Consider the following 51,026-nt stretch of genomic DNA (forward strand, 5'->3'; position numbering starts at 1 on the left):
GGCTACGGTAGAGATATTCGGAGAGCTAGCCCCCTCATCCGACCCTTCGGGCCACCTTCTCCCCGGCGGGGAGAAGAAACCCAGCCGCACCCGTTCGTCCAAGCCGCCCCCTAAAAAACGCCAGCCTTGCCAAATCGAAGCCGCCCGGCCATGTTCGGCGGGCGCGGTGGCGTGAGCGCCGCTGCCTTTATGGGAGTGCGATCTGTCATGAATGAAATCTCCAAGCCGATGTCCAATCTTGCCGCCATCGATGCCGCCCATCACCTCCACCCCTTTTCCGACATGGGCAAGCTCAACGCCGCCGGCACCCGCATCATCGAGCGCGCTGAAGGGGTGTTCATCTATGACAGCACCGGCAAGAAATATCTCGACGCCTTTGCCGGCCTCTGGTGCGTGAATATCGGTTACGGACGCCGCGAGATCGCCGATGTCGTGCAGCGCCAGATGAACGAACTGCCCTATTACAACGCGTTTTTCGGCACCACCACGCCGCCCGCGACGCTTCTGGCGCAGAAGATCGCCTCGCGCGCCGGGCCAAAGATGAACCATGTGTTCTTCACCAATTCCGGTTCGGAAGCGACCGATACCTGGTTCCGCATGGCGCGGGTTTACTGGAAGGCGCTCGGCCATCCGACGAAGACGAAGGTTATTGCCCGCCGCAACGGCTATCACGGCTCGACGGTGGCGGGCGCTTCGCTCGGCGGCATGAAATGGATGCACGAGCAGGGCAACCTGCCGATCGAGGGCGTGGCCCATATCGGCCAGCCCTATTGGTATGCCGAGGGCGGCGATCTTTCACCGGCCGAATTCGGCCTGAAGGTGGCGCGCGAACTGGAAGCGAAGATCGATGAACTCGGCGAGGAAAATGTCGCCGCTTTCGTGGCCGAACCCATTCAGGGCGCCGGCGGTGTTATCGTGCCGCCGGAAACCTACTGGCCGGAAATCGCCCGCATCTGCAAGGCGCGCAACATCCTGCTCGTCTCCGATGAGGTGATCTGCGGTTTCGGCCGTCTCGGCTCCTGGTTCGGTTATCAGCATTTCGGCGTGGAGCCGGATTTTGCGCCCGTTGCCAAGGGGCTGTCTTCCGGTTACCTGCCGATTGGCGGCGTCATCGTCTCGGATCGTGTGGCGGAGGTGATGTTGTCCGAGGTCGGTGACTTCAACCACGGTTTCACCTATTCCGGCCATCCCGTCTGCGCCGCCGCCGCCCTGGAAAACCTCCGCATCATCGAGGAGGAGGGACTGGTGGAACGGGTATGCGACGATATCGGCCCTTATTTCTCCGAGGGCTGGAAAAGCCTGACGGATCACGAACTGGTCGGCGAGGTGGTGAACGTCGGCCTGATGGGCGGCCTGCAGATTACCGCCGACAAGGCGACGCGCCGGCGTTTCGCCAAGCCGGACGACATCGGAACCGCCGTGCGCAACCATTGCCTGGCAAACGGCCTCGTCATGCGCGCCACCGGCGACCGCATGCTGGCCTCACCGGCACTGACGATCAGCCGCTCGGAGGTGGATGAGATCATAGAAACGCTGCGCAAGGGGCTCGACCACCTGCGCGATACGCGGGAGCATTTCCAGTAAAAGGGCGTAGCGGTTTTACGTCCGGAAAATGCGACGAAAAAACTCTTAGGGAGGACTAACATGGCAGGACAGGAACATCATTACGCCGTTCAGGTGAAATGGACGGGCAATCGCGGCAAGGGAACGTCGGGCTATCGCGACTATGAACGCGACTACACGATTTCCACGGCGGGAAAGGCTGACATCGCCGGCTCCTCCGACCCCGCCTTCCGCGGCGATCCCTCCCGCTGGAACCCGGAAGACCTGCTGGTCGCCTCGCTCTCGGCCTGCCACAAGCTGTGGTACCTGCATTTCTGCTCGGTCAACGGCATCATCGTTGAAGACTATGTCGACAATGCCGAAGGCACGCTGGTGATGGAAAAGGATGGCGCGGGGCAATTCAGCGAAGTGGTGCTGAAGCCGGTCATCACCATTTCAAAGGGGGATGCCGCCCGGGCGGATGAGCTGCACCATGATGCGCATGACAAATGCTTCATTGCGCGCTCCGTGAATTTTCCGGTGCGGGTGGAAGGGACGGTGAAGGTGGTTTGAGGCTCACGCCAGTCGTAGACCGAGATGATCGGCCATCGGCTGAAAGTCTCGGTCATTTTGCAACAGCGTGTGCCCGTGCTCGATACAGTAGGTACCGATAATGAGGTCGTTGCTTTTTCTGATCGTATAGCCGCGCTCCCGCAGGAAGCGGTAATTGGCGGCGGCCTTGATGGCGAGCTGGGGCGACATCATCGCGACGCAGGGAAATTCGCCCAGCATCTGCTCAAGTCGGCGCGCATGATGACCGTCACGCGCGCCTCTAAGCACCTCAAGAAGAATGATATCGCCGATCAGAATTTCGCCCTGCGCCATTAAGGCGCGAAACTTGGCGGAGAGGGTAGGCGCGTCTTTTCGAATAAATGAAATCCAGGCAGAGCTATCTGCTACGATCATTTGGCGTTCTTCACATCCCAGTCCGTCTCAGCATCCCAATCCGTCCGCATCTCGTCCAGATCACCTTCCCAGCCCATGCCCTCCAACGCATCGAGGGCGCGCATCTGACGATGAATGCGCACCAGATCGCGCAACGCCTTTTCCACCGTTGCCTTTTTTGTCGAAAGGCCGGTGATTTCCATCGCCTCGGCGAGCAAGGCGTCATCGAGTTCAATGTTGGTGCGCATCGAAAACTCCTTGGTGTATCGATTTTCGAAATAATACACCAAGGACGCTTTCCGCGATATCTGTTTTTACTGGAACGCCGTCTCGTAAAAGCTTCGAAGCTTGCGCGAATGCAGCGTTTCGGTGGGCATGGCCGCGAGTTTCTGCACGGCGCGGATGCCGATCTGTAGATGCTGGGCGACCTGGGTGCGGTAGAACTCCGTCGCCATGCCGGGCAGTTTCAGTTCGCCATGCAGCGGCTTGTCGGAAACGCAGAGCAGGGTGCCGTAGGGCACGCGGAAGCGGAAGCCATTGGCGGCGATGGTGGCCGATTCCATGTCGAGCGCTATGGCGCGCGACTGCGACAGGCGCTTGACGGGGCCAGCCTGATCGCGAAGCTCCCAGTTGCGGTTGTCGATGGTGGCGACGGTGCCGGTGCGCATGATGCGCTTCAGCTCGAAGCCCTCGTAGCCGGTAACTTCCGCCACGGCGCCTTCCAGCGCCAGCTGCACTTCGGCAAGCGCCGGGATCGGCACCCAGACCGGCAGGTCGTCATCCAGAACGTGGTCCTCACGCACATAGGCATGCGCCAGAACATAATCGCCAAGCCGCTGGCTGTTGCGCAGGCCAGCGCAGTGGCCAACCATCAGCCAGGCATGCGGGCGCAGCACGGCGATGTGGTCGGTGATCGTCTTGGCGTTGGAGGGGCCGACGCCGATATTGACCAGCGTGATGCCGGCATGGCCCTTTTTCTTCAGGTGATAGGCGGGCATCTGCGGCAGGCGCGCGAGCACGGCATCCGTTTCCGGCTTGTCGCAACCGGCGGGGGTGACGATATTGCCCGGCTCCACGAAAGCCGTGTAACCCTCGCCGCCATTCTTCATCAACTGACGCGCCCATGCGGCGAATTCATCGATATAGAACTGGTAGTTGGTGAACAGCACGAAGTTCTGGAAATGGTTGGCGCTCGTCGCCGTATAGTGGCTGAGGCGGGCCAGAGAATAGTCGATGCGCTGCGCGGTAAAGGGCGCGAGCGGCGCGGGTTCGCCCGGCACCTGATCATATTCGCCATTGGCGATGAGATCGTCGGTATTGTTGAGGTCGGGCGTATCGAACAGATCGCGCAGCGGCACGTCGGACAGCGAGGAGGCCGCCGCCGCCTCGACATAGGCGCCTTCGCCGAAAGCGAAATGCAGCGGAATGGGCGTGGCCGATTCCGAAACCGTGACCGGAACGCCGTGGTTCTTCATTAGAAGCCCCAGCTGTTCCTTAAGGTAATGGCGGAAAAGCTCCGGCCGGGTGATGGTCGTCGTGTAAACGCCGGGGGCGGTGACATGGCCGTAGGAGAGACGCGAATCGACATGGCCGAAGGTGGCGGTCTCAAGGCTCACCTGCGGATAGCAGGCGCGGTAGCGCCCGGCAATCGGCGCGCCCTTGGCAAGCTCGGTGAAGGAATTGATCAGGAACGCCGTATTGCGTTCGTAAAGCGCGGTCAAAGCCGCCACAGCTTCTTTCGGGTCCGTGAAGGACTGCGGCGCGAAAGGCTCGGGGCTGATGAAGGTGAGGGGCGGAATCGTTCGTTTTGCTATTGTCATGGCCCATTATAAGAGGCCAATTTCGACAGGCAAGCGACAGAAATACGAAGAAACTGAAAAGAAACGCAAAAAGGGCAGTTCGAATAACGGCGGGTCGGCGGAAAATTTCAGCCGAGCGCGCCGCGCTGCAGGCTCATCAAAAGCACGAAGCCGGCGCCCTTGGAGGCGGGGCGGGGATCGGCCTTGTAAACCGCAAGTCCGGCGACCGGACCGAGAAAGATCGACGCCATCAGCACCAGCCGCAGCGCGGAAAACAGGCCGTTGGAAAAACTTGTCGTCATCGGCCTGTCCTCACAACACGACGGGGCAATTGGCGGCGGGCGAGGGGCTGTGCTGGCAGGCGATTGCCGCGCCTGCATTCACCCGCTGGAAACTGCGGTTCGGATTAACGACGAGCGAGGCGAAGGACATGGCGAAGATCGCCATGAGAAACGCGAAGATTGCCAGTCGGCTGATCAGCTTTGCCATGTCCATTCCCCTTATTGGAGTTGATGGACAGAGTTTTGCCACACTCGGACTGAACGGACCCTGAGACCCCGGTTCATATGGCATTCAGGGATGTTAACAGGCGGTGACATGGCAGATTGATGCCGCAATGGCGCCGGCCATCTCGCGGGCCACGCGATTTTCGATCAGGACAGAGCGGCTTCCGCACGTGCCGCAAGATCGGTCAGCAGGGTCTCGAATGCCTGAGGCTGCGTCACATCGACAACCGGCACGCGGTGCTCCTGCGCGGATGCCAGCATGTCCGTGTTTTCCCGCAACGAACGCTCGATAAAGGCGTCGATGATCCGCCGCTTCTCAGCCGCTGCATCTTCGTAGCGGGCGTGAGAGCGCATTCTCTCGAGAAGAAAATCATTGCCGGCGTGGAGAAAGACACCGGCGACCTCGCCGCCAAGCAGGGGCGAGATGAATTCCGGCCGCAGCGCCGCCCCCTCGAAGATCGTGGGAGTGCCGGTGCCGGACCTGCTATCGATCATCGTGCGGATCAGCGGCCAGATGTTCTGATGATGTATCTTCAGGAACCAGTGGATCGTTTCCGCCGAGAGCCGTGTGTAATATTCTTCCACCGGTGCCGGAATGCCCGGCCATGGCCTGCCCGGATGGCGGGCGAGACTGTCGGTCGATATTGCCTCGCAGCGCAGCCTTTCGCTCAGCAGGCCGGCAAGGGTGCTTTTGCCGACATGCGAGGTGCCCCCAATCAGCATTGTCGAAAGGGTGGGGCGCATGCGTCGCTCTCGTTGGTGTTGGGCGCAACGATACATCAACGGATATATGGCTTCCATGCCGCTTGCGCCCGCAGTCTCGAACGTAATCCTTGGGCAGCGCACCGTACCGTCAGGCGCGGGACCGCAGGCGGCAGGACAGAAGCCCGCCCGCCGCCCTGTCGATTACAGCCGCGTCCAGGTCTGCGATTTGCACAGAACCTTCAGCACGCAGCCCTTCATGCTCAGCGAGTTGCCGGAAACGGTGCCGGAGCCGCTATAGGTCTTGTCATTGGCGGGATCGGTGATTTCACCCGAATAGCTGTTTCCCTTGCCGGAAAGCTTGCCGATCTGTTTTCCGGCGTGTTTGCCGGTCTTCAGCGTCACGCAGAAGGCGCCGCCGCAGGGGCCGATCACGGCAGTTTCGCCACTGGCGGTCTTCCAGTTGCCTTCGATTGCCTCGGCGGCGAAGGCAAGGTTGCCGCTCAGCATGAGGGCGGCGGCAATCGTCATTATACGCTTCATAAAATTCCTCCCGAAATGCGCGCAGGCTTCCTCGAGCCGGCGGCCCAAAGACGCGATGCGCAGATCAAACCCTTTTGGCGGGCGAATGCGCCATCTCTGGCCCAAGCCGCCTGCGGCGCAACGATTGCTCCTTGCACCGCGCTATCCTGTGCCCGTTTCATCCTCATGACGGGCAGGGCGGATAGTATTTGACGTTCACGTAAAAGGAAACAGAAATTTGCGGCTCCGGCGCGGCATTTGCAGCGGCGGGACGAGCGAAAGAGGAAGAATTGGAAAATCGCTGTTTTGATCGTGGTGAAGGAAGGGTTTAAATCCAATTCTAAACTTTTCGTAAAATTCGCCGCAAAGTCCTTAATTTCCGCGGCTCGTGATATTTAACGAAAACCCAATTTTACCAATCGTTTGCAGTTTGTTTGCGGCCCATTAATCATGCCTTTTAAGCGACCGTTGAAGGCCCCGTGGCATAGTGAACTCATCAAAAGCGCAGGGAAAGCCTGCCGGACGAAAGGACAAAAAAGCCGCAAAAGACGGCAGGTCCGGACGATGGCCTCGACAAGAAGGCGAATGATGAAACAGGCAGAAGGACAGGGATTAAAACAATGGCACGCTTTGAAATTCGCGATATCGAAATGGCTGCCGGTGGCGAAACCCGCGCCGACACTCTTTGCAATCTCGGCCTGGTCTATGCGACCGGCCGGGGCTGCAAGGTGGACCTGATCGCCGCCCATAAATGGCTCAACATCGCCGCGATCCGCGGATCGGAAAGAGCCGCTTCGCTGCGCGCCGATCTCGCCCGCAACATGACCAAATCGGAACTGGCCGAAGCGCTGCGCGCCGCCCGCGACTGGATGACGATGCACTGATCGACCCAGCCATTATTGAGATTGCCGGCCCGGTTCCCTCCAGTCCCGATGACCGGCGCAAAGGAAAGTAAACCCGAAGGGGAACGCGGCGAGGGCTTTGAAAAGGGCTTTTGCGCTGACACATCAAACCGCGACCGGCAGGAACAAGGCCGGCGCGGTTTTCTTATGTTTGGCGATGTCGCTTCGTCGGAAAACGATTCGCGGGCAGGGGCTTGCGGGCGGATGTTGAATCGCATTCGCATCATCCTGTGATGAGGATGAAACCGCTACGGCAGGCATGACAGGTGCGGTTTTCGAATCGCTTCCTTCTTCCGTCATGCCGGACCTGATCCGGCATCCAGCCACGCCGCGTCTGCGGCGTGAAAGGGTCTTTCGCGATCAAGGACTTGATCGCGCTGGATTCCGGCTCAAGGCCGGAATGACGGCACTCGATATCAGCCGATCGACTTAAGAACCTTCGGCAGCGCCTGCTCGAACAGATCGAGCTTGTCACCCGGCCCCACGCTCACGCGAATGCAGCGGTTGAGCGGCGCGACGCCCGGCATGCGGATGAAGACGCCATGTTCCATCAGCCCATCGACGATGGCGCGGGCATAAGCCCCGTCGCGGTGGCAATCGATGGTGACGAAATTGGTAGCGGAGGGGAGCGGGGAAAGGCCGTTATTGCGCGCGATTACCGAAATGCGCTCACGGGCGTCAGAAATTTTACCAACGACTTCACGCAGATAGTCCTGATCCTTCAGGGCCGCCAAAGCGCCGGCGACCGAAATGCGCGCCATGCCGAAATGGTTGCGGATCTTGTCGAAGGCTTCGACATTGCCGAGCGTGCCGATGGCGTAACCCACGCGTGCACCCGCCAGCCCATAGGCTTTCGAGAAGGTGCGCATGCGCAGGATGTTCGGTTGGCCGATCAGCGCATCGATGGCCGGAACGGCGCTCGCAGGCGCGGTTTCGCAATAGGCCTCGTCCAGAATAAGCAGGCAGGTTTCGGGCAATGCACGGGCAAAGGCGACGACTTCGCTCGCTTCCCACCAGCTTCCCATCGGATTGTCGGGATTGGCGAAATAAACGAGCGGCGCATTTTCCCGGATGACGAGATCGAGAAGCCCGTCAAGGTCTTCGTGATCGTCGACATAGGGTGTGGTCACGAGTTTCCCGCCAAAACCGTTCACATGGTAATTGAAGGTGGGGTAGCCGCCAAAAGAGGTGACGACAGGCGTGCCCGGCTCGACGATCAGCCGCGCGATCTCACCCAGCAGCCCATCGACGCCGCTGCCGATGGCGATATTGCCGCGTGCAACGCCATGGTGGATGGCAAGCGCTTCCTTCAGCTCATAATTTTCCGGATCGCTGTACATCCAGGTCTCGGCCGTCGCATCGCGCATGGCCAGAAGCACGGAAGGGGCGGGGCCGAAGCCGCTCTCATTGGCGCCGATACGCGCTTCAACCTTCAGGCCGCGGTTGCGCTCGATGGCTTCGGGGCCGACGAAGGGAACGGTTGAGGGAAGCGAAGCGGCAAGCGGCGTGAGGCGGGAAAAGGCTGACATTGGCTGAGAGTTCCGGTACCTGTGTTTAAACCCGGCTCACAATAGGTGCAAAAAAACCGGACGCAAGGCGCAGCCGGTCCCGGCACGACTGTTTTGGAACAGAATTTTACGTCCCGGCGAGGAGACGGAACAGCCATCGGCCTGTCATGTCGGGGTCACGCGTTGGTCTCGAAGCTCAGGCGTCGCACATGGTGCAGGAACTCCGCATCGATCAGCATATTGAAGCCGATCGTCACTTTTTCCTCTTCGCGGCGGATCAGCGTGCAGCCGATCTCGTCGCGGATACCGAGAATTTCCAGATAGAAATTGGCCGGCATTTCCAGATCGGGACTGACATCCAGTTCCGCGCCGTAAAGGGAAATGGTCCGCACCAGGCAGCGCATGGTGTCCTTGGCGCTGAGATGATGCCCGATGAAGGTGATCTTGCCGGGCCGGTCGATCTGAAATTTCTCGTACATCTCGTCCTGGGGGACGTTCTGACGGGGATCCATATGCAAAGCCATGACAACCTCCCGGATTGCCTCTTTTGATGCCGATTTTAACGCCGCTTCCTTGCCAGGGCATGAAGGAAATCCGCGCAATTGTCTGTTCTGTGTCTCGATCTCGACCAATCTTCCCTTCGGAAGCCGATGTTTCCGCTATGGAAATGCATTCGGCCCCATCCGGTTGCAGCCTGTGCTGATACTGCGTCACGCTTGCACGGGGCTGGTGTTGACTGGGGCCGTACTTGGCGTTACGCCTGAACCTTGCAATATCGCATCGCGGGACCCGGCAGGACCGGCGCTTCGTGATTCTTCTGGGAGTGGACTGTGACGGGAAGGCTGGTAATCGTCGGGGCGGGGCAGGCCGCTTTCGCGCTGGCGTCGAAGCTTCGGGCGCTGAAGGATGAGCGCCCCATCACCATCGTCGGTTCCGAGGATGCCTATCCTTACCAGCGGCCGCCGCTCTCCAAAAAATACCTCCTCGGCGAGATGAGCTTCGACCGGCTGATGTTCCGGCCGGAGGAATGGTACGCGGAGAACAATGTCGATATCCGGCTTTCCACCTGGGTTGAGGAGATAGACCGAGCCGCCAAATCCCTGCGCATGCAGGACGGCAGCACGCTTTCCTATGACAGGCTGGTGCTGGCGACCGGGGCTGCTCCCCGCCTGCTGCCCGCCAGCATTGGCGGCGATCTGGAAGGCGTTCTGACCGTGCGCGACAAGCGCGATGCCGACCGGCTTATGGAGGAGATGAAGCCGGGCCGCAGGCTGCTGGTGATCGGCGGCGGTTATATCGGTCTCGAAGCAGCGGCCGTCGCGCGCAAGCTCGGCCTCGAAGTGACCTTGATCGAAATGGCCGACCGCATTCTCCAGCGTGTGGCGGCGAAGGAAACCGCCGATATCATGCGCGGCATCCACCAGGCTCACGGCGTTTCCATTCGCGAAAAGACCGGCCTTGTGCGCCTTGTCGGCATGGACGGCCGGGTGGCCGCCGCCGAACTCTCCGACGGCTCGACGCTGGATGTGGACTTTGTGATTGTCGGCATCGGCGTGACGCCGAATGATCGCCTCGCTCGCGAATCGGGCCTTGATGTCGGCAATGGCATCGTGGTGGACGACCACACCCGCACCTCCGACAGCGCCATTCATGCGGTGGGCGACTGCGCCCTGCTGCCCTGGCGCGGCCAGCATGTGCGTCTCGAATCGGTACAGAACGCAGTCGATCAGGCCGAGGCGGCCGCTGCCGTGCTGACCGGGGCTGAAGCCGCCTATGATCCGAAGCCATGGTTCTGGTCGGATCAATATGACGCCAAGCTGCAGATTGCCGGCTTCAACCTGGGTTACGACGAGACGATGCTGAGGCAGGGCGCGCGTGAGAGCAGCTGGTCCGTATGGTATTTCCGCGACGGTCGATTCGTGGCGGTGGATGCCGTCAACGATGCCAAGGCCTATGTCGCGGGCAAGAAATTGCTCGATACCGGCGCGGAGCCGGATCGCGCCATCCTGGCGGATGCTTCCGCCGATCTGAAATTACTGCTTTCCTGAGGACATCATGCCTGCTCCCGAAAACCGTTTTAAAACCGCCATCCATGCCGGCAAGCCGCAGATCGGCCTCTGGCTCGATATGGGCGAGGCGATCACGGCGGAAATCGCCGGTACGGCGGGGTTCGACTGGCTGGTGATCGACGGCGAGCATGGGCCGAACGATCTGCGCAGCATCATCGATCAGCTGCGCGCCCTTGCCACATCGCCTGCCGAACCGGTAGTGCGCGTGCCGGTTGGCGAAAGCTGGATGATCAAGCAGCTTCTGGATGCGGGTGCGCGCACGCTTCTGGTGCCGATGGTCGATTCGGCTGACCAGGCGAAGGATCTGGTCAGCGCCATGCATTATCCGCCGCGCGGCATTCGCGGCATGGGTGCTGCCGTTGCCCGCGCTTCCGCCTTCAACACGATAACCGACTATGCCGACAGCGCCTCGGACAGCGTCTGCCTGCTGGTGCAGGCCGAAACGCGCGCGGCGATCAACGACCTCGACAATATTCTTGCGGTGGAGGGCGTGGACGGTGTCTTCATTGGCCCCGCGGATCTGGCCGCCGATATGGGCTATCTCGGCAGGATAGATGAGCCGGAAGTGCAGGCAGTGATCGAGGCGGCCATCGTCAAGATCGTCAAGGCCGGCAAGGCCGCCGGTATTCTCACCTTCAACGAAACCTATAATCGCCGCTATCTCGAACTCGGCGCGTCCTTCGTGGCCGTCGGCGCGGATGTGACGGAATTTGCCAGCACCCTGCGTGCGCTGTCGGCTCGTTACAAGGGCGGAGCGGCGCCCGCACCATCACGGTCTGGCTATTAATTCAGTCGTCGTTGCTGGCGTTCAGCTTTTCCGGCGGAATGCCTTCTTCGCCGGAGGCGAGATAACCGCTATTGATAAGGGCGGCGCGAATGATGCGCTGGATGGCCTCATCCCTTTCGACGCCATGATCCCTCGCAAAATCCGACAGAGCCGCTTCAATATCGTCGGTGAATTGCATATCCGCCCCCATTCATCACATTTCAAACCAGTAAGAAAAGGCAAGGCAGGATAGACCCGCCTTGCCTCAATTTTAATTCGGTCAGGCGATCAGCGCCAGCGATAAAGGCTGCTGTTCGACGAGTTCTGCTGCGTGCTCGCGCCAACCGCATAACCGATGGCAAAACCGAGTGCGCCAACGATCGTCAGCAGGGAGGTCGCCGTGCCGGGATTTTCCTTGACGGCTTCCACGACATTCTGGCCCTGAGCGCGGACATTATGCGCGGCCTTGCGAACGCGTCCGCGCGCCTCATCCAGAAATTCGGACGCATCCTCGCTCACACCTTCCGCGCGGGCGGATACGGATTTGGAGAGGGACGAGATCTGCGAACGCAGCTCCGCAATCTGGTTTTCGATCGTGTCTTCGACAACATTCAGTTTGGTCTGAGCCATTAGAACACCTCTTTTGTTACCGAAGGCAGAACGTGCCGGCCTGCAAGAAGTTCCCGAAAGGCCCGCAAAGTTTCGCAGGAGGATGTTCAGCCAACAGGTTTTTGTGCTTCTTGGCGAAAAAGCCTTGCAATCATTTTTTTTACGCAATAATCAGGCCGCACCGGAGAGGTGGCCGAGTGGTCGAAGGCGCTCCCCTGCTAAGGGAGTATACGTCAAAAGCGTATCGTGGGTTCGAATCCCATCCTCTCCGCCACTTCGGCGCAAGACCGGAAAATCCCAGCCCCATCGATCCCAGTACCAAGCCACCGCCGCAGCGCTTTGGCGACGGTCTCCGCATGTCGCTTGTTCTTCCGTCTGTTTCGAATTGACACGCGCGACAATCGGCTGCTGCCGATATTGACGGGCAATCGTCAAACGCGACGTCATGTCATCAAATCAGTTCTCGCGGCAAACCAGAGGGATAGCGGCGTGTCGGTATCGTAACCGACATGCGGCGAGTCTTTCGAATCGTTCTGCGGGGAATCGGGCGGCAAACGGCATGGGTTTTTCCATCGTTTCTTCATGCGCGCTGCGAAGGAGTGTCAGGTGCAGGGGTGTGAGGAAGCAAAAGTTTCCATCATCCTTGCCCGGCGAGGCAAGGCTTCGCCGAAAAAGCCGGTAGTTTAGAAAGACCTTGTTAACCTCGCTAACTAACGGATTTTCAAGCAATTTCTTAACGCATGGTAAAGCCGACTGCGGGCCGGCTGCGCACTGTGTGTTGTTTCCGCAACAAACCGAAATGAAGCATATACGTAAATGCTATTTATCGGATGTTGGCGATTGCAAGCGGCGAAACCTTTTGTATTTTCACCACCAGAAGCGAGGCGGTGGATCGTTTGGCTTCTAAGAACACGGGAATGGGGCAGGGAATGCTGTCCTTCAGCGAAAGTACCCAGACCCACTTAAAAACTTTGACTGGAGGTCAACCATGAACATCAAGAGCCTTCTGATCGGCTCCGCTGCGGCTCTCGCAGCAGTATCCGGCGCTCACGCTGCCGACGCTATCGTCGCTGCTGAGCCTGAGCCCCTGGAATACGTTCGCGTTTGCGACGCTTTCGGCACCGGCTTCTTCTACATCCCCGGCACCGAAACCTGCCTGAAGTTCGACGGTTACATCCGTTTCCAGACCGACTTCGGCCGTAACCTGTCCGGTACGTCTGACTGGAACTCGTTCACGCGCGCCCAGTTCAACATCGACACCCGCACGGACACCGAGCTCGGCGCTCTGCGTGGCTACATCGGTCTGCGCGGTCAGGCTAATAACGACTCCAGCCGTGGCGTTGTTGTCGACCAGGCTTTCATCGAGCTCGGCGGCCTGAAGGTCGGTTACTACTACAACTGGTGGGATGATGGTCTCTCCGGCGAAGTTGACAGCCTCAGCTCGAACCAGACTCGTCTGAACGCTATCCGTTACACCTACGACGCTGGCTCCTTCTACGTTGGCGTTGCTGTTGAAGAACTCGACGCTGCTCGTGGCTCTTCCAACATCTCTGCAGACTTCGTAAAGGGCGGTTCGTTCGAAAACCCGAACAACGTTGGCATCTCCGCTATCGTTGGCGCCAAGTTCGGCGGCGTAAACGCTAACCTGCTCGGCGGCTACGACACCGACGCAGAAGAAGGCGCAATCCGCGGTATCGTCACGGCTGACATCGGCCCGGGCACGTTTGGCCTCTCCGGCGTTTGGGCTTCTGGCGCGAACAAGTACTACGAAGAGTCTGAGTGGACCGTTGCTGCTGAATACGCAATCAAGGCAACCGACAAGCTGACCATCACCCCCGGCGTCCAGTACTTCGGTACGATCGACATCGGTGCTGACAACCAGTTCGTTGGCGACCGCGATGCATGGCGCGCTGGTGTAGCTGTTGGCTACAAGATCACCCAGGGCCTCTCCACGCTCGTTTCGGTTAACTACCAGGACGTCGACGGCACCGAAGGTGTTGACACCGGCGCTGGCGACAGCTGGGTTGGTTTCGTTCGCCTTCAGCGCACGTTCTAATCTGATCTGACATTGTCAGTGATGGAAAGCCCGGCTCTCGAGCCGGGCTTTTTTTTGAATGGTATTTTGATAGGGCAGACATCGCGGCGGGTGGCGAGATCGTGGCGGCGTTCCGATTTCTGCGGCTTTATCCTCGGAACAGATCGCTAGCGCATGCCCATTGATTCGCTCGGTATCTGGAGCCTTGAGTCGGTTCAGGAATCCGAAGCTGTGTGCTTTTGCTTTTCGGTCAGTTTTTTTCTTGCGGAAGTAGGGACCTCTGCACATTGCAATCGTCTTTTGAACAATTTCCGGTGGCCTGATCGTGTCCAGATTCAGGTGATCTCGTGGGTTTTCTCACGGCGGATTTTTCGAGCCTCTTGTTAAGTTACTGAAAAGCATAAGTTATTAACGATTTTTTAACGAATGGGGTCCCGTCGGTTAGAATTGTAGCTATTTCGCAACAATGAAAAACTAAGGACACCTTACTGTCTTCCTTCTGTCATGATTACGATTGCCTGAGCGACCGGTTTTGGCTCTAATCAGCTTCATAAGCGGCACGCATTTCTGAAGTGCTTTCCCACCCGCTGCTTAGAAGATTAAGCGTTTGACTGGAGGTCAACCATGAACATCAAGAGCCTTCTCATCGGCTCCGCTGCCGCTCTCGCAGCAGTATCCGGCGCACAGGCCGCTGACGCTATCGTCGCTGCCGAGCCCGAGCCCCTGGAATACGTTCGCGTTTGCGACGCTTTCGGCACCGGCTTCTTCTATATCCCCGGCACCGAAACCTGCCTGAAGTTCGACGGTTACATCCGTTTCCAGACCGACTTCGGCCGCAATCAGTCTGGTACGTCTGACTGGAACTCGTTCACGCGCGCCCAGTTCAACATCGACACCCGTACCGACACCGAGCTTGGCGCTCTGCGCGGTTACATCGGCCTGCGTGGCCAGGCTGACAACGACAGCGACCGTGGCGTCAACGTCGACCAGGCTTTCATCGAACTCGGCGGCCTGAAGGTCGGTTACATGTACACCTGGTGGGATGACGATCTCTCCGGCGAAACCGATATCCTGTCTTCGAACACGACCCGTGGCAACGCTCTGCGTTACACCTATGACGCTGGTTCGTTCTACGCAGGTATCAGCGTTGAAGAACTGGATGCCAGCCGTGGCGGCTCCAACATCTCCGGCGACTTCGTTAAGGGCGGTTCGTTTGAAGGCCCGAACAATGTTGGCGTAAGCGGTATCATCGGCGCTAAGTTCGGTGCAGTTGCTGCGAACCTGCTCGGCTCTTACGACACCGACCAGGAAAATGGTGCAATCCGCGCTATCGTAACGGCTGACATCGGTCCCGGTACCTTCGGTCTCTCTGGTGTTTGGGCTTCTGGCGCAAACTACTACTACGAAGAGTCCGAGTGGGCAGTTGCTGCTGAATACGCAATCAAGGCAACCGACAAGCTGACCATCACCCCCGGTGCTCAGTACCTCGGCACGATCGACATCGGTGCTGACAACGACTTCACTGGCGACCGTGATGCATGGCGCGCTGGTGTAACGGTTGACTACAAGATCACCCAGGGTCTGGATGCCAAGGTCGCTGTTAACTATCAGGACGTCGACGGCACCGAAGGTATTGATACCGGCGCCGGCGATAGCTGGACTGGTTTCGTTCGCCTTCAGCGCACGTTCTAATCTGATCTGACATTGTCAGTGATGAAAGCCCCGGCAGAAATGCCGGGGTTTTTCTTTTGGAAGACTAAATGGGACTATAGGACGTCGGACACCGCGTCGGCTTTGAGGCATCGACCAGCCAGCCTCTCGCTTATCGGCAAATTTGCCCAAACCGTCGCCGTCATCCCTGAGCTTGTCCCAGTGATCCAATCATGTCGCATGAAATCTAAGTGTTGCAGATGCTCGGGACAGGCCCGAGCATGACGCAAGAGAACTTTAGGCTTCGAAGCAGTCTGGAGCGCTGGCCGGCAGGTGCTTGAATGCTCCGCTCGTCACCTGAGGAAGCCGGCTTTACCCCGCACGCCCATGGCGCAGGTCGTCAACGATATCGGCCTGTTGCCCGAGCCTCGTCTTGTAAACCTGATAATTCTCCATCACCCGCTGCACGTAGTTGCGGGTTTCGGGGAAGGGGATGCGCTCGATCCAGTCGACCACCTCGTCGATCGGCTTGCCGCGTGGGTCGCCATAGCGGGCGATCCATTCCGGCACGCGCTTCGGCCCGGCATTGTAGGCGATGAAGGTGAGGATGTAGGAACCGCCGAAACTGTCGATCTGCTCACCGAGATAATGTGCGCCGAGCGTGGCGTTATAACCCGCATCGGTGGTCAGTCGCGCCTGGGTATAGGGCAGGCCATGGCGTCCCGCCACACCCTTGGCGGTTCCGGGCAGCAGTTGCAGCAGGCCGCGCGCATTGGCGGCGGAGACGGCGGCCGGGTTGAAGGCGCTTTCCTGCCGGGCAATCGCGTAAGCAAGCGCCTTGCCGGAGCCGGCAATATTGGCGCTGGCGGGAATGACGCCGAGCGGATAGGCGAGTGCGGCCGCATCGATGCCGCGGCTGAAAGCCGTCTTGCCGATCTGCAGCGAAACCTGATGATTGCCGTTGCCCTCCGCCCTTGCCGCCAGAATGGCAAGCTCGCCGGGACTGTCGAGCTGTTCGGCCAGCGAGCGGTAAAGGCTGTCGGCCCGCCAGCCGTAACCGGCTGCTTCCAGCCGGTCGATGGCGCGCACGGCTTCGCGGCCGGCGAAACGTTCGCGGTCGCCGCTGCTGGGGCTTGGATAGGTGACATTCAGTGTCTTGGCGCCGATTCGCGCAGCGGCAAGCTGGCCATAGAACGTGCCGGGATGAGCGGCGGCTTTGGTGAAGAAATCACGGGCATCCCCCGGTCCGCCGGCTTCCGCCGCTCGCCCGAGCCAATAATAGGCGCGCGACGCCGAAAGTGGCCGGTTCGAAGTCTGAAGCAGCGTGTTGAAGTGGCGCGAAGCCGTGGCCGGATCGCGCAGCGCTCTTAGCGCATACCAGCCGGCATGGAATTCCGCATCGGCGGTATCGACGGCGGAGGTGGCCGAATGATTGGCGACGATACGATAGGCCTCGGCGAAATCGCCGAGATCGGCGACGCCGCGCGCAATGATGCGCCGCTCGTTCCACCATTCGCCCGGATTGACGAGCTTGGCCGTTTCCTTCGGGGCCTGCCGCAAAAGCACGGCGGCTTCGGAGTATTTCTGCTGGTTGCGCAGGTTTTCCACCCGCGCGAAAAGATAGGCGGGGTCGCTGCGCCAGGAGGCGTCGACTTTGCCGAGCAGCGCAGTCGCAGTTGTGGATCGCTGCAACACGGCCGCCCACGCATTGTAAAGCGACTGCGCCTTGCCGAGATCGCCGAAACGCTTCGCCTGGCTGATGCGGCTGCGATACATCAGATAATCCATGCGCGCCTTGTGGTCGGCGGGCGTCAGATAAGTGGGAAACTCGGCAAGCACACGGTCTTCCATGTCCTTGTCCATGCCTTCGCTCACCCAGAGCTGGCGAATGAGACGCTGCGATTCCGCACCCTTGCCGGAGGAGGCGAGCGCCTTGGCGAGCAGCACGCTGCCTTCCGCGGTTTCCGGCCGGCTATTGCCGAAGGCGGCGAGCACCTGCGATGCCGGCGGATCTTCGCGGTAAAGCGCTTTTTCGGAATTGGCGCGCAGGGTGGCAGCACCCGGCCAGCCGGAGAGCTCGCGCTGGGCTGCGGCGATTTCGGCCGAAGCGACGTCCTTCTGGCCGGAAACGGCGATGGCCCAGGTGAGGATATGGCGGTCGAGGCTGCCGGTCGGCATGGTGTTGCGCAACGCAATCGCCCGGGCCGCATCGCGGCTGGAAAGCGCGTCGAGGCCGGCCTTCAACTGGCTTGTATCATCGGGGCGGTCGAGGCGCGGTATGGCGCCGGTGATCTCGGGTGAGGCCGGCATGAAGGCCGGAACGGTCGGCGCATTCGGCTTGACATAGGGAAGCGGGGCCGCACCTTCCGGCAGCGGCCCGGCCAATGCGTTCCAAACGGTTGCGGCAAGGCCCGCCGCCATCAATCCCCAGACTGTCTTTTTCATGCCGTTCTTCATCGTGTAACGGAGTTGCCGACTTTCTTCCAGAGCACGTCCTGTTAGACGGAATCGTTCGACATGCTCTGGCTCTTTGTTTTTCCGCATTTTCCGGACGTAAAACCGCTACGCACTTTTACTGGAAATGCTCTAATATCATTTCATTGCAGCGGGATTGCCGAAAACGGTCTGATGTCCCACCCGGAAATCTTGGGATTTCAGGCTTAATGAAATGTTAATCGCCGCCCTGCAATTCAATCAACTTTTATTCACCGTCCCGCGAGCGGCGTCTCATTTCGACGCCTGCTTTTTTTGCTCGCCGATTGCGGCCCGGAGACTGTCACACTTCCGACAATTTCGGACAAAATACCCTGCCTTTGCGCTTGTCGGCGCCAAGGGCTGGCACTAATGTGTGCCGGTTTTAACCATCGAATGCGGCCGAAGCATGAACCGGCTCGGCGCCAGGAGCTTTGCATGTTCAAGGGATCAATTCCCGCCCTCATTACCCCGTTCACGGACAATGGCGCCGTGGACGAACAGGCATTTGCCGCCCATGTGGAATGGCAGATAGCCGAAGGCAGCAACGGACTTGTGCCCGTGGGCACGACGGGGGAATCTCCGACCCTCTCCCACGACGAACACAAACGTGTCGTCGAGCTGTGCATTGAGGTAGCGGCGAAACGGGTTCCGGTCATTGCGGGTGCTGGCTCCAACAATACCGATGAGGCGATCGAGCTTGCGCTGCACGCGCAGGAAGCCGGCGCGGATGCGCTCTTGGTGGTCACCCCCTATTACAACAAGCCGACCCAGAAGGGTCTGTTCGCGCATTTTTCCGCCGTTGCCGAAGCGGTGAAGCTGCCGATCGTTATCTACAATATCCCGCCGCGCTCGGTGGTGGATATGTCGCCGGAAACCATGGGTGCACTGGTCAAGGCGCACAGGAACATCGTCGGCGTCAAGGATGCGACGGGCAAGATCGACCGCGTTTCCGAACAGCGCATTTCCTGCGGCAAGGATTTCATCCAGCTCTCGGGCGAGGATGGCACGGCGCTCGGTTTCAACGCCCATGGCGGCGTCGGCTGCATTTCCGTTACCGCTAACGTTGCGCCGCGCCTCTGTTCGGAGTTCCAGGCGGCGATGCTCGCCGGCGATTATGCCAAGGCGCTGGATTATCAGGATCGCCTGATGCCGCTGCACAAGGCGATCTTCATGGAGCCCGGTGTTTGCGGCACCAAATATGCGCTGTCGAAGACGCGCGGCGGCAACCGCCGGGTCCGTTCGCCGTTGATGAGCACGCTGGAACCGGCAACGGAAGCGGCCATCGATGCGGCGCTGAAGCATGCCGGCCTGATGAACTGAGACAGGCCCGAAAGCGTTTAAGGCGCGCCATGAACCGCTTCGCAACAGAAGCCGTTCGGCGCGCCTTTTCTTTTCGCGGCGACAACATTAAATAGGGGTTCGAAAACCGCTCTCGGCGGTAAGCCGAAGGCGCAATAAGAAAAACAAGGGATTGAAATATCATGGCCCCCAAAGGCAGCCAGCGCGTGGTGAACAAGATCGTTGCGGAAAACCGCAAGGCTCGTTTCAACTACGAAATCATCGACACCTATGAGGCAGGGCTCGTGCTGACCGGCACCGAGGTCAAGTCGCTGCGTGAAGGCAAGGCGAATATTGCCGAATCCTACGCATCGGACGAGGGTGATGAAATCTGGCTCATCAATTCCCACCTGCCGGAATATCTGCAGGCCAACCGCTTCAATCACGAGCCGCGCCGCCGCCGCAAGCTGCTTTTGAGCAAGCGCGAGATCAACCGTCTGCGCGCCGGCATCAACCGTGAAGGCATGACGCTGGTGCCCTTGAAGATTTATTTCAACGACAGGGGCCGCGCGAAGCTGGAACTGGCGCTCGCCAAGGGCAAGAAACTGCACGACAAGCGCGAGACGGAGAAGGAACGCGACTGGAACCGGCAGAAATCGCGGTTGCTGAAGGGTGGGGCGGCCTAAGTCTCGGTGAGTTTTGCGTATAAGGCATGCCGCCTTTCGCAGCATACTCCTTCGTCATGCCGGACTTGATCCGGCATCCAGTCACAGCGCGTCTGCGCTGTGGAACGAGTCGTTTCAGCCCAAGGACTTGGGCTGGCTGGATCCCGGCTCAAGGCCGGGATGACGGGAGTGTGTTGTTGCCCGTCACGCCGCCCGGTACGTCCGCTCCACATGCGTCTTCGTCGTCGAAACGCTGAACCGGCTGACAAGCGCCGCCAGATTGGCGCTGACATCGCTCAGATTATGCGTCGCCGCATTCGTCTCTTCCACCATGGCCGCATTCTTCTGGGTCAGATTGTCCATGCTGTTGATGGCGGCATTGATTTCCTGAATGCCGACGGACTGTTCCTGCGCTGCCTTGGTCAGCGAGGCGATATGTTCCTGAATATGATCCACCTTGTTGCCGATCGTATTCAAGGATTCGCCCGTCTTGTTGACCAGCGAAACACCCTGCATCACGTCTTCGGAGGACTTGGCGATCAGCGTCTTGATTTCCTTGGCGGCGGTGGCGGAGCGCTGTGCGAGTTCACGCACTTCCTGGGCGACGACGGCGAAACCCTTGCCGGCCTCGCCGGCGCGCGCGGCCTCCACACCGGCATTCAGCGCCAGAAGGTTGGTCTGGAACGAAATCTCGTCGATGACGGAGATGATCTGGGTGATCTTCTGCGATGAGTCCTCGATGGCCCCCATTGCTTTCACCGCTTCCGTCACCACATCGCGTGAGCGCGCGGCTTCAATGGCCGAGCTTTCGACAATGGCCTTGGCTTCTTCTGAACGCTGCGCCGACAATTTGGAAATGGTGGTGATTTCCTCGACGGCGGCGGCGGTTTCCTCAAGGGCGGCGGCCTGCTGCTCCGTGCGGCGGGCCATGTCGTCCGTCGCGGAAGTCAGCTCGCGCGTATTGCCGGAAATCTTGTTCGCCTCTTCGACGATCTGCGCAAATGCGCCGGAGAGATTGCCGACCGCGGTATTGAAATTGTCGATCAGCCCTTCGAATTGCGGCGCGGTCTTTTCGCCGATGCTGGAGGTGAGATCGCCATTTGCCAGCTTGTTCAGCGCATTGTTGAGCAGTTCAAGAACGTGATCTTGCTCCTTCTTCATTTGCGCTTGCTCGGCCTCCACCTTTTGCCGTTCTGTGGCAAGCACGTCGAGATAGACGGAGATGGAGTAGTCCATGTCGAGAAGGGCGGCCTTGATGGTGGCGGACAGGGCTTCCTTCACCTTTTTGGCCTTCTTTTCCATGAAAAAGCCCTTCAACTCGGACTCGATCACCGCCTTGACGATGCCGTCGAGCATCAGGGCATAACCGCCGATGTACCATCTCGGCTCCAGCCCCAGCCTCGCATGGGTGCGGCCGATCGCGGTTACGGCGTCGGTATAATCCGCATTGAATGTGCCGGAGGCGATCCTCTCCCAGTGTTTGAGCTGCATGCTCTTGGCGTGGTGGATATGGGCCTCGCTGGAGAAAAACTTTGCCGTCTCCGGCACCGAGCGAACCTTCGTATAAAAACGATCGAGAGACGCATCGAGAGAGCCGGTGATAACACCTTTCATCTCGGAGAGATTTTTCCGTTGCTCGTGACCAAGTCCCAGAAAATTCAGTCTTTCGTCGAGTTGTCGGTCGGTTTTTGCTTGGCCATGCATGTCTAAACATCCTGATTTGGCACCGAAATCATATCGTTGGCGCCGTTACATCTTTTAGACACCTCTAAAATTAACCAAGTCATAATTTTGACTTATCGAATTTGATGTTTGTTAATTCTAAAAAGAATTTTTAACGCGCCGGCGTCTCGCCAAACAAAAACGCGCCCGTCTGTTGGACGGACGCGTTGATGATGTCTTCGCAGCAAAAGCTGGGATCAGACCGTCTCAGGACCCTCGGCGTGCCGGGCAGGGCGCTCGTTCGGGTCGCGCCCGATCTCGGCCTTCAGCGTCATCAGATCGATGAAGTGATCGGCCTGGCGGCGCAGGTCGTCGGCGATCATGGCGGGCTGCGTGGCCATGGTGGAAACCACGGAAACCTTGCGGCCCTTGCGCTGCAGCGCGTCTACCAGCGTGGTGAAATCGCCATCGCCGGAGAAGAGCACCAGATGATCGACCGTCTCGGACTGTTCCATGGCATCGACCGCCAGTTCGATATCCATGTTGCCCTTGATCTTGCGGCGGCCGAGAGCGTCGGTGAATTCCTTCGCCGGCTTCGTCACGACCTTGTAGCCGTTATAATCCAGCCAGTCGATCAGCGGGCGGATCGAGGAATATTCCTGATCCTCGATGAGCGCGGTGTAATAATAGGCGCGCAGCAGGTATCCACGCTTTTGAAACGCCTTCAGGAGCTTGCGGTAGTCGATATCGAATCCCAGGCTTTTCGATGCTGCATAAAGATTGGCTCCGTCTATGAAGAGCGCAATTTTCTCCCGTGGATCGAACATTCCATCCCATTCCTTTTTTTGGAAAGGCCATTATCTGGCTTTTATTTCCGGTCGATAACGCAAAAAAACATGTCGTATCAACGAGCTTTGCGTACCGCCGTTGCGTTTTAAGTAAGCTACCTTCCCCCTTATTCCAAGACAATTCTTCTAGACATTTTGTTCATCAGACGCCAAAGGTGGGCAATAAGGTGCCAAAAGACGCCAAAGACAGGAAAAACTTGAATTCCGCGGCCAATGGCTGTATCGGAAGCTGGAAAGCATCGTCGCGAGAAATCTTGAATGTTTTTCGCAAGGCACGAAGCGCAGATTCAATAGGTTAGAGCAACCCTTGTGCACCCCGAACACCGCACGGCGCTCTGATCCACGACATTACGACCCGCAAAGGACAGGCAATGGCCCGCGTCACAGTTGAAGATTGCATTGATAAAGTAGACAACCGTTTCGAGCTGGTGCTTCTCGCCAGCCACCGTGCGCGCCAGATTTCTCAAGGGTCCTCCATCACGGTTGACCGCGACAACGACAAGAACCCGGTTGTGGCGCTGCGCGAAATCGCCGATGAGACGCTGTCTCCCGACGATCTGAAGGAAGACCTGATCCACTCGCTGCAGAAGCACGTGGAAGTGGACGAGCCCGAGCCCGATCCGGTCACGCTCGCCGCCGCCGCTGCCGACAGCGAAGAAGACGATCAGCCGGAAACCGTTACCTTCGACCAGATGTCGGAAGAAGAACTGCTGGCCGGCATCGAAGGCCTTGTGCCGCCGGAAAAAAATGACGACTATTGATAGGATTTTATGATGCCTTTGGCAGGCGGCGGTTACCGTCTGTCAATAGTTGCCGTCATAATCTGATCCCTATTGATGCAGCATTGTGCGCCGACCCTCAGGTTGGCGCGCTTTCTTTTTGTGGAATATCGCATGATGCGGCAATACGAACTCGTCGAGCGGGTTCAAAAATATAAACCGGATGCGAATGAGGCCCTGCTGAACAAGGCCTATGTTTACGCCATGCAGAAACACGGCCAGCAGAAGCGGGCCAATGGCGACCCCTATATTTCGCATCCGCTGGAAGTTGCCGCGATCCTCACCGAAATGCATCTCGACGAATCGACCATCGCGGTGGCGTTGCTGCACGATACGATCGAGGACACCACCGCCACCCGCGCCGAAATCGACGAGTTGTTCGGCGAAGATATCGGCCGGCTGGTGGAGGGGCTGACCAAGCTCAAGAAGCTCGATCTCGTTACCCGCAAGGCCAAGCAGGCGGAAAACCTGCGCAAGCTGCTGCTTGCGATTTCCGACGACGTGCGCGTTCTCCTGGTGAAGCTCGCCGACCGTCTGCACAATATGCGCACCATGGAATATATGCCGGCCGACAAGCGCAGCCGCATTTCCGAAGAAACCATGGAAATCTATGCGCCGCTCGCCGGCCGCATGGGTATGCAGGATATGCGCGACGAGCTGGAGGACCTGTCCTTCCGATATCTCAACCCGGAAGCCTATGGCACGGTGACGAACCGCCTGCAGGAACTGGAAACGCGCAATGAAGGGCTGATCAAAAAGATCGAGGACGAGCTGCGCGAGCTTCTCGTGGCGAATGGTCTGGTCGGCGCCAATGTCAAAGGGCGGCAGAAGAAACCCTATTCGGTGTTCCGCAAGATGCAGTCGAAGTCGCTTTCCTTCGAGCAGCTTTCCGATGTCTACGGTTTCCGCATTCTGGTGGACGATATTCCATCCTGCTACCGGGCGCTGGGTGTCGTGCATACGCGCTGGCGCGTCGTGCCGGGCCGCTTCAAGGATTATATCTCGACACCTAAGCAGAACGATTATCGCTCCATCCACACCACCATCGTCGGCCCGTCGCGCCAGCGTATCGAGCTGCAGATCCGCACCAAGCGCATGCACGAGATCGCCGAATTCGGCATCGCCGCCCATGCGCTTTACAAGGATGGCGAAAACGGGGAGGGCGATCTGCTCTCGCCGGAGAGCAACGCCTATTCCTGGCTGCGCCATACCATCGAATCGCTGGCAGAAGGCGACAGCCCGGAAGAATTCCTCGAGCACACCAAGCTCGAACTGTTCCAGGACCAGGTGTTCTGCTTCACGCCGAAGGGCAAGCTGATCGCCCTGCCGCGTGGCGCCACCCCCATCGATTTCGCCTATGCCGTGCACACCAATATCGGCGACACCACGGTTGGCGCGAAGATCAACGGCCGGATCATGCCGCTCGTCACTCGCCTGAATAACGGCGACGAGGTGGAGATCATCCGCTCCGGCGTGCAGGTGCCGCCCGCCGCATGGGAAGAGGTGGTGGTGACGGGCAAGGCCCGCTCTGCCATCCGCCGCGCCACCCGCATGGCCATCCGCAAGCAATATTCCGGCCTCGGTTATCGCATTCTCGAGCGCACCTTCGAGCGCGCCGGCAAGGCCTTCTCCCGTGAAGCGCTAAAGCCCGTGCTGCATCGTCTGGCGCAGAAGGACGTGGAAGATGCCATCGCCGCCGTCGGCCGTGGCGAGGTTTCCTCGCTCGATGTCCTGCGCGCGGTGTTCCCGGATTATCAGGACGAGCGCGTCACGGTGAAGATGACCGGCGACGATGGCTGGTTCAACATGCGCAGCGCCTCCGGCATGGTCTTTAAGATCCCCGGCAAGTCGCGCTCGGTGCTTGAGGACGATGGCGCGGCCGAGATGCTGGATGGACCGGACCCGCTGCCCATCCGTGGTCTCTCCGGCAATGTCGACGTGCATTTCGGTGCTGCCGGCGCCGTTCCGGGTGACCGCATCGTCGGCATCATGGAAAAAGGCAAGGGCATCACCATCTATCCGATTCAGGCGCCGGCGCTGCAACGCTTCGACGACGAGCCGGAGCGCTGGATCGATGTGCGCTGGGATCTTGATGAGGCGAACAAGTCGCGTTTCATGGCGCGGGTGATGATCAATGCGCTGAACGAGCCGGGCACGCTCGCCTCGGTGGCGCAGTCCATCGCCACGCTGGACGTCAATATTCGCGGCCTCAACATGGTCCGCATCGGCACGGATTTCTCCGAGTTGGCGCTGGATGTCGAAGTCTGGGATCTCAGGCAGCTGAACCAGCTTCTGTCGCAGCTCAAGGATCTCGATTGCGTCTCGACCGTGACGCGTGCCTTCGATTGAGGCATTTTTGATCCTTTGCAAATACTAAAAGGCCGCTGTTATGCATTGAGCGCATGGCAGCGGCCTTTTCCTGTCTCTGGTGGTGGAGGCGGTTTGTGACTATTTTCTTCTTAGAAATTGAAGAGAAGGAAACGCGGCGTGCCGGTGGATGAACACCGATGAGAAACGCCAGTTCCAAACCGAAAGGACCGAAAATCATGTTTACTCCGCTTCGCAAGATCGCCCGTGCCGTTCGTGGCAAGACCACCCAGGAACGCGAATTCGAATATCTCAGCGGCTCGGTATCGAATGTCGACCTCGAGTTCCGCCAGCGCGAAATCGACCGCGGCCTGTTCCGCCGGTAATGCGCTCAGCGCATGGCAGCCCATCGCCATGCGTATGAGACTCGGAGGGTGCATGGCCGTTGTTGGCACGCTCGCCCCTGTATCCTGCAAAACTTTTTGAATGCGCGCTTCAAGCGGTTGTCCCAAACTGGTTGACAAATACGTCGCGAAAAATCCCGGTTCAGTCCCCTGTCACAATAGACGACACTAAATTGGGACTGATATCGAAGGCTCGATATTCACTTTATTCGTGACATCCCGCGTCCGTCGTGCCGGACTTGATCCGGCATCCAGCCAGCCCAAGTCCTTGGGCTGGAAAGAGTCTTCTCGCCGCGCAGACGCACGTCGGCTGGATTCCGGCCCAAGGCCGGAATGACGGACGCGGAGAATACACCTGCAAAAGAATCCCTGCGTCATCTATGATGCTCTTGGCGCGGCCGGGGCGATGAAATAGACTGCCCCCATGCCGTTTCGCCGCCGTGAACCCGTTGGTTTTTCAGAGAAGATTCGCGACCTCTTCTGGCCGCGTACGGGTTTTTCCCGTTCGTTGCGCTATATGAAGCTGCGCCTTCTGCGGCTTTCCGCCTCTCCGCATTCGGTTGCCGCCGGTGTCGCTCTCGGTGTCGGCGTGGCGTGGACACCGTTTCTCGGCGTTCACATCATCATCGCCATGGCGCTGGGTTTTCTCATGCGCGTCAATCTCGTGGCGGCGGCGCTCGGCACCACCTTCGCCAATCCGCTGACATTTCCCTTCATCTGGGCATCTACCTGGGAGCTGGGGCACCTCATCCTCGGCCGGCAGAAGACGGAAAGCGCTGCGCATGTGGATTTCGTGGCGCTATTCAGCCATCTCGAATTCCGGCAGATATGGACGCCGGTGCTGGAACCCATGACCATCGGTGCGCTGCTTCCTGCCGTTATCAGCGCAATCATCGCCTATATCGCGGTTTATGGTCTCATCAGCGGTTTCCAGCGCCGCAAGATGGAAAACCTCGCGCATCGCGCCGCCAACAAGAATGCTTCTCTGGAGATGTTGAAATGATCATTGGATTGGGCAGCGACCTGATCGATATTCGCCGCGTTGAAAAGTCGATCGAACGTTTCGGCGAGCGCTTCACCCATCGCTGTTTCACCGATATCGAGCGCGCCAAATCCGATGGCCGCAAGAACCGCGCCGCTTCCTATGCCAAACGTTTCGCCGCCAAGGAAGCCTGTTCCAAGGCGCTGGGAACAGGCCTTGCGAACGGCGTTTTCTGGAAGGATATGGGCGTCGTCAATCTGCCGGGCGGCAAGCCGACCATGGTGTTGACCAATGGGGCAGGGGAAAGGCTGGCGGCGCTGCTGCCCGCCGGCCACCGCGCCAATATTCACCTGACGATCACGGACGATTTTCCTTACGCTCAGGCATTTGTGATTATCGAGGCGCTTCCCTTGAACGGGTAAGACCCGGTGAGGCCGCATTGGCGTCCTATTTGCGGACGTGTCACAGAAGCGCTTCCCTTCGGGCTGGAAAGGTTCTAGAGAAGTCGCAGAAATATGAAAGCGTTGCCGGCTGCGTAAAAACCGCTTGCCCGCCGCATATGCGATAAAACAACGGCCCGGCGGCCTTCGTGAAACCGAAGAAGCCGGGAAACAATCAGGCAGGTCTTTAAGTGTCGGAAAAAGCTGAAAAGAAGCAGAACGCCCTCTGGGAGAACGTCAAGGTCATTATTCAGGCGCTGCTGCTGGCCATGGTCATCCGCACCGTGCTGTTTCAGCCCTTCACGATTCCGTCCGGCTCGATGATGCCGACGCTTCTGGTTGGCGACTATCTTTTCGTCAACAAGTTCTCCTACGGCTATTCGAAATATTCGCTGCCTTTCTCGCCGAACCTGTTTTCGGGCCGCATTCTGGAATTCAGCAAGCCGAAGCGCGGCGATGTCGTGGTCTTCCGCCTGCCGCCCAATCCTGAAGTCGATTATATCAAGCGTCTCGTCGGCCTGCCGGGTGATCGCATCCAGGTGACGAACGGCGTGCTGTTCATCAACGGCCAGCCGGTTCCCAAGCAGCCCGACGGCACCTTCACTTCCGATTACCGCGCCGATCCGGGCGCCAATGTGCCTGTCTTCCGCGAAACGCTTGATAATGGCGTTACCTACGACACGCTCGACCAGTCGCCTGATTCGCGTGGCGACAACACGCGTGAATTCGTGGTGCCGGAAGGCCATTATTTTATGATGGGCGACAATCGCGACAATTCGCTCGACAGCCGCTTCGATGTCGGTTTCGTGCCGGAAGAAAACCTGATCGGCCGCGCCAGCGTCATCTTCTTCTCGCTGGGCAATGACACGCCGTTCAGCCGCATTTGGGAATGGCCGGCCAATATGCGTTGGGACCGCCTCTTCAAGGTTGTGGAATGAGCAAGACCAAGCCGCTTTCGGCGGACGAGATTTCCCGTCTGGAAGCGTTGATCGGATATGAATTTAAGGAAAAGGTCCGGCTCGACCGGGCCTTGACCCATGCCAGTGCCCGCTCGGCGGCGGCCGGCAATTACGAGCGGCTGGAATTTCTAGGCGACCGTGTTCTCGGTCTCTGCGTTGCCGAATTGCTGTTCTCTACCTTCCGCAACGCCACCGAAGGCGAGCTTTCGGTCCGTCTGAACCAGCTCGTCAGCGCCGAATCCTGTGCCGCGATCGGTGACGAGATGGGCCTGCATAATTTCATCCGCACCGGCTCGGATGTGAAGAAGCTGACCGGCAAGGCGATGCTGAACGTGCGCGCCGATGTCGTCGAAAGCCTGATCGCCACCATCTATCTGGATGGCGGGCTGGAAGCATCGCGCAAATTCATTCTGAAATACTGGCAGGGCCGCGCAACCAGCGTGGATGCCGGGCGGCGCGACGCCAAGACCGAGTTGCAGGAATGGGCGCATGCCAGATTTGCGGTGACGCCCTCTTACCGGGTTGACGATCGCTCCGGACCGGATCACGATCCCCGCTTTACGGTGACTGTCGAAATTCCCGGCGTGAAGCCGGAAACCGGTGTCGAGCGCTCCAAGCGCGCGGCCGAGCAGGTGGCGGCAACAAGATTGCTGGAACGCGAAGGCGTCTGGCAGAAGACCTCCACCCGGAACTGAGCGCCCGGCGAACCGGGTGCTGAACATCGAGCGCATGACGGGCCCTTTTTCCGCATGTTGAATACCTCTGACCTTGAATGGATATCATGACCGATCACGAAAACCCCGCCATGACTGGCGAAGATGCAGCCCTTCCGACCCGCTCCGGCTTCGTGGCCCTCATCGGCCCCACAAATGCCGGCAAGTCGACGCTGGTGAACCGTCTGGTGGGCGCCAAGGTTTCGATCGTCAGCCACAAGGTGCAGACGACGCGCGCCGTGATGCGCGGCATCGCCATTCACGATAACGCCCAGATCGTTTTCATGGACACGCCCGGCATCTTCAAGCCGCGCCGCCGGCTGGACCGCGCCATGGTCACCTCCGCCTGGGGCGGCGCGAAGGATGCCGATCTCATCCTGCTGCTGATCGACAGCGAACGTGGCCTGAAGGGCGATGCGGAAACCATCCTCGAAGGTCTGAAGGATGTCCCGCAGAAGAAGATCCTCTGCCTCAACAAGATCGACCAGGTGAAGCGCGAAGACCTTCTGAAACTCGCCGCCGCCGCCAACGAGACGGTCGCTTTCGACCGCACCTTCATGATCTCGGCGACCAACGGTTCGGGCTGCGACGACCTGATGAACTATCTGGCCGCCGAACTGCCGGAAGGCCCGTGGTATTATCCGGAAGACCAGATTTCCGATCTGCCGATGCGCCAGCTCGCAGCCGAAATCACCCGCGAAAAACTGTTCCTGCGCCTGCATCAGGAGCTTCCCTACGCCTCGCATGTCGAGACCGAAAAATGGGAAGAACGCAAGGATGGCTCCGTGCGCATCGAGCAGGTGATCTATGTCGAGCGCGACAGCCAGAAAAAGATTGCGCTCGGCAAGAACGGCGATGCGATCAAGGCCATCTCCACCGCCTCGCGCAAGGAGCTGTCGGAAATCCTAGAGCAGCCGGTGCATCTCTTCCTGTTCGTCAAGGTGCGCGAGAACTGGGGCGACGACCCCGAGCGCTTCCGTGAAATGGGACTGGAGTTCCCGCGGGGGTAACGCGCAGGCACGATATGCGCGGCGCGAAACCACACCCGCTTCCGTCATTCCGGCCTTGAGCCGGAATCCAGCCAGCCCAAGTCCTTGGGCTGAAAAGAGGGCCTCTCGCCGCGCCGACGCGCGTCGACTGGATTCCGGCTCAAGGCCGGAATGACGGGCGGGAAATGTCGCGAACCAACGCGAACGTCGAGATTGCCCAAGCCCTTCGCTTTTTTGTGTTCGAGACGGGGCGCGACGCAATCCCGGAACGAACTGAATATCTTCACTCACCATCGGGAACCGAATACCTTCGGGCGGGTTGTTCCAAAACAATTGGGCGCAACCTTTTTCGATGATGGATATTCATGTCGCCAAAAAAACCGAACGGAATTTCCACCACTCCGTGCCAGCAATGTCCCCTGCGCGACCTGCCGCATTTCCGGGATTTTTCCTCTTCCGAATTGGATTTCGTCTCGCGTTTCAAGACGGGGGAACTTGCGGTGGAAAGCGGCTCCGTCATCCTGATGGAAGGCTCGCACAGCGCCCATCTTTACACCGTTCTGCAGGGCTGGGCTTTCCGTTACAAGACGCTTGAGGACGGTCGGCGGCAAATCCTCAACTATGTCATGCCCGGCGATCTCGTCGGTCTTCAGGGCACGGTGATGGGGGAAATGCAGCATTCGGTGGAGGCGCTGTCGCCGGTGACGCTCTGCGTCTTCGAGCGATCCCGCCTCAACAATCTCTTCACCGATCACCCAACGCTTGCCTATGACCTCACCTGGATCGCGGCGAGCGAGGAACGCATGCTGGACAACCATCTCCTCAGTATCGGCCGCCGCACCGCGCTGGAACGCGCCGCCTATCTGATCGCGTTTCTTTATCGCAAGGCGAAAGCGGTCAACCTCATCCCCGGCGAAACACCGATCCCGGTCACCCAGCAACACGTTGCCGATACGCTTGGCCTGTCCATCGTTCACACCAACAAGACCTTGAGAAAGCTCGTCGATCGCGGTCTCATCCGCTGGACGGACAAGGGCTGTCTGGTGCTGGACGATGCCGGCTTGACCAACGTGGCGGGTTGGGAAAGCGATGAAAAGCGGCAGAGGCCCTTCATCTGATCTTCCTTTGACATGTCTTTTTTAAATGACGGCGCAGCCGCAATTTGCGACTCCTGTCGTGTTATCTGACGGGAGAATCATGTCGGAGACCGCAGCTTCGAGCCGTGCGGTCCTCTTTTTGGGAAGAAGAAAACATATGGTGCCACAACGGGTTATCATCGTTGAGGATGAATATCTGGTGGCGCTCGATGTCGAAGCGGTTCTCCAGTCCATGGGGGTGGAATCCGTCGCCATCGCCACCACGCTTGCGCAGGCGAGGCAGGCTGTCGAAGAGGATGGCGCCGATTGCGTGCTTCTCGATGTCAGCCTCACCGACGGCAAGAGCTACGATTTCGCGCGCGGGCTGCGCGATGCGGGCATTCCCTTCGGTTTCGTCAGCGGTTATGGTGACACGACGGGTTTTCCGGAAGATCTCACGCACGCGCCGTTGCTCGGCAAACCCTTCGGGGAAAACGAAATTATCGATTTCGTTCTCAACCTCGTCGGCGTGGTTGACGGTGCCGTAAAAGAATAACGTTTTGCCGCCAGATCGGGTATGATCGGGCCTGAATCGAACTCCTGAATCGAAATTCGGACGCGTTTCATGCAGTGGCAGGAAGAGGCAATCATTCTCGGCGTCAAACGCCACGGCGAGACGAGTGTCATCGCCGAGGTGATGACCCCTTCGCGTGGCCGCCATCTGGGGCTGGTGCGTTCCGGCCGTTCCCGCAGCATGCAGCCTGTGCTACAGGCGGGCAACCGGGTGGATGTCATCTGGCGGGCGCGCCTCCACGATCATCTGGGTGAATTCCGCATCGAGCCGCTGCAACTGCGCGCTGCGCAGTTGATGGAAACAGCGACCGCCGTTTATGGTGTGCAGGCCATGGGCGCGTTGCTCAGGCTTCTGCCGGAGCGCGATCCGCACCCGCATCTCTATCAGGCGCTGGATATCATTCTCGACAATCTGCATGACCCCGTCGATGCCGGGGAATTGTTCGTGCGCTTCGAACTGGCGGTGCTGAACGAACTCGGTTTCGGGCTCGATCTCACCGAATGCGCGGCGACGGGGCTGCGCACCGACCTCATCTATGTATCGCCGAAAACGGGCAGGGCGGTTTGCCGCACGGCAGGTGCGCCCTATGCGGAGCGGATGCTGTCGCTTCCGGCTTTCTTAAGCGAAGGCCAGTCGAAGGCCGCCGATCCTGACAGCCTTGCGGCTGCTTTCCGCCTCACCGCTCATTTCCTCAACCGGCATGTCTACGATCCGCGTGGCCTCAACGAAAACGCCGCCCGCGACGGTTTCGTGCAGGCGGCGCTGAAGGCGCTTGAGCGCAGGGCGAAGGAGGGCAGGGCGATGTCGCCCGCCCTCGATAAGGCCGTCTGACTAGGCCATTGCAGGCCTCGGAGCCGGTCGCTCCTGAATGGGCCAATGCACGATGGCCGCGAAAATCCCCATGCCGACGCCCAGCCACCAGACGAGATCATAAGAACCCAGCCTGTCGTAAAGGAAACCGCCGAGCCAGACGCCGAGGAACGAGCCGATCTGGTGCGACAGGAACACGACGCCGCCGAGCATGCCGAGATGGCGCGTGCCGAACATGATCGCCACCAGCGCATTGGTCGGCGGCACGGTGGAAAGCCAGAGAATGCCCATGACGGCCGCAAAGATGATGACTGAAAGCGGCGATTGCGGCAGGAGCAGGAAAGCGGTGACGGCAACCGAACGGGCGATATAGATATAGGCCAGCAGATAGGGTTTCGAATAACGCTGGGCGATGACGCCGGCGGCAAGCGACCCGATGATGTTGAAGAAGCCGATCAGCGCCATGGCGATGACGGCGTAGCGCGGTTCGATGCCAATATCGCCGAGATAGGCCGGGAAATGCGCGGTGATGAAGGCCACCTGAAAACCGCAGACGAAAAAGCCCGTGGTCAAAAGCAGGTAGCTTTTATGGCCGAGCGCTTCTTTCAGCGCTTCGCCCGCCGTCTGCTGGAACTGCGCCTGCGACTGGCTGCCGGAAGAGGAATTGCCACGCATCGGAAAGGCGAGCAGCGGCACGAGCATCATCATCGCGGCAAGCCAGACGAGGCTGTCCGACCAGCCATAGGTGGAAATCAGGCCCTGGCTGATCGGCGCGAACAGGAACATGCCGGCTGAGCCCGCCGCGGTGCCGATGCCGAAGGCGAGCGAACGCTGCTGCGGCGTGACATGGCGCGCAAAGGCCGAAAGGATGACGCTGAAGGAGCCGGCGGCAATGCCGAGCCCGACGAGAACGCCGCCGCCGAAATGCAGCCAGAAGGGCGAGATGCCGAAGGACATGCAGATGAGGCCGGCGGCATAAAGCAGGCCGGAAAGCACCAGCACGCGGCCAGTGCCGTATTTATCGGCGATGGCGCCAAAGAAGGGCTGACCGAGCCCCCAGAAGAGGTTCTGCAGGGCCATGGCGAGACCGAAGGTGGAACGGTCCCACCCGGTATCGGCGAGCATCGGCAGCTGGAAAAAGCCCATGGCGGAACGGGGGCCGAAGGTCATGACCGCGATCAGCGACCCGGCGGCGATAATCAGCCAGGGCATGGTCTGGCGTGTGGCTTGCGACATGAATATTCCCCCATCGCGGCGCCGCGTCCCAAAAAAATAGGGACATGGCTTGCCGCAGATTCCGCTACGATGGGATGAATATTATCTTTTGTCAGCCGGTCCCACTAGCGACTTTTCTTGACGGCCACTATTCATGGGATTGATAAGACGCTGTCAGCGCATCTTGCCTATCAAAGCCTCGTTTTTGCCGAGAATATCCTCAACGCTCTGCTGCCGCTGCTGAATATCGCCCAGGAGCGAGTCTGATTTGTCTATCGATGAGCTCAGATTCTTCTGGATTTGAAGCCAATTTATCTTTGGCGTAAAGGAATTATCCGACCCGGCGGCAGGCGTGCTGGCAAATGTTTGCACCACGGTGTTGAGTGCCGCCAGCCCCTGTTTCACTTCCTCGATGGCTTGCGTTTGCTTAGCGACGGTCGTCGCCAGTTCAATATTGGCCTTCTGGCTATTGGTCAAAATCTCCAATCCGTCCCTATTGACCTTCATGCTGGTGATGAAGGGCAGAGCGGTAAAAACGGCGCCGACAAGAGCAAGCAGGAGCCCATGTGTTTTGCCAACGGAAAAGAAGCACAGAAGCAAACCCGACACGCACATCAATATGCCTATCGTTGCTACGACGGATATATGATTATTTGAAATGACATTGAAAAAATCGACCATGGAACATCTCCTGAAAATAAACCCATGATTGATTTTTGTTATTCGAAAATCAACTTAAAACTACGGCCTCCGACTAACGCCGCTTGATCGCCCAGCCTTCCGGCCTTTCCTCGATCACCTTCGCCACATCGCCAACCGACAGCCTGCCTTCGCCACGCGGCGTCACGTTCCAGCCGAACAGCGGGCCGGGCACGCGCCGGTCGCCGGACATGCGGATGCGGCCCATGGCTTTCATGGGGGAGGGCACATCGCGGGAGCCGGTCGTCTGGTCCTGTGTGGTCATGATGCAGCGGGCGCAGGGTTTGACCAGATCGAAGCGAATGCCGCCGATCTCGATGGCCGCCCAGCGGTCCTCGGCCCATGGCTCGTCCGTATCAAGCACGATATTGGGCCGGAAGCGTTCCATGCCGACCGCGTCCTCGCCATTGGCGCGCATATTGTCGTTCAGCGCGGCAAGCGAGGCGGTGGTGGTGACGAGGATCTGGTAACCGTCCGCAAAGGTGACGGGCGTTTCGTTGCCGGTCCATTCCAGGCTTGCAATGCGTTTCGAGGCGTCGTCGAAGAACACCAGCTTCACCTCGCGCTCCAGCCATGCCGAGAGCGCCTCGTTGGTCTCGCGATCGGCGATATTGGCGCTGACGATCGATTTCCACACCGCTACATCCATGCGCTCTCCGGAAGGTCTTGCGAGAACCTCGCCATTCGCTTCCCGCGAAAGCACCATGCCGCCATCCTTGTGCCGGGCCAGAACCGTGGCAATTGCCGGCAATTCGCGCTGGGTGATGAAATGGCCGTTGGGGTCGATGAGCATGGCGCGGCGGTCGCCCGGCAGGCCTTCTGCCGAAACAGTGCTTTCGGAGAGGGGAATGCCGCGCGCGCTTTTCAGAGGATAGATGTTTAGCTCGGTCACACGCATCTCGGGTCTCCTCAAATTTCGTCGAGAAACAGGTCCAGCACCTGTTTCAGCCGCTCATGGCGGGCCTTGGCCATCTGCCGGCCCGTCTCGGTGCGAAAGCCGTCGGCCAGCTTGAACAGCTTGGTTTCGAAATGGTCGATGGCAAAGGCGCGGTCGTCAAGCGGCCGCTCCTTCGCCAGCGGGTCGACCGGGTCGTAAAGAGCCGAACCCATTCGTCCGGCAATATAAAAGCAGCGCGCCGCCCCCACCATGCCGATGGCGTCCAGCCGGTCGGCGTCCTGAAGGATTTTCGCCTCCAGCGTCTGCGGCTCTATATTGGCTGAAAAGCTGTGGGTGGTGATGGCATGGGCGGCGGCGTCGATATCGCTGCGTCGCCAGCCAAGGGCTTCAAGAATGCCCGAGGCTTTTTCCGCCGCCAGCCGTGAGGCCTGCGCGCGGAGCGGCGAGTTCTTCTCCACCGCCACGCAATCATGCAACAGCACGCTGGCGGCCAGCACGGTGCCATCGCCGCCTTCGCCCGCATGGATGCGCATGGCGTTGCGGAAGACGCGGTGAATATGGGCAAGATCATGCGAGCCGTCGCCCGTACCGGCGGCGTGCGGTATCAGGTCCTGCGCAAGCGCCGCATAGGGCGCGAAAGCATCGGCCGCGATCATGCCTGCGGCTTCCGGGTGAGGATTTTCTGGTAGAACAGGCCGATGCCGATCAGCACTGCGCCAAGACCGATGAAGGACAGCGCTCTCAGCACGCCTTCGAGGTTGCTCATGTCGATCAGGAACGCCTTGGCAACCGAGATCAGCACGAAGGCGGCGGATGCAAGACGCAGGCTGCGGGCATTGAAGCGCGAGCCGAGCACGAGCAGCAACACGCCGATCAGCAGCCAGACCACCGAATAGCTATAGGTCTCGCCCTGCAGGAAACCCTTCCAGTCGGCAATGTTCTCACCCTGCCAGAAACGGCGCACCGAAAGCGTGGCCCAGGCAAAGCCGAGTGCGGCGCCCGCCACCGCCAGCATGCTGACATAGGGCGGCGGACGTTTTCCGCGCGCATAATAGGCCAGGCCGCCATAGGCGAGCGCCGGCAACAGGTAGCCGATCAGCAGCAGGTTGAGGAACGGAATGCTGCCGGTATTTTCGCCGGTGAAATAGGGGTTGAGCGTGAAGAAATGCATCGTCAGCACATTGATGACGGCAATCACGCCGGCAATCATCGAGCCGTAGCGGAAGACGGGGCTGGGGCTCTTCAGGTCCAGCGTCATCAAGACGCCCGAGAAGCCGATGGTCAGCAGCGTGTAGATCGACTGTTCGCCAAGCGTCGGCACGCTGTCATCCAGCGTGCCGCCATTCATCGCGTGGCGGATGAGGATGGCGACGGCGAGAAGGCCCATGACGCTGGCAATTGCCTGCAGGAAGTTCTTCGCCCTGACCCCCGGCCAGTCGCGCAGCAGCCATGCCGAGGCGACGGCCAGCAGTGCGGGAATGCCGTAACCCGGCAGAAGCGCGTTGAAGACCGGCGTGGTGCCGAGGTTCTGCGGCCCGACAATGGTGGGTTCCCAGGCGATACGGCCGAGAACGGCAACGCTCGCCACGGCCATCACCCAGGGCAGCACATCCCAGTTGCGGTAACGTGTCGCGAGCACATAAATGAAACCGATGACGGAGAGCAGCACGGTCGTCGCAAGCCCCTCCGTCAGCGTGTGCAGGCCAAGCGCAAAGGCGGCGAAGGAGCCGAGCACGAGGATGTTCAGCGGCTTGCGATAGGCCTCGTCGTTCTGCCGGTGCAGCCACTCGGCGCCCGCAAGCAACACCAGTCCAAGGCCGAGGCCATAGGCGGCGTGCAGCCAGTCACGGCCGAGATTGCCGTATTCGACAAAGCTTGAGGTGGCGAGCCAGACGGGGAAAAGTGCTGCGATACCGGCCCAGAGCTGGGCGAAATCCGCATCTTCAGCGCCTTTACGTTTCAGGAAAGAGAAGGCGCAGAGCACGAAGACAGCCCCGAGGCCGAGCGCCATGGCGATTTCCGCCGTGTAGCCGACCGATACGGGCGGAAGGGACACGGACGTATCGTTGATATGGCCGATGAAGTCGATGCCCTGCCGCGACATCAGCGACACGGCAGCCTGCGCGCCGAGCGCTGCGATAATGGCGGGCCATACCGCATAGTGGCGGGCGGCGCCAAGGGCCGCAAGGGCGGCGATGAGCGCTGAAACGATGAGTGCCGGATGGGTGTCGATACCGCCATCGGCAAACAGGAAACCCATGGCCGGCAGGATCACGGCCATCGACACGGTGAGATTGAGAGCGAGCGACGGGCGCAGCAGAAGGCGCAGGGCGCGGATGGCGCGCCGCTCGGGAGCGGCGGTTTCGCCGGCCTCGGCAGGCGGCGTGTCGAATGCCTTGCCCGGCCAGAGCAATATGGTTCCCGCCAGCATGACGAGCAGGGCAAGCGTTGGCGGTTCGGCGCTGATCGTTTCGGAAAAGCCGATATAGCCGAGCGCCCAGAAGCCGAGGCCGGCATTGGCGAGAGAGGGAACCACGGTCCAGCCCTGCCTGCGCGCCGCGGCCGCTGTTGCCAGCCAGGAGATGGTGAGGAACAGGAAGAGCGCCCAGATATTCGGCGTTTCGGTAGAAATCAGCGCCGGCGTCAGCATCGAACCGAGAAGGCCGAGGCCGGCCAGCGCCTGCCCGTGCAGCAGCGAAAGCCCGATGGTCGCGAAGGCGACGAGCCCAAGCAGGCCAAAAGCCATGCCGGGGCCGATATAGCCGTAAATGCCATAGGCCGCGTAGACGACGCCGAACAGCGTCAAGGCGCCGGCCGCCGTCAGCACGCCCGGTATCATGGCGTTGGAATAGGTGGCAGCGATGCCCGGCACCGCCTTGCGGCGGACAGCCTCACCGGCAAGCCCGAGGAGGAGGCCGAAAATAGCGGCGAGCGACAGCCTGACCGCCGGGCTGAGTAGCCCCGATTCGATCGAATATTTGACGAGGAAAATACCGCCGAGCGCCAGCGCCAGCCCGCCTGCCCAGACGGCCCAGCGCGCGCCGAGCAGGCTTTCGAAGCTTTCCTTCGTCGCCGGAGCGGATGCCGTATCGCTCGCAGGAGCGGAAGGTGCTTCCTCGCTGACGGGGTCTTCCGCCTGCGCGATGGCGGCGGCTTCCTGGGGTTCGGAGGCGTCTTCCGCAGTCGCCCTGCTTTTCTCTTCCGCCTCGAAATCCGGTTTTGCCGTGGTTTCCGCGCTCTCCGCCTGCGCCGCCGCAGGAGACGTCACGCCCGCAGCCATCAGCCGCTTGAGACTGAGAACTTCCCGTTCCAGCGACTTGATTCGACTTGAGTTGCGGATGCTCGCGACCAGCGTGTAGATGAAGGCCGCGACGAGGGCGAGGATAAACAGCGGGATTTCCAAACGGACTCTCCAATTACGAAGCTGTTTTTAAAGCCCTTTTGGTGAATTTATGCAAGGCCCGGTTGATGAATGGCTGGGTGGCGAGTGGGTGGCACACGCCCTCCCGCCGTGTCAGGAAACATCCGCCAGCCAGCGCCGCGCCGCTTCGATATCGGCAAGCCCGAGCTCATGCCCGTCCTCAACCGTTTCCATCTCAGCTCTTGCTCCGCTCGCCGCCAGCCGGCCCTGCAATTCGTGCGCCTTGTCGAGATATTTGTCGCGTTCTCCCGCCACAAGCATGACATTGCGGCCGGAAAGATCGGACTGCGGCCATGTTTCCAGAACCGGCATCGGGCGGTAGAGCAGGGCGTCTCCGGCAAGTTCGGGATAAAGTGCTGCAAAGGCCGCGTAGAAATTTGCACCATTGGAATGGCCGATAAACCGCAGTTTCGAACGGTCGAGACCATAGGACCGTATCGCCCCCTCCACGAAGGCGGCGAAGGCTTCCGCTTCCGAGACGATATCCTTCTGGTCGAAGCTGAAATCGGGATTGCGGCGGAACCAGCGGGCGATGTCTTCCTCCGTGCTGCGGCCGCGAACGCCGAGAAGCGTTGCGCGCGGCGCTGCCCGGTGCGCGAGCGGCATCAGGCTCGTTTCGCTGCCGCCGGAACCGTGCAGCAGGATGATGGTGCTGCCATCCGGCTCCTCGGGCGTATAGAAACGGTGCACGAAGGGCAGGTCGCGATAGACGATGCGCTCCTCGCCCGGCATTGCAAATTGCGGCAGGGCGACACGCACATCCGCCTCGTCCTTCATGAAGAGCGGCGGGATAAACAGTTTTTCCCCGAGCGATTCCAACGGTTCGTCCACGGTCATGCCCGGCCCGTCGGTCGCCATTTCGATCAGCACACCGCCCGGTTCGCGGACATAGAGCGAGTGGAAATATTTGCGGTCATGGGCATTGGTGGTGCTGGAATTCAGCGATTTCAGCCCGGTATGAACCGTGTTCAGCTCATCCATGTCCTTGGCCCGGAAGGCGATATGATCGACGGTGCCGGTGCCCGGCGCGCTGGACCAGAAGCCGGTGGCGTCGCGCACATCGATAATGTCGCCGCTTTCGGAAACGAGCCGGCGGATTGCGCCTGCCTGGCTTTCCTGCCGGTAACCGAAATGTTTCTCCAGAAACGCCACGGTTTCTTCCGGCACTTCGCTCAGCACCGTAGCGCCATAGATTCGGCGAATGGCGTCCTCCGCGGAAATATCGTCCGTCACATGCGGCGTCGCATCGGCAAAGGCGTGGGTGCCGACCAGCTTGACGATCAGGCCGTCAGGATCTTTCAGCCGGATGACCGGAGCGCCGAACTCATCGGAAGGGCCTTCCGCCCGGATGCCGAATTTCAGCGCCCGCGTCAGCCAGAAGCCGATGGCGGCGGGATCGATGGCCACGGAAATCTCCAGCGTCTGGCCATAGCCGACACGGCCCTGACCACCATCTTCCCAGACGAGAAAGGTGAGAAGCGAGCCGGGCGAGGCGATATCGTCGCCATAAAGCAGGTGCAGCTGCATGGCGTCTTCGAAACCGGCCGTGCGCTTGGCCAGCCTCAGGCCCAGAAAGCCGGCGTAAAAATCCACATTCGCCTGCACCTTGCGGGTAATCATGGTGATGTGGTGTATGCCCAGTGCAGAATTCATCTTGCCGTCCCGCTGTTTCGCCTGCTGTTCGTGGCCCTATTTGCCGCACGCTGCCGCTGATCCGCAACCCCGGCAAATGAGAACGCTGTGTTCTCTGCGTGAACGATCCCGCTTTCGCTTCGTTGCATGCGCGATGGGCAAAATGCCGGCTTTTTGCCTGCCCTGCGCCCGTTTGTGCATATAAAATAAGCATACAAAATAACGGCTATTTTGTATGCAATTTTATCTTGCCTTGAGGGCTGGAATTGGGTCTTATGCAACCAATCCAACAAAACCATCAGGGGGAATAGATGATTTTAACGCGCAGGTTGTTGACCAGGGCTCTGACCATTGCCGCCATCGGTGTAACCGCTGGTTTTTCGCTTCCGGTCGTCCAGGTGCGGGCCGAAACGCCGGTGAAATTCACGCTCGACTGGAAGTTCGAAGGCCCCGCCGCCGGTTTTCTGCTGGCGCTCGACAAGGGTTACTTCAAGGCTGAAGGTCTCGATGTCACCATCGATAGCGGCAACGGCTCGGTGGAAGCCATTCCGCGCGTGGCGACCGGCGCCTACCAGATGGGCTTCGGCGACATCAACTCGGTGATGAAGTTCCTCGACGAGGATCCGAGCCAGAAGATCAAGGCCGTTTATATGGTCTATGAGCGCCCGACCTTTGCCGTGGTGGGCCGCAAGTCGCTCGGCGTCACCGGCGATCCGAAGTCGCTGGAAGGCAAGAAGCTCGGCGCGCCGCCACCGGATGGCGCGTTTGCGCAATGGCCCGCCTTCAAGCAGGTAGCAGGTCTCGATGACAGCAAGATAAAGATCGAATCGATCGGTTTTCCGGTGCGTGAACCAATGCTCGCCAAGGGCGATGTCGACGCCGTTTTCGGCTTTGCCTTTTCGGTGATCCTCAACCTCAAGAAACAGGGCATCGCCGATGACGATATCTCGACCATCCTGATGGCCGAGCACGGCTTGAATCTCTATGGCAATGCGGTGCTGGTAAACACTGATTTCGCAGAGAAAAACCCGGATGCCGTGAAGGGCTTCCTGAAAGCGCTCGCCAAGGGCTTCGCCGATTCCGTCAAGAACCCGGAAGAGGGCGTGGCGGCCGTGCTCAAGCGCAACGAGACGCTCGACAGCGCCATCGAGCTTGAACGCCTCAACATGGCCAACAGCATGAATATCAAGACGCCCTATGTGGTGGAAAACGGCATGGGCGGCGTCGATCCGGCCCGGCTTTCCGCCTCCATCGAGACGCTGAAAGTTTCTCTTGGCCTGAAGGGCAACGTCAAGGCGGAGCAGGTCTTCGACGCGACCTATCTGCCGGCCAAGGAAGAACGCATGCTTCCGTAATGGACGAAGTGAGCGGGTGCGGCATGCTTCTTCTCCCCGCCGGGGAGAAGTCCGCGGCAGCGGGATGAGGGGGCAAGCTCTCGGTCTATCGCTGGCGCTGCCCCCTCATCCGACCCTTCGGGCCACCTTCTCCCCGGCGGGGAGAAGAAACAAGCCGCAACGCTGCAGGGTTCAACCGCCCGATCAGCAACTTAAAACGGGAACAGCAATGTCACATCTCGTGGAAATAGACAGTGTGGACATGCGCTATGGCGGCTCCGCCGGCACGCTGGCCGTATCCGGCTTGAATCTCACGGTCGACAAGGGTGAATTCGCCGCCGTGGTCGGACCCTCCGGCTGCGGCAAGTCGACCCTGATGAAACTGGTGACAGGGCTGCACATTCCGCAGAGGGGCAATGTCATCGTTGCCGGGCGGCAGGTCACGGAGCCGGTTTCCATCGTCGGCATGGCGTTTCAGAACCCGACGATGCTGCCGTGGCGCACCACGCTTGAGAACATCCTGCTGCCGCTGGAGATCGTCGAGAAACATCGTCGACGCCTGCGCGCCCACAAGGCGGAGTATGTCGCGAAAGCCGAGCGCCTTCTGGAAATCGTCGGCCTGAAGGGGTTCGGTTCGAAGTATCCGTGGCAGCTTTCCGGTGGCATGCAGCAGCGCGCCAATCTTTGCCGGGCCTTGATCCACGAACCGGAACTGCTGATGCTGGACGAGCCTTTCGGTGCGCTCGATGCCTTCACCCGCGAGGAATTATGGTGCGTCATCCGCGACCTGCACGCCGCGCAGCGCGTCACCATCATCCTCGTGACCCATGATCTGCGCGAGGCGACATTTCTGGCCGACAAGATTTTCGTGATGAGCGCAAGGCCGGGCCGGGTGCTGGCGGAACACCGCGTGCCGTTTGCCCGCCCGCGCCAGCTCGATATCATGTATGACAGGGGTTTCAACGACATGGTGCAGGAACTGCATGGCGAGATCGCGCAGGCGAGGGTGGCGGCATGAGCGCGATCATGGAAGGCACCGTTGTGGCCGAGCCGCGCAAGCCGCTGATTGCCCGCGTCAACTGGGTGAAAGCCGCGCCCTGGCTTTATACGCTGGCGCTTTTCGTGTTGTGGGAACTGTTGGTCTACGCGCTGAAAATGCCGCCCACCATTCTGCCGTCACCGGTAAGGGTCGGACAGGCCATCTTGCAATATTGGTCGCCGATCTGGAAGAATTCGCTGCAGACGCTTTATACCACGACGCTGGGTTTCGCCATTGCGGTGGCCGCCGGCCTCGCCATCGGCCTGTTCATCGGCTGGTCCAAAACCATTTATGCCGGGCTTTATCCGCTGATGATCGGCTTCAACGCCATCCCGAAAGTGGCGCTGGTGCCCATCCTCGTCATCTGGTTCGGCATCGGCACGGTGCCTGCCGTGTTGACCGCCTTCCTGATCTCTTTCTTCCCCATCGTCGTCAACGTCGCGACCGGGCTTGCCACCATAGAGCCGGAAACGGAAGATGTGCTGCGGGCGCTTGGCGCAAAGAAGATGGACATCATGCTGAAGGTCGGCATTCCGCGCTCCATGCCCTATTTCTTCGGTTCGCTGAAAATCGCCATCACGCTCGCTTTCGTCGGCTCGGTGGTGTCGGAAACCGTCGCCTCCAATTACGGCCTCGGCAACATGATGAGTTCGGCGCAAAGCCAGTTCAATGTGCCGCTCGTCTTTGCCGGCCTGCTGATGCTCGCGGTGGAAGGCATCGTCATGTATGCGATCATGGCTTGGCTTGAAAAGCGCATGACCGGCTGGGCGCATCGCTCCACTATGGGGCAATAAGGAATGCAGCACGGGCATGAAGAATATGCCCGTGCCGGAATGTCGTGCGAAGTCAATGCGCCGCCATTTCTTCCACGATATCGCCGCCGTCCATCAGGAACGGGTAGTAGGTCGGCCAATTTGTCACTTCGTCCAGCAATGCCTTGCGGTCGTTGCCCCAGTAGAGATGGTAATGGCCTGCCTTGACCGGGGCGATGGAGTGGTCGCTGAACTGGATGAATTGCGGTGCGGCCTCATCGCCGCCGGTTTTCTTGAAGATGTAGCGGACGCCGCGATTGCCCTTCTTGTAGGTCAGGATTTCATGGCCATCGCTGACATAGGTGCCTTCAGCGGGTTTGCCGTCCTTATAAAACGCCACGCTGTCGCTCTTGATGACGATGCGATTCACATCGGTCTTGTAACCGATCTCGTAATAGGCGCGGTACTCCGCCGCCGTCTTGTCGCCATGCGCCGCCTTTTCGGCCATGACGGAATCAAGCGAGCCGTTCAGCAGATAGGGATAGACCGACTGCCAGTCGCCTTCCCAGTCGGAAAGCGTGCGCGCCTTCACCTGCGCATCCTCGAAATAACCCTTGTAAATCTGCTTTTCAGCTTCGGTCATCTGGTGGCCGTGATCGTGCCCATGGTCGTGGCTGTGGGCTGCGGATTTGTCGCCACCGGCAGCCATTGCCGCGGTTGCCGCCAGCAGCATGGAACCTAGTGCGACGGCGCCGGTGACGCGGGTGAGTATCTTCTGCATTGTTTCGGCCCTCTCATATCGACGAAGATAGTTACGTAATAACATTACGTATCGACCTATAGAGGCCGCATTCGCGGGATGCAAGTGCGCGCTGCTACGTGGCGCAACGAAAAAGCGCGATGGCTGTTGTAGCCACCGCGCTTGGAAAAAAGGAAAACGTGAGGTCTCAGGCCGGCTGGGCGCTCACTTCCGCCTTGCGCTCGTCGAAGGCGAGTTTCATGGCTTTCGTCACATCGCGGGTCGTCGCGAAAAAAGTGTCGCTGCGCACCCAGTAGCGCAATTTGACGGTGGCGCTGTCGGCGCTGACCGAATCGACGAAAGTAACGGGGGCGGGGTCCAGCAAAACCCGGCTCTCCGAACGCACGACTTTCATCAGCATATCCTGTGCGGCCGCCAGATCCTCGTCATTCTTGACCGTCAGGCCGAGTTCGTGACGGCGCGAGGGAAAGCGGCTGTAATTGGTGATGGGCACGTTCCAGAGCGTGGAGTTGGGCGCGAGACGGTAAAGTCCGTCGCTGGTCTTCAGCTCGGTCGCAAACAGCCCGATCTCGATCACCGTGCCGCTGACCGTGCTGGTCTCGATATATTCGCCGACCCGGAAGGGGCGCAGCACCAGAAGCATGATGCCGGCGGCAATATTCTGCAGCGTGCCCTGCAACGCAAGGCCGATGGCCAGACCGGCGGCGCCAAGGGCGGCGAGAATGGAGGCCGTCTGCACCCCGAACTGGCCAAGCACCATGACCAGCACCAGAATGAGAACCACATAGCGGATGGCGCCGGCGAAGAAACCGGCGAGTGTCGCATCGAAACCGCGAATGCGCGACAGGCCCTGAAAAGCCCAGCGCTGCAGGAAAGTGGCGGCCAGCCAGCCGACGATCAGCAGCAGAAGCGCACCGACGACCGAGAAGGAATATTGCACCGCAAGCGCGCTTGCCTGCTGCAACGCCGCCTGCGATGCGACGATGATATCCGTTGCCTGTTGTTCCATGAATTATCCTGTGATTTTCATTGCTCTTCAGGGTTGGTAACGACTGGACGCCGTGAGGGTTCCGCCAAAACCACCTCAGTTGCCAAGCGGCAGCACGAAGGGCACGTTACCATCCGTATCCGCGCCCCTGCCGATTTTTTTGATCGCCGCCACCAGCCGGCCATCGCGCCCGAGCAGACGGTCGCCGATGGCGATGATGCGGGCATTGGGCGTGGCATAGGGCGAGACGGCGCGCAGGCGCAGCGCAAGTTCGATCTCATCCTGGTCCGGATAAAGGCTGAGCGCGGCGATGACGGCGGCGGCGGGTGAGCGGGAAACGCCCATCCAGCAATGGATGAGCAGTGGTGCTGACTGGTCCCATTGCCGGGCGAAATCGATCAGCTTCAGCACATGTGCATCGTCAGGCGCGATGAGATCGGCGGTGCCCTTGAATGCGATGTCGTTCATGGCAAGCGTCAGATGCCGGTCTGCGGCAATGACGGCGGGGCGGTGAAAGGACTGCTCTTTGGCGATCAGCGTCACCATTTCGCGGGCCTTGTGTTTGACGGCCATCTCCGCGATCCGCGACAGCGGCGATACGACAATGGCCGTCATGTCGCGCTCCCCGTCTTGACTGCGCGCAGCGCCTCGATCGCCTCGAAACGTTCGATGAACAGCTTTTGCGCTTCGGTTGAGGGCAGGGGCGTGATGTCGAACATGTCGCGGGTAATGCCGCGCGGCAGGCCGAAGAATTTCTGCGCCTCGACGGTGGAAAAACCGGCAAGCTCCGTCGCCTCGAAAAAAGCGGCGACCGTATCGGCCTTCTTGATGCGGTCCTTCAAATCGCGCGATGCATGCGGCGGCAGGCCGAAACGCAGATGCACGGCGGCTTCAAGCCTTTTTTCCACGGTCTTGTAACCGCCGCCGACCACGGATTTGAAGGGTGAGATCATGTCGCCGATGACATATTCCGGCGCATCGTGCAGAAGCGCCATCTGCATGTCGTCAGGCGTCGCGCCTGTGCACATGCGGCAGAAGATGGTCTCGACGATGAGGCAATGCTGGGCGACGGAAAAGGCGTGGTCGCCGCGCGTCTGGCCGTTCCAGCGGGCCACACGGGCAAGACCGTGGGCGATATCGGCGATTTCCACATCGAGCGGCGAAGGATCGAGCAGATCGAGCCGCCGGCCGGACAGCATGCGCTGCCACGCGCGCGGGCTTTTTGCAGGCGCCACTCTCAGTCCTCCGCCCGCGCTGCCGGATCGGCCGCGGGGAAGGAAAGGCCGCTCCAGGCGGGCAGAGCCACGGTCACGGGAACAGTCTCCGCCAGAAGCGGCGTGCCGGATGCGAGCGCATCGGCAATGCGGTCGATCCGAACGATGGCAAGCGCCCTGTTGCCGCAAACGGTTCCGAGCGTGCCGACCGGTTTTCCATCGGCGGTAATCTCCGTCCCGCTGGCGGCAAGCGCGCCTTCGGCCGAAACGGTGACGACGCGGCGTCTTGCCGTACCGCGATGTTTCATGCGCGAGACGACTTCCTGGCCGACAAAGCAGCCCTTCTTGAAGGAAACGCCGTCATTCACATCCATCAGCACATCATGGGGAAAGGCATCCTGCAACGCATAGTCCCGGCCGGATTGGGCAATCCCATGCTCGACACGGAGCGCATCATAGGCCGCGATGTCGCCGGATGCGGATGCGCCCGGCATACGGTAAAGATCGATGCCGCCCTTGCCGAAACGACCATCCCGAATGCCTGCCGTCGGCGCAGTCTCGTTCCAGAAAACACTCACGCCTTCGACAGTCTCGGCTTTGAGATCGACCGGTGCACGCAGCTTGTACATGGTCAGGCGGCGCAGCAGCGCGTCCTGTTCGGCGACGCCCGTCTCGATCAGATAATCGCCGCCATCGCGCCAGATCAGGAAATCGAACAGGATCTTGCCCTGCGGCGTAAGAAGGGCTGCGGCCCGTGCTTCGCCTTCCGGCAGGTTTTCAACGTCTGCGGTGATGAGGTTGTTCAGAAATTCCTCGGCGCCGGTGCCGGAAACCCGGATCAGGCGGCGGTCGGCAAGAAGGGCGGAAGGCATGGCGTCACCGTTCGGTTCGTCGAGACTCTGTGAACTCCGGCAAAAGCCGATGCGCTTTGCCGGAATGCTCATTCCGCACAGTTAGGATTTTTGCCAGAGAACGGCAAGCACCGCGATGCGATCAATCGCCGGCGGTGAAGAACTTCCACTTGCCATCGGGCGAAATGCCGACCCGGTAGAAGCTGTAATTGCCATATTCCTGCATGTCCGCCAGATCGCCCGCGGTGATGATGCGCAGAAGCTCCACCTTTTCCGGCGCAGTCAGCGTATTCAGCGGCTTTCCGGCGAAATAGGGGAAAACATAGGCTTCGTCAGGCGTGCCGGCATCGATATGGGCATATCCGGTCGACAGCAGGTCGATGATGATCGCCAGCACTTCCAGCCCGTCAGGATCGCCGGAATAGCTTTTCAGCGCCGCAATCGGGTCTTCGCCGTCATTGCCGTCGATGCGGAATTCTTTCTGGCCGGCGGCGATGAAGGGCCGCAGCTTTTCGATATCGCCCGAGGCGGCAGCTTCGATGATCTGCTGGCGGAGCTTGCGCACGGGTTCCGGCGCCTTGGAAATGTCGTGCTCGATCACAACGGACATTTCCGGCGTGTTGTCGGGCTTGGAGGATTGCTGGTTCGACTGGTTGGCGGAACGGTCCACCAGAGGGTCGGGCAGTGGAATGCCTTCCGAATCGCCTTCGATCTCGTCCGGCTCTGCGGGCTGGGCCTGCTGCGGCTCACCGCCATTCTCAGCCTTAGGCTCGCTTTCGGTGTTCTGCGCCGGCTTCAGCTCGGAAAGGGCAAAGGCGCGGCCTGGCATGCCAATCGGCCCGGCGGTCAGGGCAAGCAGGATGGACAGCAGGGCGGAAGAGCGCAAAAGCCCCTTGCTCAGGCAAGACATGATAGACCCCGGCTTTACTGTATTACCCGCTGCGGCGAAAATTCGCCCTGAAGCATGCGCTGGCGCAGCGATTCCAGCATTGCTTCAGCGCCGGCCTCGCCATGGATACGGATGGTTTCGCGCATGGCCAGAGCGATGGCGGCATCGGCGATGATCTCCGGCTCGATGCCGTCGGCCATGCCGTCAGCCCATGCCTCGTTCTGGTGTTCCAGAGCGACCTGCATCTTTTCATGCACGATCATATCGTCGATTTCGTTACGGCTTGTCTGCATCTTTCATCCTCGACAGGGCGGGCAAGTCCTTACCACCCTGTTAACAACACTAGCAGCCTTTTATCAAAACGGCACGGCCTGCGGCGAAAAGAGGTTAATAATCCTCTAATTTCCGAACCGGGACGCGATTTCCTGCGCGAGTGTTGCCCCTTCGTTACGGTAGTTCTCTTCTGCCATGATGGCGGCGCGTGTGCAACTGGTGTGGATGGCCGCAAAGGAGCGGTATCCACGGTTGAATGCAGCCGTCATGCGCTGACGTCGTTCAGGTTCGTTGGCCGTGTCTGCAGCCAGAAGATCGCTCATCGATCTGCGCCAGTCCTCCGGTCCGGAAGAAGGGCACAGGGTTCTGAGATATTGCACCGCGCCCAGTATCTCCGACAGCCGTGCGAGCTTGTCGTCATAAGGAGCGGGCTTGGGCGGCGCGGCTTCCGCCGGACGCACCTCGGAACCGGGTTTTGAAGGCTGCGCATAAGCGATGCCCTGCTGCCCGGCGGTGGCAAGCATTGTCAGAAAAAGAGACAGGAAGATGGTTGGCCGTATCAAAATTCTATTCTGCCCCACACATACTCGTGAACTATTGGCTCGTGAACTGTTGGCTCGCGACCATCCGGCGGGCGGATCGGCCCTAGATAATAGCGATTCTGGCTGGCTGGCAATCATGCAAGCAGGCGCTCGGCGCATTCGACGACGCTTTCCGGCGCCGGCAGAAGGCGGATTTCCGCCAATGTGTACCAGCCCGCATCCGCCGCATCGTCACCGACAGTCACGAGCGGATCGGCATCGGTTTCCACGGTGAAGACCGACAGGAAATAATGGCTCGTCAGCACCCCTTCGGCGTCGCGGGAGGGAAGATCGTATGTCGCGAAAAGCTGCGGCTTGCGCGCCACGATGCCGGTTTCCTCGTGCAATTCGCGCAGCGCCGTTTCGGCCGGCGTTTCGCCGTCTTCGCCGCGACCACCCGGAAAGGCGAACATGTCCTTCGAAGGCGGGTTGATGCGGCGCACGAGAAGCAGCCGGTCGCCGTTCCTGACGATGGCGGAGGAGGCGGGGCGGGGCTTGATACGGAGAGTCATGAATGGTTTCGCTTGTTTCGGCCGTTGCCGGCCTGTCTATAGTGGTACATGGCTCGGAAAAATTGATTCCGGTTTCCGTGCCGATGCTTATAGTCCGGAACTGGCGCGATTGTGCATGCTAAAGACGGTGGAATGAAGGTCTATCTTATCTATGTCCTGGCGGCTCTTGCCGAAATTGCCGGCTGCTTTTCCTTCTGGGCCTGGCTGAAACTCGGCAAGACCGGGTGGATATTGCTGCCCGGCATGGTGGCGCTGGCCGCTTTCGCGTGGCTTCTGACGTTGGTGCCGACAGAGGCGGCGGGCAGGGCCTATGCCGCCTATGGCGGGATTTACATTGCCGCTTCGCTCTTCTGGCTCTGGAGCGTGGAAGGCCATGCGCCGGACCGGTGGGATATTGCCGGCGGCGTCGTCTGCCTTGCCGGCACCGCCATCATCCTGTTCGGGCCAAGGGGTTGAGGAGAAATGCATGTGCGGACGTTTCGTGCTGAAGGCGACGCCGGAGGAGATCGCCGATTATCTCGATCTGATCGGCCTTGAGGATTTTCCCGCCCGTTTCAACATCGCGCCGACGCAGCCCATTCTGGTCGTGATGGAGGGGGAGCGGCAGGAGCGCGGCAGCAACCTGCCCAATCGCCGAGCCGTGCTGGTCCGCTGGGGTTTTCTGCCGGGCTGGGTGAAGGATCCGAAGGATTTTCCGCTGCTCATCAATGCGCGGTCGGAAACCGCCATCGGCAAGGCCTCCTTCCGCGCCGCCATGCGCCATCGCCGCGTCCTCGTTCCGGCAACCGGCTTTTACGAATGGCGACGCCCGCCGAAGGAGGAGGGCGGCAAACCGCAGCCCTATTTCATCCGCCCGAAAAGCGGCGGCATCGTCGCCTTCGCCGGTCTCATGGAAACCTGGTCTTCCGCCGATGGCTCGGAGGTCGATACCGGCGCGATCCTCACCACCGCCGCCAATGCCGCGATCGGCCGTATTCACGACCGCATGCCTGTTGTCATCGCGCCCGAGGATTTCAGCCGCTGGCTGGATTGCAAAACCCAGGAGCCGCGCGAGGTCGCCGATCTGATGCGGCCGGTTCAGGATGATTTTTTCGAGATGATCCCGGTATCGGACAAGGTCAACAAGGTCGCCAATGTCGGCGCGGATCTCATCGAACCGGTGCCGGAAAGCGCGCCGCTGGCGAAGATCAAGCCGGCAAAGGACGAAGGGCAGATGTCATTGTTTTGAAGAATGGTCTGCGCATTTGCGCATAATCGTTTGAGCTGGAAGTCGCCGCATATTTCTTCTCCCCGCCGGGGAGAAGATGGCCCGAAGGGTCAGATGAGGGGGCTACGGAACAGAGATGCGGAGAGCTTGCCCCCTTGTAACTTGATTTCGCCGCGCTGTGCTATTGTCGCTTGTGCGGTGGCGGATGGAAGACCGATCCCCCCTGGGGACATTGATCCCGTGGA

55 protein-coding genes and 1 tRNA gene are annotated in these 51,026 nt (G+C 59.9%); 27 read left to right on the forward strand and 29 right to left on the reverse strand.

From position 1 onward, the window contains the following. Positions 1–207: 207 nt before the first annotated feature. Positions 208–1,584, forward strand: a complete 1,377-nt coding sequence (locus ACQZ40_RS23480; protein WP_198939221.1) for an aspartate aminotransferase family protein — start codon at positions 208–210, stop codon at positions 1,582–1,584. Positions 1,585–1,644: 60 nt separating this feature from the next. Then, positions 1,645–2,115, forward strand: a complete 471-nt coding sequence (locus ACQZ40_RS23485; protein WP_065654149.1) for an OsmC family protein — start codon at positions 1,645–1,647, stop codon at positions 2,113–2,115. 3 nt (positions 2,116–2,118) lie between these two features. Here the strand turns inward: ACQZ40_RS23485 and vapC are convergent, their stop codons facing one another. The 7 genes from vapC to ACQZ40_RS23520 form a co-directional block, all read right to left on the reverse strand. Next, positions 2,119–2,508: a type II toxin-antitoxin system VapC family toxin gene (gene vapC, locus ACQZ40_RS23490; protein WP_065654148.1), complete on the reverse strand. Its 390-nt coding sequence runs from the start codon at positions 2,506–2,508 to the stop codon at positions 2,119–2,121. Further along, positions 2,505–2,735, reverse strand: a complete 231-nt coding sequence (locus ACQZ40_RS23495) for a type II toxin-antitoxin system VapB family antitoxin (protein WP_003524105.1) — start codon at positions 2,733–2,735, stop codon at positions 2,505–2,507. Before ACQZ40_RS23495 ends, vapC begins: the two co-directional genes overlap by 4 nt. Before the next feature lie 66 nt (positions 2,736–2,801). After that, positions 2,802–4,307, reverse strand: a complete 1,506-nt coding sequence (amn, locus tag ACQZ40_RS23500) for an AMP nucleosidase (protein WP_078054232.1) — start codon at positions 4,305–4,307, stop codon at positions 2,802–2,804. A gap of 107 nt (positions 4,308–4,414) precedes the next feature. Continuing rightward, complete coding sequence (locus tag ACQZ40_RS23505; protein ID WP_003509979.1) at positions 4,415–4,588, reverse strand: hypothetical protein; 174 nt, start codon at positions 4,586–4,588, stop codon at positions 4,415–4,417. Positions 4,589–4,598: 10 nt separating this feature from the next. After that, entirely contained in the window at positions 4,599–4,781 is a 183-nt protein-coding gene (locus ACQZ40_RS23510; RefSeq protein ID WP_020809511.1) for a hypothetical protein, read from the reverse strand. Positions 4,782–4,939: 158 nt separating this feature from the next. Further along, complete coding sequence (locus ACQZ40_RS23515) at positions 4,940–5,536, reverse strand: hypothetical protein (protein WP_448748760.1); 597 nt, start codon at positions 5,534–5,536, stop codon at positions 4,940–4,942. A 162-nt stretch (positions 5,537–5,698) separates the two neighbouring features. Further along, the gene (locus tag ACQZ40_RS23520) at positions 5,699–6,037 is read right to left on the reverse strand and encodes a DUF2147 domain-containing protein (RefSeq protein ID WP_003524108.1); all 339 of its coding nucleotides are present in this window, start codon (positions 6,035–6,037) and stop codon (positions 5,699–5,701) included. Between the two features lie 599 nt (positions 6,038–6,636). Here ACQZ40_RS23520 and ACQZ40_RS23525 point away from each other — a divergent pair. Beyond that, positions 6,637–6,900 (forward strand): SEL1-like repeat protein, encoded by a 264-nt coding sequence (locus ACQZ40_RS23525; RefSeq protein WP_003524109.1) that lies wholly within the window; start codon positions 6,637–6,639, stop codon positions 6,898–6,900. Between the two features lie 48 nt (positions 6,901–6,948). Next, positions 6,949–7,152 (forward strand): hypothetical protein, encoded by a 204-nt coding sequence (locus ACQZ40_RS23530; RefSeq protein ID WP_125144603.1) that lies wholly within the window; start codon positions 6,949–6,951, stop codon positions 7,150–7,152. A gap of 182 nt (positions 7,153–7,334) precedes the next feature. On the opposite strand, the gene ACQZ40_RS23535 is transcribed toward ACQZ40_RS23530, so the two are convergent. Both ACQZ40_RS23535 and ACQZ40_RS23540 read right to left on the reverse strand, forming a co-directional pair. Further along, the gene (locus tag ACQZ40_RS23535; RefSeq protein WP_448748761.1) at positions 7,335–8,447 is read right to left on the reverse strand and encodes a pyridoxal phosphate-dependent aminotransferase; all 1,113 of its coding nucleotides are present in this window, start codon (positions 8,445–8,447) and stop codon (positions 7,335–7,337) included. Between the two features lie 155 nt (positions 8,448–8,602). Next, complete coding sequence (locus tag ACQZ40_RS23540; RefSeq protein WP_035240153.1) at positions 8,603–8,950, reverse strand: hypothetical protein; 348 nt, start codon at positions 8,948–8,950, stop codon at positions 8,603–8,605. A 306-nt stretch (positions 8,951–9,256) separates the two neighbouring features. On the opposite strand from ACQZ40_RS23540, the gene ACQZ40_RS23545 reads away from it, so the two are divergent. Further along, positions 9,257–10,474 (forward strand): NAD(P)/FAD-dependent oxidoreductase, encoded by a 1,218-nt coding sequence (locus ACQZ40_RS23545; RefSeq protein ID WP_448748762.1) that lies wholly within the window; start codon positions 9,257–9,259, stop codon positions 10,472–10,474. 7 nt (positions 10,475–10,481) lie between these two features. Further along, positions 10,482–11,282, forward strand: a complete 801-nt coding sequence (locus tag ACQZ40_RS23550) for an aldolase/citrate lyase family protein (RefSeq protein ID WP_127758296.1) — start codon at positions 10,482–10,484, stop codon at positions 11,280–11,282. A gap of 1 nt (position 11,283) precedes the next feature. On the opposite strand, the gene ACQZ40_RS23555 is transcribed toward ACQZ40_RS23550, so the two are convergent. Both ACQZ40_RS23555 and ACQZ40_RS23560 read right to left on the reverse strand, forming a co-directional pair. Continuing rightward, positions 11,284–11,460, reverse strand: a complete 177-nt coding sequence (locus ACQZ40_RS23555; protein ID WP_162856870.1) for a hypothetical protein — start codon at positions 11,458–11,460, stop codon at positions 11,284–11,286. An 89-nt stretch (positions 11,461–11,549) separates the two neighbouring features. Beyond that, positions 11,550–11,891, reverse strand: a complete 342-nt coding sequence (locus ACQZ40_RS23560) for a hypothetical protein (protein ID WP_065654142.1) — start codon at positions 11,889–11,891, stop codon at positions 11,550–11,552. Between the two features lie 162 nt (positions 11,892–12,053). Between ACQZ40_RS23560 and ACQZ40_RS23565 the strand changes: the two genes are divergently transcribed. The 3 genes from ACQZ40_RS23565 (at position 12,054) to ACQZ40_RS23575 (ending at position 15,597) form a co-directional block, all read left to right on the forward strand. Next, a tRNA-Ser gene (locus tag ACQZ40_RS23565) sits at positions 12,054–12,144 on the forward strand. 714 nt (positions 12,145–12,858) lie between these two features. Next, positions 12,859–13,926 (forward strand): porin, encoded by a 1,068-nt coding sequence (locus tag ACQZ40_RS23570; protein ID WP_304982391.1) that lies wholly within the window; start codon positions 12,859–12,861, stop codon positions 13,924–13,926. A 603-nt stretch (positions 13,927–14,529) separates the two neighbouring features. Then, on the forward strand, positions 14,530–15,597 hold the full coding sequence (locus ACQZ40_RS23575) for a porin (RefSeq protein ID WP_220319358.1): 1,068 nt from the start codon (positions 14,530–14,532) through the stop codon (positions 15,595–15,597). 330 nt (positions 15,598–15,927) lie between these two features. Here ACQZ40_RS23575 and ACQZ40_RS23580 read toward each other — a convergent pair whose 3' ends face one another. Then, on the reverse strand, positions 15,928–18,000 hold the full coding sequence (locus ACQZ40_RS23580) for a lytic transglycosylase domain-containing protein (RefSeq protein ID WP_448748763.1): 2,073 nt from the start codon (positions 17,998–18,000) through the stop codon (positions 15,928–15,930). A gap of 465 nt (positions 18,001–18,465) precedes the next feature. Between ACQZ40_RS23580 and dapA the strand changes: the two genes are divergently transcribed. Continuing rightward, on the forward strand, positions 18,466–19,350 hold the full coding sequence (gene dapA / locus ACQZ40_RS23585; protein ID WP_003524121.1) for a 4-hydroxy-tetrahydrodipicolinate synthase: 885 nt from the start codon (positions 18,466–18,468) through the stop codon (positions 19,348–19,350). A gap of 161 nt (positions 19,351–19,511) precedes the next feature. Further along, positions 19,512–19,994 carry an SsrA-binding protein SmpB gene (gene smpB, locus ACQZ40_RS23590; RefSeq protein ID WP_078054125.1) on the forward strand — a complete coding sequence of 161 codons (483 nt, stop codon included), beginning with the start codon at positions 19,512–19,514 and terminating at the stop codon, positions 19,992–19,994. 183 nt (positions 19,995–20,177) lie between these two features. On the opposite strand, the gene ACQZ40_RS23595 is transcribed toward smpB, so the two are convergent. Both ACQZ40_RS23595 and ACQZ40_RS23600 read right to left on the reverse strand, forming a co-directional pair. After that, positions 20,178–21,677, reverse strand: coding sequence for a methyl-accepting chemotaxis protein (locus ACQZ40_RS23595; protein ID WP_448748764.1), 1,500 nt, complete (start codon positions 21,675–21,677; stop codon positions 20,178–20,180). A gap of 215 nt (positions 21,678–21,892) precedes the next feature. After that, positions 21,893–22,462: a LabA-like NYN domain-containing protein gene (locus ACQZ40_RS23600; protein ID WP_004440903.1), complete on the reverse strand. Its 570-nt coding sequence runs from the start codon at positions 22,460–22,462 to the stop codon at positions 21,893–21,895. Between the two features lie 392 nt (positions 22,463–22,854). Here ACQZ40_RS23600 and rpoZ point away from each other — a divergent pair, with 392 nt between their 5' ends. The 11 genes from rpoZ to recO all read left to right on the forward strand — a co-directional run bounded on the left by rpoZ (position 22,855) and on the right by recO (position 32,537). Continuing rightward, positions 22,855–23,244: a DNA-directed RNA polymerase subunit omega gene (gene rpoZ, locus ACQZ40_RS23605; RefSeq protein ID WP_003521126.1), complete on the forward strand. Its 390-nt coding sequence runs from the start codon at positions 22,855–22,857 to the stop codon at positions 23,242–23,244. 132 nt (positions 23,245–23,376) lie between these two features. Then, positions 23,377–25,611: a RelA/SpoT family protein gene (locus ACQZ40_RS23610; RefSeq protein ID WP_065654813.1), complete on the forward strand. Its 2,235-nt coding sequence runs from the start codon at positions 23,377–23,379 to the stop codon at positions 25,609–25,611. A 197-nt stretch (positions 25,612–25,808) separates the two neighbouring features. Continuing rightward, positions 25,809–25,955: a hypothetical protein gene (locus tag ACQZ40_RS23615; protein ID WP_003496944.1), complete on the forward strand. Its 147-nt coding sequence runs from the start codon at positions 25,809–25,811 to the stop codon at positions 25,953–25,955. Positions 25,956–26,397: 442 nt separating this feature from the next. Continuing rightward, positions 26,398–26,976 carry a DUF2062 domain-containing protein gene (locus tag ACQZ40_RS23620; protein ID WP_080856170.1) on the forward strand — a complete coding sequence of 193 codons (579 nt, stop codon included), beginning with the start codon at positions 26,398–26,400 and terminating at the stop codon, positions 26,974–26,976. Further along, the gene (gene acpS / locus ACQZ40_RS23625; protein ID WP_065654137.1) at positions 26,973–27,377 is read left to right on the forward strand and encodes a holo-ACP synthase; all 405 of its coding nucleotides are present in this window, start codon (positions 26,973–26,975) and stop codon (positions 27,375–27,377) included. Before ACQZ40_RS23620 ends, acpS begins: the two co-directional genes overlap by 4 nt. Positions 27,378–27,586: 209 nt before the next feature. Further along, positions 27,587–28,333, forward strand: coding sequence for a signal peptidase I (gene lepB, locus ACQZ40_RS23630; RefSeq protein WP_003496938.1), 747 nt, complete (start codon positions 27,587–27,589; stop codon positions 28,331–28,333). Next, positions 28,330–29,049, forward strand: a complete 720-nt coding sequence (gene rnc, locus ACQZ40_RS23635) for a ribonuclease III (protein ID WP_065654136.1) — start codon at positions 28,330–28,332, stop codon at positions 29,047–29,049. Before lepB ends, rnc begins: the two co-directional genes overlap by 4 nt. Before the next feature lie 77 nt (positions 29,050–29,126). Beyond that, positions 29,127–30,077 (forward strand): GTPase Era, encoded by a 951-nt coding sequence (gene era / locus ACQZ40_RS23640; protein WP_162934056.1) that lies wholly within the window; start codon positions 29,127–29,129, stop codon positions 30,075–30,077. Positions 30,078–30,421: 344 nt separating this feature from the next. Further along, a complete protein-coding gene (locus ACQZ40_RS23645) occupies positions 30,422–31,174 on the forward strand; it encodes a Crp/Fnr family transcriptional regulator (RefSeq protein ID WP_065654134.1) in 753 nt (250 codons plus the stop codon). Between the two features lie 136 nt (positions 31,175–31,310). Then, the gene (locus tag ACQZ40_RS23650) at positions 31,311–31,688 is read left to right on the forward strand and encodes a response regulator (protein WP_125145847.1); all 378 of its coding nucleotides are present in this window, start codon (positions 31,311–31,313) and stop codon (positions 31,686–31,688) included. Between the two features lie 69 nt (positions 31,689–31,757). After that, entirely contained in the window at positions 31,758–32,537 is a 780-nt protein-coding gene (recO, locus tag ACQZ40_RS23655) for a DNA repair protein RecO (RefSeq protein WP_125145848.1), read from the forward strand. Here the strand turns inward: recO and ACQZ40_RS23660 are convergent, their stop codons facing one another. From ACQZ40_RS23660 to ACQZ40_RS23685, 6 genes are all read right to left on the reverse strand, one after another. Beyond that, positions 32,538–33,752, reverse strand: coding sequence for an MFS transporter (locus tag ACQZ40_RS23660; RefSeq protein ID WP_174035838.1), 1,215 nt, complete (start codon positions 33,750–33,752; stop codon positions 32,538–32,540). A gap of 153 nt (positions 33,753–33,905) precedes the next feature. Further along, positions 33,906–34,412, reverse strand: a complete 507-nt coding sequence (locus ACQZ40_RS23665; protein WP_078054121.1) for a hypothetical protein — start codon at positions 34,410–34,412, stop codon at positions 33,906–33,908. Positions 34,413–34,485: 73 nt separating this feature from the next. Further along, positions 34,486–35,328: an MOSC domain-containing protein gene (locus tag ACQZ40_RS23670; RefSeq protein ID WP_078054120.1), complete on the reverse strand. Its 843-nt coding sequence runs from the start codon at positions 35,326–35,328 to the stop codon at positions 34,486–34,488. Positions 35,329–35,339: 11 nt separating this feature from the next. Then, positions 35,340–35,984, reverse strand: coding sequence for an HD domain-containing protein (locus ACQZ40_RS23675; RefSeq protein WP_448748765.1), 645 nt, complete (start codon positions 35,982–35,984; stop codon positions 35,340–35,342). Continuing rightward, positions 35,981–38,731, reverse strand: coding sequence for a DUF2339 domain-containing protein (locus ACQZ40_RS23680; protein ID WP_448748766.1), 2,751 nt, complete (start codon positions 38,729–38,731; stop codon positions 35,981–35,983). The genes ACQZ40_RS23675 and ACQZ40_RS23680 overlap by 4 nt, the downstream gene beginning before the upstream one ends. Positions 38,732–38,842: 111 nt before the next feature. Beyond that, positions 38,843–40,402: a VOC family protein gene (locus ACQZ40_RS23685; protein WP_448748767.1), complete on the reverse strand. Its 1,560-nt coding sequence runs from the start codon at positions 40,400–40,402 to the stop codon at positions 38,843–38,845. Positions 40,403–40,692: 290 nt separating this feature from the next. Between ACQZ40_RS23685 and ACQZ40_RS23690 the strand changes: the two genes are divergently transcribed. From ACQZ40_RS23690 to ACQZ40_RS23700, 3 genes are all read left to right on the forward strand, one after another. Beyond that, positions 40,693–41,736: an ABC transporter substrate-binding protein gene (locus ACQZ40_RS23690; protein ID WP_338810213.1), complete on the forward strand. Its 1,044-nt coding sequence runs from the start codon at positions 40,693–40,695 to the stop codon at positions 41,734–41,736. Positions 41,737–41,944: 208 nt separating this feature from the next. After that, positions 41,945–42,733, forward strand: a complete 789-nt coding sequence (locus tag ACQZ40_RS23695) for an ABC transporter ATP-binding protein (RefSeq protein ID WP_448748768.1) — start codon at positions 41,945–41,947, stop codon at positions 42,731–42,733. Then, entirely contained in the window at positions 42,730–43,548 is an 819-nt protein-coding gene (locus ACQZ40_RS23700) for an ABC transporter permease (RefSeq protein ID WP_065654123.1), read from the forward strand. The genes ACQZ40_RS23695 and ACQZ40_RS23700 overlap by 4 nt, the downstream gene beginning before the upstream one ends. A 52-nt stretch (positions 43,549–43,600) precedes the next feature. Here the strand turns inward: ACQZ40_RS23700 and ACQZ40_RS23705 are convergent, their stop codons facing one another. The 9 genes from ACQZ40_RS23705 to ACQZ40_RS23745 form a co-directional block, all read right to left on the reverse strand. Beyond that, a complete protein-coding gene (locus tag ACQZ40_RS23705; protein WP_142844795.1) occupies positions 43,601–44,287 on the reverse strand; it encodes a metal-binding protein ZinT in 687 nt (228 codons plus the stop codon). A gap of 166 nt (positions 44,288–44,453) precedes the next feature. Continuing rightward, on the reverse strand, positions 44,454–45,275 hold the full coding sequence (locus ACQZ40_RS23710; protein WP_448748769.1) for a mechanosensitive ion channel family protein: 822 nt from the start codon (positions 45,273–45,275) through the stop codon (positions 44,454–44,456). 75 nt (positions 45,276–45,350) lie between these two features. After that, a complete protein-coding gene (locus ACQZ40_RS23715; protein ID WP_271044997.1) occupies positions 45,351–45,869 on the reverse strand; it encodes a tyrosine phosphatase family protein in 519 nt (172 codons plus the stop codon). Then, positions 45,866–46,489, reverse strand: coding sequence for a YfbR-like 5'-deoxynucleotidase (locus ACQZ40_RS23720; RefSeq protein ID WP_162934058.1), 624 nt, complete (start codon positions 46,487–46,489; stop codon positions 45,866–45,868). Before ACQZ40_RS23720 ends, ACQZ40_RS23715 begins: the two co-directional genes overlap by 4 nt. Before the next feature lie 2 nt (positions 46,490–46,491). Then, positions 46,492–47,340, reverse strand: coding sequence for a CAF17-like 4Fe-4S cluster assembly/insertion protein YgfZ (gene ygfZ, locus ACQZ40_RS23725; RefSeq protein WP_448748770.1), 849 nt, complete (start codon positions 47,338–47,340; stop codon positions 46,492–46,494). A gap of 121 nt (positions 47,341–47,461) precedes the next feature. After that, a complete protein-coding gene (locus tag ACQZ40_RS23730; RefSeq protein WP_059752357.1) occupies positions 47,462–48,229 on the reverse strand; it encodes a hypothetical protein in 768 nt (255 codons plus the stop codon). A 14-nt stretch (positions 48,230–48,243) separates the two neighbouring features. Further along, a complete protein-coding gene (locus ACQZ40_RS23735; RefSeq protein ID WP_003501987.1) occupies positions 48,244–48,501 on the reverse strand; it encodes a hypothetical protein in 258 nt (85 codons plus the stop codon). 105 nt (positions 48,502–48,606) lie between these two features. Then, positions 48,607–49,044: a TIGR02301 family protein gene (locus ACQZ40_RS23740; protein ID WP_080852380.1), complete on the reverse strand. Its 438-nt coding sequence runs from the start codon at positions 49,042–49,044 to the stop codon at positions 48,607–48,609. Between the two features lie 113 nt (positions 49,045–49,157). Beyond that, positions 49,158–49,574 (reverse strand): NUDIX hydrolase, encoded by a 417-nt coding sequence (locus ACQZ40_RS23745; protein WP_065654116.1) that lies wholly within the window; start codon positions 49,572–49,574, stop codon positions 49,158–49,160. Positions 49,575–49,706: 132 nt separating this feature from the next. Between ACQZ40_RS23745 and ACQZ40_RS23750 the strand changes: the two genes are divergently transcribed. Beyond that, positions 49,707–50,030, forward strand: coding sequence for a YnfA family protein (locus tag ACQZ40_RS23750; RefSeq protein WP_078054111.1), 324 nt, complete (start codon positions 49,707–49,709; stop codon positions 50,028–50,030). Between the two features lie 10 nt (positions 50,031–50,040). Continuing rightward, on the forward strand, positions 50,041–50,802 hold the full coding sequence (locus ACQZ40_RS23755) for an SOS response-associated peptidase (protein WP_020811514.1): 762 nt from the start codon (positions 50,041–50,043) through the stop codon (positions 50,800–50,802). The last annotated feature ends 224 nt before the right edge of the window (positions 50,803–51,026 follow it).

The organism is Agrobacterium sp. 16-172Ci, assembly GCF_053522725.1.

Excerpts from the sequence above, each read along its gene's own strand:
- ACQZ40_RS23480 (WP_198939221.1), top strand. The coding sequence starts at position 208 with ATGAATGAAATCTCCAAGCCGATGTCCAATCTTGCCGCCATCGATGCC.
- ACQZ40_RS23485 (WP_065654149.1), top strand. The coding sequence starts at position 1,645 with ATGGCAGGACAGGAACATCATTACGCCGTTCAGGTGAAATGGACGGGC.
- vapC (WP_065654148.1), bottom strand. The coding sequence starts at position 2,508 with ATGATCGTAGCAGATAGCTCTGCCTGGATTTCATTTATTCGAAAAGAC.
- ACQZ40_RS23495 (WP_003524105.1), bottom strand. The coding sequence starts at position 2,735 with ATGCGCACCAACATTGAACTCGATGACGCCTTGCTCGCCGAGGCGATG.
- amn (WP_078054232.1), bottom strand. The coding sequence starts at position 4,307 with ATGACAATAGCAAAACGAACGATTCCGCCCCTCACCTTCATCAGCCCC.
- ACQZ40_RS23505 (WP_003509979.1), bottom strand. The coding sequence starts at position 4,588 with ATGACGACAAGTTTTTCCAACGGCCTGTTTTCCGCGCTGCGGCTGGTG.
- ACQZ40_RS23510 (WP_020809511.1), bottom strand. The coding sequence starts at position 4,781 with ATGGACATGGCAAAGCTGATCAGCCGACTGGCAATCTTCGCGTTTCTC.
- ACQZ40_RS23515 (WP_448748760.1), bottom strand. The coding sequence starts at position 5,536 with ATGCGCCCCACCCTTTCGACAATGCTGATTGGGGGCACCTCGCATGTC.
- ACQZ40_RS23520 (WP_003524108.1), bottom strand. The coding sequence starts at position 6,037 with ATGAAGCGTATAATGACGATTGCCGCCGCCCTCATGCTGAGCGGCAAC.
- ACQZ40_RS23525 (WP_003524109.1), top strand. The coding sequence starts at position 6,637 with ATGGCACGCTTTGAAATTCGCGATATCGAAATGGCTGCCGGTGGCGAA.
- ACQZ40_RS23530 (WP_125144603.1), top strand. The coding sequence starts at position 6,949 with ATGACCGGCGCAAAGGAAAGTAAACCCGAAGGGGAACGCGGCGAGGGC.
- ACQZ40_RS23535 (WP_448748761.1), bottom strand. The coding sequence starts at position 8,447 with ATGTCAGCCTTTTCCCGCCTCACGCCGCTTGCCGCTTCGCTTCCCTCA.
- ACQZ40_RS23540 (WP_035240153.1), bottom strand. The coding sequence starts at position 8,950 with ATGGCTTTGCATATGGATCCCCGTCAGAACGTCCCCCAGGACGAGATG.
- ACQZ40_RS23550 (WP_127758296.1), top strand. The coding sequence starts at position 10,482 with ATGCCTGCTCCCGAAAACCGTTTTAAAACCGCCATCCATGCCGGCAAG.
- ACQZ40_RS23555 (WP_162856870.1), bottom strand. The coding sequence starts at position 11,460 with ATGCAATTCACCGACGATATTGAAGCGGCTCTGTCGGATTTTGCGAGG.
- ACQZ40_RS23560 (WP_065654142.1), bottom strand. The coding sequence starts at position 11,891 with ATGGCTCAGACCAAACTGAATGTTGTCGAAGACACGATCGAAAACCAG.
- ACQZ40_RS23570 (WP_304982391.1), top strand. The coding sequence starts at position 12,859 with ATGAACATCAAGAGCCTTCTGATCGGCTCCGCTGCGGCTCTCGCAGCA.
- ACQZ40_RS23575 (WP_220319358.1), top strand. The coding sequence starts at position 14,530 with ATGAACATCAAGAGCCTTCTCATCGGCTCCGCTGCCGCTCTCGCAGCA.
- ACQZ40_RS23580 (WP_448748763.1), bottom strand. The coding sequence starts at position 18,000 with ATGAAAAAGACAGTCTGGGGATTGATGGCGGCGGGCCTTGCCGCAACC.
- dapA (WP_003524121.1), top strand. The coding sequence starts at position 18,466 with ATGTTCAAGGGATCAATTCCCGCCCTCATTACCCCGTTCACGGACAAT.
- smpB (WP_078054125.1), top strand. The coding sequence starts at position 19,512 with ATGGCCCCCAAAGGCAGCCAGCGCGTGGTGAACAAGATCGTTGCGGAA.
- ACQZ40_RS23595 (WP_448748764.1), bottom strand. The coding sequence starts at position 21,677 with ATGCATGGCCAAGCAAAAACCGACCGACAACTCGACGAAAGACTGAAT.
- ACQZ40_RS23600 (WP_004440903.1), bottom strand. The coding sequence starts at position 22,462 with ATGTTCGATCCACGGGAGAAAATTGCGCTCTTCATAGACGGAGCCAAT.
- rpoZ (WP_003521126.1), top strand. The coding sequence starts at position 22,855 with ATGGCCCGCGTCACAGTTGAAGATTGCATTGATAAAGTAGACAACCGT.
- ACQZ40_RS23610 (WP_065654813.1), top strand. The coding sequence starts at position 23,377 with ATGATGCGGCAATACGAACTCGTCGAGCGGGTTCAAAAATATAAACCG.
- ACQZ40_RS23615 (WP_003496944.1), top strand. The coding sequence starts at position 25,809 with ATGTTTACTCCGCTTCGCAAGATCGCCCGTGCCGTTCGTGGCAAGACC.
- ACQZ40_RS23620 (WP_080856170.1), top strand. The coding sequence starts at position 26,398 with ATGCCGTTTCGCCGCCGTGAACCCGTTGGTTTTTCAGAGAAGATTCGC.
- acpS (WP_065654137.1), top strand. The coding sequence starts at position 26,973 with ATGATCATTGGATTGGGCAGCGACCTGATCGATATTCGCCGCGTTGAA.
- rnc (WP_065654136.1), top strand. The coding sequence starts at position 28,330 with ATGAGCAAGACCAAGCCGCTTTCGGCGGACGAGATTTCCCGTCTGGAA.
- era (WP_162934056.1), top strand. The coding sequence starts at position 29,127 with ATGGATATCATGACCGATCACGAAAACCCCGCCATGACTGGCGAAGAT.
- ACQZ40_RS23645 (WP_065654134.1), top strand. The coding sequence starts at position 30,422 with ATGTCGCCAAAAAAACCGAACGGAATTTCCACCACTCCGTGCCAGCAA.
- ACQZ40_RS23650 (WP_125145847.1), top strand. The coding sequence starts at position 31,311 with ATGGTGCCACAACGGGTTATCATCGTTGAGGATGAATATCTGGTGGCG.
- recO (WP_125145848.1), top strand. The coding sequence starts at position 31,758 with ATGCAGTGGCAGGAAGAGGCAATCATTCTCGGCGTCAAACGCCACGGC.
- ACQZ40_RS23660 (WP_174035838.1), bottom strand. The coding sequence starts at position 33,752 with ATGTCGCAAGCCACACGCCAGACCATGCCCTGGCTGATTATCGCCGCC.
- ACQZ40_RS23665 (WP_078054121.1), bottom strand. The coding sequence starts at position 34,412 with ATGGTCGATTTTTTCAATGTCATTTCAAATAATCATATATCCGTCGTA.
- ACQZ40_RS23670 (WP_078054120.1), bottom strand. The coding sequence starts at position 35,328 with ATGCGTGTGACCGAGCTAAACATCTATCCTCTGAAAAGCGCGCGCGGC.
- ACQZ40_RS23675 (WP_448748765.1), bottom strand. The coding sequence starts at position 35,984 with ATGATCGCGGCCGATGCTTTCGCGCCCTATGCGGCGCTTGCGCAGGAC.
- ACQZ40_RS23685 (WP_448748767.1), bottom strand. The coding sequence starts at position 40,402 with ATGAATTCTGCACTGGGCATACACCACATCACCATGATTACCCGCAAG.
- ACQZ40_RS23690 (WP_338810213.1), top strand. The coding sequence starts at position 40,693 with ATGATTTTAACGCGCAGGTTGTTGACCAGGGCTCTGACCATTGCCGCC.
- ACQZ40_RS23695 (WP_448748768.1), top strand. The coding sequence starts at position 41,945 with ATGTCACATCTCGTGGAAATAGACAGTGTGGACATGCGCTATGGCGGC.
- ACQZ40_RS23700 (WP_065654123.1), top strand. The coding sequence starts at position 42,730 with ATGAGCGCGATCATGGAAGGCACCGTTGTGGCCGAGCCGCGCAAGCCG.
- ACQZ40_RS23705 (WP_142844795.1), bottom strand. The coding sequence starts at position 44,287 with ATGCAGAAGATACTCACCCGCGTCACCGGCGCCGTCGCACTAGGTTCC.
- ACQZ40_RS23710 (WP_448748769.1), bottom strand. The coding sequence starts at position 45,275 with ATGGAACAACAGGCAACGGATATCATCGTCGCATCGCAGGCGGCGTTG.
- ACQZ40_RS23715 (WP_271044997.1), bottom strand. The coding sequence starts at position 45,869 with ATGACGGCCATTGTCGTATCGCCGCTGTCGCGGATCGCGGAGATGGCC.
- ygfZ (WP_448748770.1), bottom strand. The coding sequence starts at position 47,340 with ATGCCTTCCGCCCTTCTTGCCGACCGCCGCCTGATCCGGGTTTCCGGC.
- ACQZ40_RS23730 (WP_059752357.1), bottom strand. The coding sequence starts at position 48,229 with ATGTCTTGCCTGAGCAAGGGGCTTTTGCGCTCTTCCGCCCTGCTGTCC.
- ACQZ40_RS23735 (WP_003501987.1), bottom strand. The coding sequence starts at position 48,501 with ATGCAGACAAGCCGTAACGAAATCGACGATATGATCGTGCATGAAAAG.
- ACQZ40_RS23745 (WP_065654116.1), bottom strand. The coding sequence starts at position 49,574 with ATGACTCTCCGTATCAAGCCCCGCCCCGCCTCCTCCGCCATCGTCAGG.
- ACQZ40_RS23750 (WP_078054111.1), top strand. The coding sequence starts at position 49,707 with ATGAAGGTCTATCTTATCTATGTCCTGGCGGCTCTTGCCGAAATTGCC.
- ACQZ40_RS23755 (WP_020811514.1), top strand. The coding sequence starts at position 50,041 with ATGTGCGGACGTTTCGTGCTGAAGGCGACGCCGGAGGAGATCGCCGAT.